The organism is Novosphingobium oxfordense, from assembly GCF_044029435.1.
Classification (GTDB): Bacteria; Pseudomonadota; Alphaproteobacteria; order Sphingomonadales; family Sphingomonadaceae; genus Novosphingobium.
In genome coordinates this window covers 2451577-2509247 of the sequence record NZ_CP147005.1, presented here as the reverse complement: position 1 = coordinate 2509247, position 57671 = coordinate 2451577, and the positions used below count along the sequence as shown (strand labels likewise).

Below are 57671 nucleotides of genomic sequence, written 5' to 3'. Positions count from 1 at the left end.
GGCGGCCACCTTGGCCGGCATCCTGACAACGGCAGAGCGCACCAAGGAGTTGGCCCCGAGCCGCATCGAACGCTCCAGGGCTCAGATTTTGGGCGAGCCTCTGACCCGAAACACGCCGTTGCCTGTTGATCGCGAAACGTCGGCCCCGTTGGCTGACGTCATCTTTCCAGCCGACATCCAGTCAACGCCCCCCTTGTTCAACGCGACCGTTAGTCAGGCCATCGATACGATCATCGACGAATGGGTAAATTTCGACGCCCTCGCCGAGATCGATATCCGGCCATCGAAGACGTGCCTCATCTACGGCGTCCCTGGGACGGGCAAGACCCGCTTGGCACTCTGGATCGCCCAGCAGCTTGACTTGCCCGTGGTGCTGGTAAAGCTAGATGGCCTCGTGTCATCGTTTCTGGGCACGACGGCGCGCAATATTGGCAACCTGTTCACCTTCGCGAACCGCCATCGCTGCGTTTTGCTGCTGGACGAGTTCGACGCCATCGCGAAGGTTCGGGATGACCCGCAGGAAGTCGGTGAGATCAAGCGGGTGGTGAACGCGCTCCTGCAAAACCTCGATATGCGCCGCGACGTGGGCTTTACGATCGGCATCACCAACCACCCCAAGCTGTTGGACACAGCCGTCTGGAGGCGCTTCGAGGTCCAGCTCGAAATCCCCAAGCCCGACTTCGAGATCCGCAAGGCGATTGCCGCGCATTTCATGCCGCCTGTAAAGGCGCCAGACAGCCATTTGCGGCTGATTTCCTGGTTCACGGAGGGCTCGACTGGGGCCGAGATCGAGTCGCTCGTCCGCACATACAAAAAGGCGACCACACTGCGGGATGAGGACAAGCGCGGACTTTTGGACACATTGCGCCAGTTCGCGACCCTGAACGCGGCGCGGGTGCAAAGCGAACGGCGGGCATTGCTATTCGACGACCCCGGCACTCTGTTCCGGGCGATGCGCGATGATCCGATCCTCGACTTCTCTATGGCCGATATCGGCGAGATCGCCGGTAAGGACAAATCAACAGTCAGCCGCCACCTTGGCCGTGTAGCCAAGGCGGGTGAAGGGGAGGTTCCCAATGGCTAGCCCGATCCAGATCGTCCTCAACCCCGAGAATTATGAGGAAGCACGCGACGCTGGCGGGGGTGGCGGACACAAGGACTTCTTTGCGCACCGCAATGCCGAATTCGCCAAACATAAGGCGGCGCTCATCAGCCAGATCGATACGATCTCGGGGGTTCTAAGCGCCCAGGCTCAGGGCGATGTCGGCTTTGTGAAAGTTATCCTGCGCCGGGAGGCCTGGGCCAAGAGTCACCGGCCGGTCGCGAGCCTGTTCCGCAGCGATCGCACGCCGGTCGTGGGCGGAGGTGATCTGGGTGTCATGATCGTGGCGGCTCGACCCGGCGCCCTGAGGCAGGTCTCGGCGCAGATTGAAAAAGCCGAAACGCATACGGAGATGCGCTTCAACGAGACCAAGCAGAAGGACGAGCCCCATCCCACCGCTCGGAAAAGCGAGACGGGCGCGATCGATCGTATCGAACTCTATGGAGCGTCAGACCGCCGCAGTTTCTCCGTGGAAGAAGCTGTCGCGTGGCTTTCCAGCCCGGCGACCGGCGGTAGCTACCAGGTCGAATTGTTCGAGGCTCTACCGCCCCGCTCAGAATGGGATCGCCTCGATGCAGGTCAGCGCCGCCTTGTTGAAAGCTTCCTTGCGGGTTTCAGCCAGCTCGAACGCGGCCTGACCGTCGAACGCTTGTCCAATCACCGCAACAAGCATCCGCTGCTATCCGTTCGCCTCGACCAGTCGGGCGATCAACCGGTCCTGCAACTGACCGGATCGACGGTCAGTGAGCGACGCCGCGAGTTGGCACCGTTCAGCCCGGACACGGCGCGCCACGCCCGCCTGCTGGCTTTTCTCGACAACCATCCACTGGTCCGGCGCATCGAATTGCCAGGCATCGTTGTCCGCGCTAGCCAGCCGGCCAACGCTGTCGCCCGTGCCCGGCCGACCGATATTGCGATGCCGGTTCGCGATAGCCGCCGAACGCACCCTCGCATCGGGATCATTGACGGTGGCATCAGCGATGCATTGTCCGATTGGGTTATCGATCGCTGGGACATTCTCGCCGACGAGGACGCCGATTTCGCGCATGGTACCTTTATCGGCGGCCTGGCAGCCGTGGGCGGCGCCCTGAATGGCGTGGAAATTTGCCCGGAGCCCGACGGCGCGGAACTGGTCGATGTTGCGGTGTTTCCGAATGAGCGAAAGGCAGGGGCCTTCGCGTCCTACTACCCCGAAGGCCTCCCGCAGTTCTTTGATGAAATGGAGACGGCCGTGTCCGATGCCCGCGCACGGCATGGGGTGCGGGTATTCAACATGAGCCTCAACATTTTGCAGCCTGCGGCTCCTGATCGCTACAGCCCTCACGCTGCGCGTCTCGATCATATCGCTGAGAGCAACAATGCGATCATGTTCATTTCGGCAGGGAACATTCAACCCCAGGACCTCCGGGCTGAATGGCCCGTGGATGCCACTGCGGCCCTGGCCAATCTTGCGACCGCCCGTAACGATAGCCTGTTGACCCCCGCAGAAAGCGCCCGCAACGTCGCTGTCGCGGCGCTCAACCCGCCGGGACATGGCGGGTGCTTGCCCTTTGCCCCGACTCGTTACAGTAGGCGCGGCCCGGGTCTGCGCGCCGGCGTGAAACCCGATCTCGCGCATATCGGTGGCGCGGGTTCCCTGCATCCCGAACTCGGGCACGGATTGTTTTCCATTCTGCCAGATGGAACAATAGTGGATGGCTGCGGCACCAGCTATGCTGCGCCGCTCGCCGCCAAGACCGCTGCGGTTCTTGACCATGCCATCGAAGGCGAGGTCTCACGCGAGACCCTGATCGGCCTGATGGTCCACCACGCTGAAATGCCGGTGCCCTTGCAATCCAAGGAACTCGCACCGATCGCACGCCATCTGGTGGGCTTTGGTCTGCCGCCCTCGGCAGACCGGATTCTCGAGACCGGGGACCACAGCATCACGCTTGTCTTCGCATCCCGGATTCAACGCGATCAGCAGATCAACTTCCGTTTCCCCTGGCCGGCTTCACTGGTCGGGCCGGGCGGGAAATGCCGGGGGCGGGCGAAGATCACCTTGGTTTCCACGCCGCCTCTCGATGCACGGTTCGGATCAGAATTTGTCCGTGTAAACATCAATGCCACGTTGCAGCAGGAAACGGCAAAAGGTGGCTGGAAAGGCCAACTGGAACCTCTGTATCTTCCGTCAAAACGCGAGGCCCCTGCTATCGAGGCGGAGCGCATCGAATATGATCTGAAGTGGAGCCCGGTCAAAGTCCTGGCCAAGACCTTCCCGCGCGGCGTTGGGGCATCCTCCAACTGGCGGCTGTTCGTGGACTATTTGACTCGCGCCGGGGAGGTCATGCCGGAGGAAGGCGTGCCGTTCACAGCAATCGTCACGATCAGCGATCCGGATGCTGAGCAGCCGGTATTCAACGATATGCGCCAGAGCTTGCAGGCCCTTGGCACGCAGATCGCGGATATCCGAACGGCAGCCCGCATTACACCGAGGGTTTGATAGGAGGCGTGTATGGCGAAATCAGTGTCTCTTGGAACCGGTCGCCGTTTTGCAACGATCACCGCAGCAAAACAGCATTTTGCGCCGATGCCCGAACGCAACGACCTCAAACAGCCCTTTTCCGGCGACGATCTGGCGGACATAGCCGCCCTCTATTGCGATTATTGCGCGAGGACGAATTGGCCGCTTCCCGCCGCACCAGCGTCTTTCTTCCCGTTTTACGAGCGTGATCAGGGGTATACCACACGCTGTTTCGGTGTAGACTTTACAGATGGCTCGGCAGGCAGGTTCTCGCTGAACATGGCGCTCAGGGCAGTTGCCGTCTGAGACGACAGAGGGTCACCCAAGACGTGAAACTCGATCGGTGCCCGAACGACAGCCTCCAACCGGAGGCTGACCAAATTTTTTCTTCCCCGCTTCCCGTTTTTCTCTCCATCTCAGCAATGGGAGAAGAGGGGACGATCTGCGACATGTCTGACGGGGTTGAAACGCTATCGATCGAGGAGGTGACCCGGCTATTAAGCCGGTTGCGCCAAGCCGATCATCTCCGTCTCGCCGCGCTTGCGCAAGCCTGGATCAGCGGTTGTCCGCGACGCGAGGCGACCGAGCTCCTCAACGAAGCGCTTACGCGCGTCCTGTCAGGCGCCCGCCCATGGCCCGCCGACGTCGCGCTGCCCGCGTTCCTGTCACAGGTGATGCGCAGCATTGCCAGTCAGTGGCGGCATGAAGACCAACGAGAGCCGCTTCTCGAGGATGCCGATGTCGTTCGCGACGAGAGCGTAATTATCTTCCACGATTTTACCGACGTGCGCGAACGCATGCGCAAGGCGCTTGCCGGCGATCCGGATGGCCTCGGCATCTTCGAGCACATCCTCGCGCAGACCAGTCGCAAGGATGTGCGCGCCGAACTCGGCATCGACGAAACCCAATATGATACGGCCAGACGCCGGATGATCCGTACCCTGCATGACCAATTCAACCCTGGATGGACCCTATGACGACGCCCCGCGACTCCGACCAGCTTCTCGTCCTAATCGCCGAAGGCATCCTTGAGGCGAGCGATGACGAGATCGTCGCCGCCGCCCAGGCACATGGCGTCGATGTGACGGCTCTTGAGCGCAAGGTCCGCGAGATCATCTCGACCCGCGTCGCCGCTGTTCAGGCTGCCCCGCAACTGAATTTCGCGATCGGCGCCACCGTCGCGCTCCGCTCCGATCCCGCCCGGATCGGTGTGATCACCGGCATCACGCCCAGCAATCGCGAAACCCGGCTCAGCGTATTCATCGATGGGCGTTTGGAGACCTGGTATCTCAGTCAAGTCGTCGCAGCGGATCTCGCGCCTGGGGCGGTGCATGCGACGCTCGACGAGTTCAGCGCGCGGCTCACCGCCCTGCAGCTCTCCGAGCCCAGCATCGCAAACCTTTATTCGCTACAGGCCGGGCGTATCGACTTCATCCCCTACCAGTTTCGGCCGGTGCTCAAATTCGTGCGCGCCGATCGCCCGCGCATGCTGGTCGCCGATGAGGTAGGTGTCGGCAAGACGATCGAAGCCGGCCTGCTGCTACGCGAATTGCAGGCGCGCCGCCCGCTGCGCTCGGTCCTCATCGTCTGCTCGAAGGCGCTCGTCGTGGAAGAGAAGTGGCACCGCGAAATGCGCCGCTTCGACGAGGAGTTTGTGACCCTGGCTAGCGACGACTTGCGCTACTGTCTCGACCAGACCGATATCGAAGGCGAATGGCCCGACCGCTTCTCGCGCGCCATCCTTCCTTTCTCGCTGATCAACGATAATCTGCTGCAGGGCTTCGGCCAGCGTGGCGGCGGGCGCGGTCCGGGTCTCAGCACGCTCGATATGCCCCCACGTTTCGATCTGCTGATCGTCGACGAAGCCCATAATGCTCGCAACAGCGACACCAGCCTGCATCAAGGGTTGCGGCTGCTAGCCGACAATGCCGAGGCGGTGGTGCTGATCACCGCCACGCCAGTGCAACTGGGCACGGGGGATCTCTTCTCCCTGCTCAATCTTCTCCGCCCCGATCTCGTCATCGACCGGCCGACATTCGAGCGCATGGCCGAACCGAACGAAGCGATCAACGCAGCGATCGCGGCCATCCGCGGTGCCTCAGATGGCTGGCAGGCCGCTGCACGCGGCCACTTCCAGGAAGCCGCCGCCACCGACTGGGGGCGCGCCATGCTCGCGCCTTCGCCGGAGTTTCGCAATCTGCTGGCCGCGACCGCAGCGGCGGAGACCGACGATGATCGCGTCCGGCTTATACGCCCGGCAGAAGGTCTGCACAGCTTTGCGTCAATGATCAGCCGCACGCGGCGCCGCGACATCGGCAACTTCACCAGCCGCAAGGCGCGAACGATCGAGGTGCCCTTCACGCCTGAGCAACGCGCCATACACGATGACCTCTTGTCCCTCCAGCGCGCGATCTACCTGCGGACCCATGGTGCCGGGCCACTGGGCTTCCTGATGACCACGATCCGTCGCCAGGCCGCGAGTTCGCTCCATGGTCTCCTACCATTTTTGGAATCGATCCTGTCGCGGCGGCTGACCGACCTCGACATGGTCGAGATCGGCGGCGATTCGCTTGAGACCGAGACAGCGGTCGACGCGATCCGGGATGAAATCGCCGCGATCGTCGAACGCGCGCGGACGCTGCCCGCGGACGATCCCAAGCTCACCCGCCTCATCGAGATCATCACCCAGAAGGCCGAGATGCCCAATCGCAGGCTCCTGCTGTTCAGTTCGTTCCGGCACACGCTGGCCTATGTCGAAGCGGCGCTGCGCGCGAATGGCGTTCGCGTTGGGCTCATCCATGGCGGCGTCCCAGATGAGGATCGTCGCTCCCTACGCAAGGCGTTCGCGCTGCCGCCCGAGCATCCTCACGCGATCGACGTGCTGCTGTCCTCGGAAGTCGGTTCGGAAGGTCTTGATTTCCAGTTCTGCGATGCGCTGGTCAACTATGACATCCCCTGGAACCCGATGCGCATCGAGCAGCGGATCGGTCGTATCGACCGTTATGGGCAGGCTAGCCAGACAGTCGCGATCTACAATTTTGTGACGCCGGGCACCGTCGACTTCGACATCTTCAACCGCTGCCTTCTGCGGATCGGTGTGTTCGAACGCGCGATCGGTGGCGGTGAGGCGATCCTGGGCGAGATCGCCGGCGCGCTCCAGGCGGTAGCAGATGATTTCACGCTGACCGACGAGGAACGCGGCGCCCGGCTCCAGCAGTTGGCCGATAACGAAATCCGCCAGGTCATCGAAGCTGATGCGCTCGAGGAGCGCGAGGCTGAACTGTTCGGCGTGCGCATCGAGCGCAATCGGATTAACGACGAGATCGCGCAGGCGTCGAGCCAATGGCTGGAGCCGAGTGCGCTCGAGCGGCTGGTCGGACTGCATCTCGAGCGCGAACTCGAAGTGGGCCGCAACCCTATCAGCGGCCAGGGGCCGGTTAAGAGCCTGCGGCTCTCCGCCGACGCACGGCGACGGCTGGTTCCGGCCCGTGGACGCGGCACGCGCCTCAATCTCGCCGAGCGGGAATGGGAAAGCTGGCTGCGCGGAGACCAGCAGACCCTGGCGCTGACGTTTGATCGGGACACCGCCAACGCCGATCGGGGCCTAGCCTTCATCACGCCGGTTCATCCGCTTACGCAAGCCGCCGCCCGGTCCTTTGCCCGCGACGAAGAGATCCAGGTTACCTTGAAGGTCACCGACCCGGCGCTTCCGCCCGGTGATCACCCGTTTGCCATCTACCAGTGGCAAATGCGGGGCCTGCGCGAGGATGCCATGCTGGTCTCGGTCGTTGAAGACCCGATCGTCAGCGCGGCGTTCACAGACATCTTCGCCACGGCCAAGGACGCCAGCGATGTCGGCTTGCCGGGTGCTGCTGTGATCGAAGGGCTTGAAGGCTGGCACCATGAACTTTGGACCAGCCGTCGCGCCGCCCATATCGCCGAGGCCGGCGAGCTCGCACGCTTCCGCCGCGACAGTCTCGAAGCCAGCCACAATGCCCGCATCGCCATTCTAGAAGAGCAATTGCGGCTGGTCTCGGAGGATCGCATCCGCCGCATGCGCCTCGGCCAGCTTGCGCGCGCCAGTGCCGATCACCGCGAAGCGCTCGACAATCTCGCAGCGGCTGAACGCCGCGCCGACATCCTCCCCCGCCGCGTCGCCGCGGGCATTCTTCGCGTGGAGCATTGATCATGGGCGAGGCTTTCGACATTTGGCTTGAAGCCTTGCAGGCCCGACGCGAACGCTGGGTTTTGGCCAATCTCGAAAACGATTTTGAGCGCGGCATTTGGAATGCGACGGTCGAGAAATACCCCGACCCCAGCCACTTCATTTTCGAGCTGCTACAGAACGCCGAGGATGCCGGCGCATCGCTTGTCCGCTTCCGCCTTGATGCCGATCGTATCCAGTTCGAACATGACGGACGGTCGTTCGATCGCGCGGATATCGAGGGCATCACCGGCATCGGCAATACGACCAAGATCGATGACGGCCACAAGATCGGCTGCTTCGGGATTGGCTTCAAAGCGGTTTACGTCGTCACCGACCGGCCTGAGGTGCATTCGCGCATCGAGGGCCAGCCTTTCGCGTTCGCGATCGAGAAGCTGGTCGTTCCGCGTATCATCGCAACCGAGCACCGGGATACGACCACGCGCATCGTGCTGCCGCTTCGCCCCGACACGGCCGACACGATCCTTGGCCGCGCTCGCGAGGGTCTCGCCGCGGCGGGCCCGCGCGCCTTGCTATTCCTGCGCAACATCAAACGCCTCGAATGGGTCGAGGGCGATCGCCAAGGCCACGCCGAGGTCACCGACAACGCCGATGGCGTGCGCTCGATCCGATCCGTTCTTCCCGACGGCTCTGGCCGGCGGGAACGGTTCTTGATCCTCGCCCGCTCGGTCGAGCAGCGCGAACAGCGCAAACAATATGAAGTCAAGGCCGCGCTGCGCATGAACGACGGCGGCGAGCTGGTCGCCGAAGATGCTCCGACGCGGCTGATGGTCTTCTTCGAAACGCAGGAGATCACCGGCCTGCATTTCCTGATTCACGGGCCTTTCCAGCTCACCGACAACCGCGCCAACATCAAGCTCGACGACGCCTGGAACGCCGAACTGATCGAGACGCTCGGCATGCTCGTCGCTGATACCTTGCCCGACCTGCGCGAGCGCGGTCTGCTGAAGCGCGGCGTTCTAGAGCTGCTGCCACACGCCGGCGACGAACTCCCGGCCATGTTCGTGCCGATCCGGTCGATCATCGCGAAGCGGTTCGCATTCGAACCGCTGATCCCATCCCATGCCGGCAAGTTCGTGATCGCCGGCGAAGCCGTTCGCGGGCCTGCCGAACTGCGCGAACTGCTCGGCGACGAGGGCCTCACGCAATTTGGTGACCTGGCTGGTAAGAGCTGGATCATCACCGGCCTGCGGAACAGCCGCACCGAATCCTTCCTCACGATGCTCAAGATCGAGGAATGGGGGCATACCGATTTCTTCACCGCCTTTCAGCGCGCCTTCGGCCAGAACCAGCTCTGGAACCCGACGGAGATCGAAGCTCGCAAGCGCGGGCTCGCCTGGTTCGACGGCCTGAGCGATGACAATGCTCAGCGTTTCTATCTTGCGCTCGACCCGGCGATGAAAGCGCAGAAAAGGACGGTCTCGCTGACCAACCTTCGCTTCGTGCGCATCGAGGGCGCTCGTCGTTGCGCGCCGGGAGTGGCGGTATTTCCGCCCGCCGACACCGCGCTCGATCCCGAGGCGGGCCAGTGCGATCTGTATCTGGTCAAAAACAGCCTCATTCGCGGTGGCCGCGGCCGCGGCAAGGATGTCGAGGCGCTCCTGCGGCGCCTCGGCGTCAAGGACGTAGACGAAAAGGCCTATCTGCAGGCGATTATCCGCACCCAATATCAGGGCGATGGACCACGGCCGAACCGGGAGCGGCATCTTCAGCACATGCGCCGCTTCCTCCGCTGGTGGAAGGAGCATAACGACGTAAGCCTATTCACCGACAAGGCAATCGTTCGCGCCGGGGCTGACGCCGATTATCACGATGCCGAGACGGCCTACTTTGGCGAGCCATATCTTCAGTCGGCCCTGGTCAAAGTCTATGACGGCAGCATCGAAGGGCGAAATCGGGTCGCGCTCTGGGATGGCTATGACAAGCTCAAGCGTAAGGATCTGGTCGAGTTTCTGACCGAATGCGGCGTCGAAGACAGGCTGTCCGTCGTCTACACGAAGATTCCCCACACCCATCCGCATTATAGTGATTTGAAGCATGGTTTCGGATCGACGCGCCACATGGGGACCGGCACCGACGTCGATTACAAGATCAGTGGAATCGACGCTCTTCTCGCGCGCGGCGATCCTGCAATTTCACGCCTGATATGGGAGGCCGTAAAAGCCCACGCGCCCTCGATCATGATCGCAAGCTATTCGCCCAATCAATCGCGTAGCGCGGTCCAGAAGCCCTCGACCCTTGCGATCGCTTTGCGCGATGCGGCCTGGATTCCGGCAAAGGACGGCACACTGCGACGCCCGCGCGACATCACGCCCGCCGAACTCGCCCATGGCTATAGTATCGGCGGCAATGAGCCTTGGCTTCAGGCGATCGGGTTCGGCGAGGAGCAGCGCAAACGCAGCGATCAGCATAAGGCGCGCCTCAAGGCGGGTGAACTAATCGGCCTCAATGCCGAGCTGGTAGAAAAACTTGAGGGCCTGCCCGCCGACGTACTCGCGGCGCTGAATGAGGACATCGCGCGCAAGCTCGACGCGCGCGCCTATGAACAGATCGAGTTCCCCGAGCGCGAGACGCGCGACCCTGATCGGCGTGCGGCGCGCGTCGCCGCGCGCGCGCAGACCGCGCCGGCGAAGACCTATGAGGTCCGGGAGCGCAGCGTCCGCACGAGCAGTAATGAGAGCCGAGCGACCGCGCGCAGCTATCTCGAAGACCATTACACAACTCGGCTTGGTGACATGATCTGCCAGGCATGCCAGAAGAAGATGCCCTTCGCGCTGCCGGACGGTTCGCCGTATTTCGAAGCCTCGGAACTGCTCGACGGTACGACGACCGAACACGCCGAGATCCATCTTGCCATGTGTCCGGTCTGCGCCGCGAAATGGCGCCATGCCAACCCGATGTCCGACCCGGAGCTGAGGGCGCTGATCGCCGGGGCGACGACTCCCGAAATCGATATCACCCTGGCCGGTGAACCGGTCAGGCTTCGCTTCACGCAGGTCCATCTCGACGACATTCGCACTGTCAGCGGAACAGGGCGTCCAAGCTGATCACCAATCCTATGCTGGAACGGCGGCCTTAGCAGAGCTCAAGATTCATAGCTGACAGTCGCGAATGTCCCAATTCCGGTTGCTCAGTGAGGGGTGTTGTTCGTCGATCATGGCGGATTAGCGAGCTTGACGGGGCTGGCCTACGAAAGCCGTGCTGCGACGCCGTGTGTCCCGCTCCAGCCGTTGGCTGGAAAAACCAACGGCAACCAGCTTATTGATCTGAATAGGTCTTTCGCGTAGATGCGCGAACAGCCAATCCCGGCATGTTCCTGAAATAGGAAAGGAGAAAGTCATGCGAGCAGTCTTCGATCGTCTCGAAATACGTCTCCTTATCCAAGATACTCAGGAACAGATTGCATGGGCAATTTCCTGTCGGGCGCATTATCGCGCCTGATCTCTGCGCGCGGCGTTTTTGCCGCTGGCAATTTTCTTAATACCGACGATCGGAACTTGAGCCGCAAGGCGCTCTCCTTTGCAGGGGAGGGCATTGATGCGCGCTAACATGTTCAAGGTCATCATCGAGCGGCCGCGCTGGGGCGCCGGCCATGCCTCGTCCCCTAAACTCAAAAGGACACTTGATCAGAACCTCAAGCATATCGGGCTGATGCGTCATGCCTTCGAAGGCGCGCGCTACACCAAATCTCTCAGCGAAAACCTTGCCCCGCTCGTGCGTTTCCTGCGCAGCCGGTGCGGGCAGCCGTGGGATCTCGTGTTCAGCGAAATCTGCGCTGGGCTAGACACCGGAAGTGCGGTGAAGATGCATGTGCGCCAGCATCTCGGGGATTTCGTCATCACCCGGATTTCGATCGGTCGGTACGGCGAATGGCTGTTCGAACGGGAAGTGCTGACTGTTGGCAGGCGCTGGTCTCGGCGGCGCGCGTTCTTCGTCGATCCGGCGGATGGCATTCTTTGGGATTCTGCCCTGCTGGCGGGGCGCTTGCCGCAGGCCAATCGGGTCGTGATGGCAGGCCGGGCATGATGGACAGTTCCATTACCCTTATCGGCCGCGATCCTGCGCGTTTCGATCCTGTTGCGCTTGATCAGCTCGAGGCCACCGCGCGCCTGGATGGTATGGGCCGTGTGGTTGGTCTGCCCGATCTGCATGCGGGCAGCGGCATCGCCGTTGGCGCCGCCTTCTGGTCGCCCGATCGCATCTGGCCGCATCTTGTCGGCAGCGACATCGGGTGCGGCATGGCGCTCTGGGAGACTGGTTTGCCCGTGCGCAAGTTCCGGGTCGGGACTGTGGAGCGCAAGCTCCATGGGCTTGATGGCCCCTGGGACGGGGATGTTTCGTCGGAGCTCGTTGGGGCAGGGCTGCCCGCCGATCTTGCGAGCCCTGCGCTTGGCACGATCGGCGGGGCAACCACTTCGTCGAATTCCAGCGCATCGAGGACGTCGTCGATGCCGATCGCTTTGCGGCCTTCGGCATGGCGGACGACCGCGTCTGGATGATGGTGCACAGCGGCTCGCGCGGCCTTGGCCATGCGATCCTGCAGGAGCAGATGGCGCGCGGGGCTGACAAGGGGCGGTTGACGTCGAGTGTTGATGCTCGGGCCTATCTGTTGCAGCACGATCAGGCGCTGGGCTGGGCTGTGCTCAACCGTCGCATCATCGCTCAGCGCTTCTTCGAGGCGCTGGGCATGTCGGGCCGGCGCCTGGTGGACATCTGCCACAACAGCGTGACGCCGCATGATGGCGGCTGGCTGCATCGCAAGGGCGCGGCTCCTGCGGATCGGGGATTGGTGACGATCCCCGGATCGCGCGGGGATTTCAGCTATCTGGTCGAGCCCGTATTGGAGCGGGCAGAGGAGGCACTGTGTTCTCTTGCCCATGGGGCAGGGCGCAAGTGGAGCCGCAAGGACGCGCATGCGCGTCTATCGCGGCGCTATCGGGTGTCTGACCTGCAGCGCACCAAGCTCGCCAGTCATGTGATCTGCGAGGATCGCCGGCTGATCTTCGAGGAAGCGCCGGAAGCCTACAAGGACATCGGATCCGTGATCGCCGATCTGGAACACGCCGGTCTCATTCGCGTGATTGCGCGGCTGCGTCCGCTGCTCAGCTACAAGACGAGGGCCGCATGAAGGAAATTATCGTCCATCTGACGGCCGGGAAGGGGCCGCGTGAGTGCCGATGGGTTCTGGCGCAGCTGGTGCGGGCATTCGCCAGGGAGGGGGCACAATGCGGGGTGACCTGCGAAGTGCTGGAGGGAAGCGAGGAGCTTCCCTCTTCCCTGCTGATGCGTGTCAGCGGCGAAGATGCCGAGGTCTTCGTTGGCGACCGGGTCGGATCGATCCTCTGGGTGGGGGACAGTCCGTTCCGTCCAGGGCATCGGCGTCGCAACTGGTTTGTCGGGGTTGGCATGGCTCCGGAGCCGGAAGCGGTCTGCGACTTTAAGGACGAGGATGTCGACTATCAGGCCATGCGGGCAAGCGGTCCGGGTGGTCAGCATGTCAACAAGACCGACAGCGCCGTGCGGGCCGTGCACCGTCCCAGTGGTTTGGTTGCGACGGCGCAGGAGCAGCGATCGCAGCATGCGAACCGCAAGCTGGCCCGGCTTAAGCTGGTCCTGATGCTGGAGGAGCGGCGTGGCAGCGCAATGGATGATGCTCGCCATTCGCAATGGTCGGCACACCAGCATCTCGAGCGAGGCAATCCGGTTCGCACTTATGTTGGGTCTCAGTTCAAGCTGAAGCTTGTGAGGTAACGGCGGTCCGGGCGCGGGGCGTGGGTTTCGCTGCGCGTCCGGATGGCGGTTGATGTTTGGGTTGAAGCGGAAGGGCGATCTCGGCGCTGGTGGGTTTGCTCGGATGGCTGGCCGTGGGCTGCTGGTCCGTCTTTGCGGGGTAGCGGAGGTCTTCCTTCGATCTGTCTGTTTTGCGGAGCTGGTTCGAAGACCGGCTATGGCCGGGATGCTGTCCCCGCGCGTTCCGCGCGGCCGGGCTCTATTTCGCTGCGCTCAACCGAGCCGCCTCACGGCGTCTCGTCCCTTCGGGTCACGATCCCTGACAGGGGCGGCCCGGTGGGCCGGATGTTGTCGCCGCGCCTTTGGCGCGTCGGCGTGGGCCTCGGCTCCAGGGTGACGGGGGGCGTCACGGACCCATAGCCCCGCCATGGCGCGGTGCAACCCGGGCTTTGCCCGGGTCCTCCTCTTCGTTCCGGCCCTTCGGGTGCACCCCGCCATCTCGGCGAGGCTCCTGGTCCGCTCCTGCCGCCCCCCGCCACCCCGGCGCCGGTCCATGGCGGTTTGAGGAAAGGAGTAGGGTAATGAGCCCGATTCGGAGTTTAGGCCTTTATGAAGAGGTCACTTCCCGCATCATCGCCGAGCTTGAAGAGGGGCGGCTGCCCTGGGTGCGCCCTTGGGACAGTACGCGGTGCCCCTGCATGATGCCGCGCAATGCTGTTACCGGGCGGGTCTATTCGGGAATCAACGTGCTGATCCTGTGGTGCGAGGCGGTCGATCGCGCATTCGCTTCGCAGCGCTGGTTGACCTATCGGCAGGCTCTGGCTGCGGGCGGGCATGTCCGGCGCGGCGAGAAGGGGACGGTCATCTGTTATGCCGATCGCTTCACGCCGAAAGACGAGGCCGAGAAGGCGGCGGGTGAGGACCGTGAGGCGCGCACGATTGCCTTTCTGAAGCGGTTTGTCGTCTTCAATCTCGATCAGATCGAGGGGCTGCCGGAGCGGTTCGATGAGGTCGAGGCGATACCCGATCCGGTCATGGCGATTGCCGAGGTCGACCGGCTGATTGCTGCCACCGGCGCCGACTTCCGGATCGGTGGGGACGAGGCCTATTACGCGCCCAAGCAGGACTATGTGCAGGTTCCGCCGCAGGCCGCTTTCCATGAGCCGGTGAACTGGTTTCGCACGGCGCTGCATGAACTGGGGCACTGGACCGGGCACGCCAGTCGGTTGAACCGTGACCACACCGGACGTTACGGTTCGCCCGCCTACGCTAAGGAGGAACTGGTCGCGGAGATGACGGCGGCCTTTGCCTGTGCTTCGCTGGGGATCCATCCGACCGTGCGGCACAGCGACTATATCGGCTCTTGGCTCGAGGTCCTGCGCGCCGATGAAAAGGCGATTTTTCGAGCAGCCAGCGCTGCCAGCAAAGCCGCTGATTTCCTCCTCGCATTCGGGGAGGACGCGGCATGAGGGGGCTTCGGTTTTCGCTCTGGTGGCGCAGGGGCATGGGTGGCGGCAGGGGTGGCGGCAGGGGTGAACATCGCGCTCTGCCTGCGCAACCTAGCGTACCGCCGGGCATCGATCTGGAAGCGCTGGGGGAGCCGCCGCCGGGATTGGTGGAGCGGCTGGAAGCGGCCATGGCGGCGCTGTCTGCCGTGGACCGCGAAGTCTTCCTTGCCGTGCGTATCGACAACATGAGCTATGTGGAAATAGCCCAGCACACCGGCCGCTCCGTGAAGGACATCGAGCGGCGGATGAGCAGGGCCATCGGAACCATCACACGAATGCTGGAAGAGAGCGGCGGGGTTTAGCCCCGCCGTCTTTTCCTTGCGCCTGTCGCCCCTTATGCCCCACAGTCGAGCCAAGACCATGAAGACCGATCTCGATCACCTCCCCGAACGCAAGCGCCACGATCTCGAACGCGTGGTGCAGATCATCTTTGCGGAGTTCGCGGACCTGACGGCCATCGCTACCCAGAACTGGAAGAAGCAGGCCCGGATATCGAAGGTCATCCTCTATGGATCCTACGCGCGCGGAAACTGGATCGAGGATCATCTCGGCGGGTATTATTCCGACTACGATATCCTTGTCGTGGTGAGCGATGAGCGGCTGGCCGACCCGGAACTCTGGAGCCGCGCGCAGGATCACTTGATGCGCGAATACGGGATCGCCAAGCGCATCTCCGCGCCTGTGGGCATGGTCGTCCACAGCACCGCGGACGTGAACTATCAGCTCTCGCGCAGCCGTCCGTTCTTCATCGATATCGTGCGGGAGGGCATCGAGCTCTATTCGCTCGACAACACGCATTTCGAGCAGCCCAAGCCTCTCGATACGGCCGTCGCGTTCCAGGAGTCAGAGCGCAACTTCAAGCAGTGGTATGGGAGCGCCGCCGAGTTCCTTGATTTGTCCTACGATGCGATCAAAAAGGGCTACAAGAACCGTGCAGCCTTCTTGCTGCATCAGGCCACCGAGCATGCCTATCACGCGGTCCTGTTGACGCTGACACTCTACAGCCCGAAGTCGCACAACCTCACCTTCATGCGAAACAAGGCCGAGGATATTGCGCGAGACCTGATCCCGGTCTGGCCGCGCGATGCCAAGTTCACGCGGCGCTGTTTCGAACTGCTCCATCAGGCTTATGTGAAGGCGCGCTACTCGCCCCACTATACGATCCGCGACATCGAACTGGAATGGATCGTCGAGCGGGTTGAACTGCTTCACAAGCTGACCAAGGAAGTCTGCGAGGCGCACCTGCTCTCGTTCCAGCGCAGCGTCTAGGCGACTTCCTTCACCTCGATATCGAGCGTCAACTGCAGCACGTCGTCGTTTCCGGCGACGTTTTCCGGCTGCAGGGTTTCCGTGCCGCAGGCGAGCGTGATCCAGTCGAAATCCCAATCGAGATCGAGCGCTTCGCCGATGCCCTGACGCACGAATTTGACCATCGCAGCGCCTTCGCTGGCGATGGCAAAACGGCATGCAGTTTCGCCCGGGATCCAGCAGCCGCGCACCAGCGTTCCATCCGAGAACGCCAGCGAAAACCCTTCCGCAATCCCGCGCGCCGGGACATCGAGAACCGTCTCGATGTCGCCGGTCAATTGCAGCCGATTGCCGTCCGTGGCTTCAATCCGCAGGCCCATTCGTTCGCTCCTCTTCGCGACTCAGCTAGGGGAGTGAATATAGAACAAATAGCGAACATAAGGAAGGCCGAAGCGGTTCGCTCGGTCGCTATCGGCATGCTGGTTTGTGGGGGAGATAGGGGAGTGGGAGGGCTGCTGGGTATGGGGAGGGGGTAGGCAAGTTAAAAGGCGTCGTCTCGCACTGCGATCCAACGCATTGTCTGCACATCGTTTTTTACGAGATTCGGGTGGTTTGGGGGCAGCGTCATGCCTCCATGGCCGAATTCTCCGCCTCAGAAATGCCGGAGTTCTGCGCCTTTGAGCCTTGCCGGCCATGGAGGCCCTTGAAGCCGCGCTCCCTCCATCCCTCATCGACGGCTTTGTCGGCGAGGTGGGCGATGGATGACGACTTCGAGCTATGGCTGGGTCATATCGGCAAGGAGGGTTCCTTCCGAAATGACATACTGCGCGCGGTCAACCAGGCCGGAGGTTTTCGGCGAACTTCAGGCACTGGGAAGCGCCGCTTCGTCGGTAGCCGGATCGGGCGCGCTGCCGCCGTGGGGCGGATGCTGGCAAGCGGTGATGGGTTCGGCGCATCCCGCTCGCGCCGGGTAATCGTCAAGGCCCGTTATGTGAAGCTAGCGGGGAAAGGCGCCAAGGCTGCGGCCGCGCATCTGCGCTATCTGCAGCGCGACGGTACGACGCGCGAGGGCGAGCGCGGCACGCTCTACGGCCCGGAGAACGACGTCGCGGACGGCAAGGCGTTCCTCGAGCGCGGGACCGGCGATCGCCATCAGTTCCGCTTCATCGTCTCCCCCGAGGACGGCCAGCACTACGAGGACCTGAAGCCGTTGACGCGCCGGCTGATGCAGCAGGTCGAAAAGGATCTCGATACCCGCCTCGAATGGGTGGCGGTCGATCACTACAATACCGACCATCCGCACACCCACATCGTCGTGCGCGGTATCGACGACCGCGGCAAGGATCTGATCATTGCCCGCGATTACATCAGCAGCGGAATTGCTGCCCGCGCGTCGCAAATCGTCAGCCTCGATCTCGGCCCGCGCACCGAGCTGGAAATCCAGCAGGCGCGGCGCTCCGAAATAACTGCCGAGCGCTTCACCCGGATCGACCGGACTTTGCTGACATCACTCGACGAGCAGGGATTGGCCCTGGCCTGGCATCGCGATCCGGTCGAGCAGGGCCTGCGTGCTGCAAGGCTTGGCACGCTCGCCCGCATGGGGCTGGCCGTGGAGGAAGAAAAGGGGCGCTACCGGCTCGATCCCGATCTTGAGCAGAGCTTGCGCGCGATGGGCAAGCGCGGCGACATCATTGCGACCATGCACGAGCGCCTGAAAGCGCGGCCGGAACTGGCGTCGCATGACTATGCGATCTTCGAACCGGGCAAGGACCGCGGCATCGTCGGGCGGGTCGAGGCCCGCGGCCTCTCGGATGAGCACCATGACCGCCATTACATGATCGTCGAGGCCACCGATGGACGTACACATTACGTCGATCTCGGACACGACCTGGCCGATGGCGCCATGCAGGGGCGGATGGTGAGGGTCGAACAGACGGCATATGGAATCCGCACCGCCGATCGCAACGTCGCCGAAATCGCTGCCGCCAATGGCGGGGTATACAGCGTTGCAAAGCATCTCGCCCACGATCGCACGGCGACCCACAAATTTGCCGAGGCCCATGTCCGGCGTCTCGAAGCCATCCGCCGCGCGCAGGGCGGCGTGGAGCGCCATCTCGACGGCACCTGGACAATCCCGAACGACCATCTCAAGCGCGCAGAAGACTACGAACTGCGCAAAGCGCAGAGCCGCCCGGTGACTGTGGAGATACTGGCCGAACGGCCTCTGGAGCAACTGGTCCGACACGACGGCCCGACCTGGCTCGACAGGCAATGCGTCGCCCAGGAACCCGAACAGCTTCAGGGGCGAATGGGGGGCGAGGTGCGCGGCGTTCTCCAGCAGCGCCGGCAATGGCTGATCGAGCAGGGTCTTGCCGAGCAGGAGGGCAACACGGTTCGCTTCAGGGCAAACCTCCTGGCCAGCCTTCAGCAACGCGAGCTTCGCCGGGTTGCCGGACAGCTCTCCCAGGAACTGGGCATTCCCTTCGTCGAGAACCGCAGCGCCCACATCGAGGGCACCTATCGCCGGGCGGTGCAAATTGGCGGCCAGAAGTACGCCGTGATCGAGAAGTCGCGGGAGTTCACGCTGGCGCCTTGGCGGCCCGAACTGGAGAAGCGTCTGAACCAGCAGGTCTCTGGCCTCATGCGCGACGCCGGGATCACGTGGCGACGCGGGATCGAGCGCGGCGGCCCGGAAATCTCGTGACCACCGCGCGAAATGCACCGGAGAGTACCCTCGGTGCACTGGCGAGTATCTTCCGCGAGAATTTGCCGGCTGGCATTCTTCCGCGCATGCAGACGCGCAAGACCCGCCATCAGCTTTACCTGCCCGACCACCTGTCGGCGCGGCTCGATGCACTGGCGGCGGAGCCGAACGCTTCCAAGACCGCGATCATGACCGATGCACTCGGCGCCTGGTTCGAGCGGCGCGAGGATGTGGAGGCCGAGCGGCAGTTCGGCAAGAAGCTGGAGCGGCAGGCGAGGGCGGTCGAGCGCATGGAGCGCAGGCTGGATTACCTAACCGAAATGATGGGGCTTTTCGTGCGGCATCAACTGACGCTGACGGCACATCATCCGGCCTTCGATGGGCCGACCCGCAAGCTTGGTCAGGCCCGCTATGACGCTTTCGTGCGGTTGGTGGCTGAACAGGCGGTGAGGGGCGGGAATTCAACGTCAGGCAAAGGAACAAAATGATGGACGAACAGCGGACGCCGGCGGTGAACAACAAGCACGTCCATCAATCACAGACAGAACCTTTGGCCGTACGTATCCCTGAAGCGTGCCGCTTGACCGGGATTGGCCGCTCGAAGCTCTACCAGATGATTGCCGACGGCTACATCGAAACCGTGAAGGTCGGAGCAATTACTCTCGTCCCGATGCGAACCCTGAGGCGGTTGATCGACCGTTCGTGACGAGTGCTCATGTATGTCGACAGAAGCAGCTGGGCGTATGCTTTCCGGCTGACTCGGTTCCTGATGTTGGGCGGCGTGGACAAATTTGGAGCCAGTATCTTGGGTGGCGAGACCATACCGAGGAAGCAGTTGGCCAGTTGATCGTAACGGGTGGTGATGGCGCGGCTGATCTTGAGGTGGCCGAACATACGCTCGATGCTTGTAGAGCATCCGGTCATGTTCGATCTTCACGCGACGGTTTGATCGGCCAGGAATGACGGCCTCGATTTTCCGTTTGGCAAGATCGGCTCGAATCGGGTCGGCATCTTAGGCCTTCGGCAAGCAGGGCGTAGGGTGCGCGTTCAGGCAGTCCGATCAGGGTGCCATACGCCTTGCAGGCTGCCGACCCGCCGACAGTCAGATTGAAGGCGAGCGGTGTTCCGAGGGCATCAGCCAAGCAGTGACGCTTACTGGTGAACCCGCCCCGCGAGCGGCCAAGAGCGCGTTGATGAGTCCCCCTTTTCCGCCCGTTTCCGGAACGTGGGCGCGATCAGTGGTGGTGTCGATGCTGTAGAGCTGGCAGTCTTTCATGAGCTCGGCCAGCGTCACCGCAACCGTTTCCCAAATCCCGACCTCGCTCCATCGCCGGAACCGCCGATGGATCGAATTCCAATTATCATATTTGGGTGGAACGTCCCGCATGGGGCGCAGCAGCGAAGGCGGCAGAGGATTTCGTTGATGACCGAGCGGTTTTGTTCGGGAGGCCTGCCTCGCCTCCGGTTCTCATGCTCGATCGGCAGCAAGCCTCTCAGGACATGCCATTCTGCTTCGGTGAGATCACCCCTGCTCAAACTGGCCTCCAAAAGGCAGCTTTGACTCAACGATGGGGCATGTCAGTCCCGCTAAAATCACGGGCTGACGCTCCAAAACGTCGAATAAGTCCGGAATGAAGTAAGTGAGTTATATAAAATGCGGCAGAGCGGAATGGTTGTGGCAGAAAATTTCACTTCTGTAAAATCAGAATGAAGTAGAAATTTTTCCGATAACGCCGATTTTGTCCGGTATGGGAAGCAGTTTTGCATTGTAAATGCGATAAATTTTCAATAAAATCGAATCTACGTGGCGATTCGTATCGATTTTGTCTCGTTGAAATCTGCTCAACTTATTGAGGAAGCAATGATTTAGCTTCCATTAAAGTAAAGATTAAGAAGGAGCAGACGTTCGCGACGGGGGAGGGGAAGGCCTTGACTTCTATTCCTGTTCCACTGAATCGAAGGTTGCGGATATTCGCTCTCGATCCCAGTCTTGGATCATCTCTTCGTACATATGATTCTCGTATAGCGACGGTTAGCGTCCGCTACGAGGCGTTGCGAAGGGGTCCCGTCGGCGAGTATCTTGAGATCGTAGATGTGGATCCTGCATCGACCCGCTTCTATCCGCCAGTCGATCTCGATCATTGCCATGTGTTGGCGCAAGATGGGTTGGACCCGTCAGAAGGCAGTCCCTGGTTCCACCAGCAGATGGTGTACGCTGTCGGCATGCGGACGATCGAAGTGTTCGAGGAAGCTCTCGGTCGTAAAGCGCTCTGGGCTCCTTCGGTGCCGACAATTCATGATGGCCGTAACAATGCATTCGTTCAGCAATTGCGGCTGTTCCCGCACGCAATGCGAATGAAAAATGCCTTTTACAGTCCAGATCGCCGGGCGATCCTGTTTGGTTATTTTCCGAGCGAGGCGAGCGAGGACACTTCGACTCCAGCCGGGACGATGGTTTTTTCATGCCTGTCGGGCGATATCATCGCTCACGAGATGACGCATGCGCTCCTGGATGGAGCGGCTCGCGGCTTTCGTGAGGCCTCTAATCCGGACGTGCTCGCATTCCACGAAGGTTTCGCAGATATCGTCGCTCTCTTCCAGCATTTTGGTTACCGCGATCTCGTCCGTCGTGAAGTCGCGGCTGCTCGCGGTTCTATGACGGCGGCGGGGCTGCTCGCGGGGCTCGCGCGGCAATTCGGAGAAGGCTCAAGTCGCGGCGGGCCGGTGCGCGACTATGTTAACTTCCCGTCAGATATAAATTATGCGCAGACGAGCGACGTACATGATCGAGGTTCGTTGCTGGTTAAAGCCGTATATGATGCCTTCCTGCTGATCGTCGAACGCAGGACAGGCGATCTGATCCGTTTGGCCACCGGCGGAAGTGGCATTCTCAAACCCGGTGCACTTCACCCGGAATTGGTCGAGCGGCTCACCGACGAAACATGCAGGGCCGCCCGACATGTGTTGCGAATGTGTATCCGTGCAATTGATTACTGTCCGCCGGTAGATGTGACCTTTGGAAGTTATCTCCGGGCAATAATCTCTGCAGATCTGGAGCAGGTTGATGAAGACCGATTCGCCTACCGAATGGCGTTCTTAGAAAGCTTTCGTCACACGGGATTGCTCCCACGAAATCTGCGAACCGTTTCTATCGAGACGCTGCGTTGGCGCCTGCCGACGGGGCGAAGGCTTCACAAGACTCCAAAGTGGTTGATGAACATCGTGGACGAACTGGCAATCGATTGGCGTGACGACCTAAGTCGCAGAGCGATCTTTGATCGTTCAGAGAAAAGAAGAAAGACTGTCCATCACTTGCTCAAGAAGCGTATATCGGAAGACCCAGGGATTGCCGCTGACCTCGGATTGAAAGCTAAGCTTGGCAAATTCAATGACGATTTTTCGGCTGACGTCGATTGGGCTGAGCGGAACAAGGATGTACCAAACGCCACTAATTTTGAGGTCGTAAATGTGCGTGCAGCGCGACGTGTTCGACCGAACGGCCAAGTACGTGAGGAAATTGTGATCGTCATCCAGCAGCGCCAACCCAAGTTCGTGGATGCGCTGCGGCAAAAAGGACGACAATTCTGGTTTCGAGGCGGCGTCACTCTGATCATTGATCCACGCGGCGGCGGTGGCGAACCCGAGATCAGATTCGCTATAACGCGGAGCATCAAGGATAAGAGCAGGCTCGCACGCGAGCAGGCCTTCCGAGCGAACCCGGGTGATGTCAGTCTCGCGTCAATGTATCTTGCTGATCCCGCTCTTGCCAAACTTGAGCCATTTGCAATGCTTCATCGTCATGAGGATTTTGCGGCATGAGCAAACCAGCGAGGCCTGATGAACTATCCTCGCCGCAAGATGCTACTGCCGTGGAAAAGCTGCCAATACTCGACGTGCCGACCAAAGTTGAGGAGAAACTGAAGGGGATCGAGCTGGTCTTGTTTTGCCACGGGCTAGGCGACTGTCACCTACTCGGTTTCCCTGCCGCCAATGGCAAGGGCAGAGTATGGATGATGATCGATTGCGGGCTGCATGGTTCGACGAAGGGCGGCCGTGAGAGAATGGACGCGTTGTTCGCGGCGATCCGCAAGCACTTGGCCAAAGAGAGCATGCTGTCGGGGACCGGGGATTTAGCGGTCGTGGCACTTACCCATGAGCATTGGGATCATAATTCGGGTTTCCACCCTCGCCAGACACTTTTCGATGCGAATGGCCCCAAAGTTGGGGAAGTGTGGATGGCCTGGACAGAGGATACAAAAGACCCGCTCGGCCGTGAGCTGGACAAGTATAAGGGGGCGGCTGTTAAGGTGATTGCGAACAGTCACGCCCGTATCGAAAACGTCGCAGCTCTGCTGCCCATCCGCAATGCATGGGAGGCAATGCTCGGATTCTATGGAGCGATCTCTTACGAAAGTGCTGCCGCAGCCGTGAAATCCAGTGATGATATGGGTGACGGAGGCGGTGCTATCGATGAACTTGCGGTGAAAGTTGAGAGCTTCGCGCTCAAAGGCGAAGTCAGCCGTATTGCACGCGATGCAGCAGCCCAGCTCGCACATCCCAAGCTGCCGCGATTTTTGGAACCTGGCGACGTTTTGGCGATCCCAGGCGTCGATGGCGTTCGATGCTACGTTCTTGCACCGCCGAGAGATAGGAAAATGCTCGGTCTTTTGGACAGTAAGGCCGATACCTTCGGCGCGGCCGGTACCGGCAATGCAACACTAGACGCGCTGGCAAATGCCCTCGCAGTGCAAGGCGGCATGTCGCTTGATGAAGACGAAACCGGTCCCTTTGACGCATCGGAAGGGTTGCCGCTTACCAAGGCAATTGGAGAAGTCTCCTTTCTTCGCGACCATTACCTTGACCAACCTCAACGCACGATTGATCACGATTGGTTGATGGGCGCGAGTGATCTCGCGCTTCAGCTTGACGCAAAGACTAACAATACCAGCCTGGTTCTGGCATTCGAAATAATCGAAACCGGGCATGTTCTCCTTTTCGCCGCGGATGCTCAGGTTGGAAATTGGAAGAGCTGGATGACGGTGAAGTTTCCAGCGACGTCAGATCGTTCAGCGACAACGGGTGCACGACTTCTCGAGCGCGCAGTATTTTACAAGGTCGGTCACCACGGGAGTCGGAACGCGACGCTCAGGGAAGGATTGGAGAAAATGACTGCGCTGGAGGTCGCCTTCAATCCGACGGACGAGAAGATGGCGCAGAAGGTCGGATGGAACGACATTCCCGCGACTGCGCTGAATGCTGAGCTATATCGCCGGACCAAGGGCCGACTAATCCAATCCGATCAAAGGTGGATAGCCGATAGAAGCAGGCCAATTCCAATTGCCGAGGGCGGGGCGTTGGTCAGCATCAGACGAGGTGAAGGACCGTCGCTGAAGCTCCACATCCTTTGAGACGACACTCGCATAGAGATTTTCGAGGCGGTGACGAGCAATAGGCGGGGGGCAATGGCCTGCAATCCGGGCGCTTAACGTTGCATATTAGCACAAGCGAGACCGACGATTGGCATACGTTGAAGCAACACCCTTTCGGTGCCGAATGGGAGTGATGCAGATCAAAGCCATCCGATGGAGGAGACGATGAGCGAATCGATCACGCCGGTTGCCGAAGGACCGGAAGAATTTCTGGAAGATGGAATCGCCGTGGCTTTCTCCGGCGGCGGCTATCGCGCGATGCTGTTCCACTTGGGGGCCGTGATTCGGCTCTTCGAGACGGGCGTGCTCCGACAGGCAGCGCGTATCTCCAGCGTATCCGGCGGATCGATCACCTCAGCAAAACTTGCGCTGGAATGGCCGCGTCTAACTGATCGCGCGGCACTTTTCGAACTCGTCGTGAAGCCTATCCGCAAGCTCGCTGCCACAAGCGTGGATGTACCGTCCGTTTTGGGTGGTCTTATCCTGCCAGGCGGAGCTTCCGAGCGCGTTTCGCACATTTACGCCAAAGTACTTTTCGGCAATGCAACCCTTCAGGACCTGCCGGATGCGCCTGCTTTTGTATTCAATGCCACGAATGTCGAGACAGGCAAGCTCTGGCGCTTCAGCCGCGTGCGCGCGCGCGATTGGAGTGTGGGTGAGATTGCGCGGCCTCGGTTTTTGCTTGCCGACGTGGTGACCGCCTCTTCCGCATTTCCCCCCGTGCTCTCACCATTTGTGCTGGAAACACGACCTTCCGATTTCACGCATGTGGAGGAGGGCGTTGAACCGGCGTTGTTGCACGACATTTCGCTGACAGATGGCGGTGTGTACGACAGTCTTGGATTGGAGACGGTGTTCAAGCGCTATCGCACTTTGTTCGTATCGGACGGAGGCGGATCATTAGCAGTCGATGCGTCGCCGCCCGCTGACTGGGTCCGACACTCACGCCGAGTTCTAGATATTATACACGATCAAGTTTCCAGCGTGCGTGTCCGACAATTGATCGCAACTTACGTCGCGGGACAGAGAGCAGGGGCCTATTGGGGCATCGGCTCCGACATCTCGAATTTCGCGCTGGCAGACGCTCTCTCGGCACCGGTTGCGCGAACCCTAGGTCGTAGACTCATAAGCACGGAGCCACAGCCGCATTGAGGCGAGCTGGACCATGGCCAGGAAGTTTTCGGCCAGCTTTTCGTAGCGGGTGGCAACACGGCGGAAGTGCTTCAGCTTGGAGAAGAACCGTTCGACGAGATTGCGCTGACGGTAGAGCCATGTGCTGAAGTACGGTTTTGATCGGCGGTTGGACTTTGGCGGGATGTTGGCGAACGCCCCTTTCTCGCGGAGAGACACCCGGATGCGATCGGCATCGTAGGCCTTGTCCGCCAGAATGATTGTTCCGGCACCAACATGATCGAGCAGATCGTCAGCGGCTTGGCCGTCATGGCTTTGCCCTGCGGTCAGGCTCAGCCGGATCGGGAGGCCTTGCCCGTCGACGACCGCATGGATTTTGGTCGTGAGCCCGCCTCGGGAGCGACCGAGACAATGATCTCGATCCCCCTTTTTGCCGTCGCTGCCTGCTGGTGGGCGCGAACGGAAGTGCTGTCGATCATCTGGATGTCGCCATCGTGCGCGGCGGTGATGGCGTCCATCATTCGATCCCAGACGCCAGCCTTCCGCCATCGCGCAAAGCGGTTGTAGCAGGTGGTGCGCGGGCCATAGCGTTCCGGCAGATCACGCCATGGAGCGCCTGATCGCAGCACCCAGAATATTCCGTTCAGAACGCGCCGGTCGTCGACACGCGGCACGCCCCTCGGCTTATTTGGCAACAGCGGCTCGATCACGCGCCACTCAAAGTCGGTCAGGTCATATCGGCTCATGCCGTCCCTGAATCAGAATCTAAGCGGGATTGAAAGGTTTATGGATGTGGAGGCGGGTCATATAGCGATCCCTCGCCCCAAGTAGGTGGAAGGTCGAGATCGGCCTGATCGCACCAAGTAAGGCGTCCGGCCTTATACGCATCACTCTCGATAAGTTCGGTATGGACGATGCGCATGGCCAGCATGAGGGCTTGGAGCCCATCCAGGCCGCACGCATACCGGCGAACCTCTCGTTCCGGCCATCCTATGACATAACGGCATTGGAACTCGCCTCCAGGTGCCTTCGATGGCGTGAAAAAGCAGACGACCAATTCACCGCCATCAAGCTCGAACCTGCGCTCCACAAATGGCGCTTCAATCATCTGCCCTCCTCCATCGCGGGAAGGTGTGGCATAGGGCTGAGAAGGCGGCAACTTTTATGGGTTCACGGCCTAGAACTGGCGCGCACTCCTACTCGACTGACTCGCCTAGACGATCAGCTACAGGAACAGCTCATAAACTGGGGCTACGCGGTCAGCGATGCGGGCTTGCGCAAGCATGGAGGTGTGCAAACACCCCCAGCGACTGCGCCCGCATTTCCTTATCCCGATAGCGGAGTGTGATGGAGCGCGAGCGATAACAGACATCTAAACAAGGAGATATCCCATGAACATCATCGACCTTCAAAGTGCAGTGGGGGTCAAGCCCGATGGTATCTGGGGCCAAAAATCGCGTGACGCGTTGTTGCTGACGTTCACAAACCCTACTGCTCCCGAACTCACTCAAACCGAAATCGCTGGCTTCGCCGACCGCCTCGGCGTTAGTGAAAAACAGTTGCAGGCAGTGGCGAAGGTTGAGGCTTCGGGGAAGGGTTTCGACAACCAAGGGCGCCCCAAGATACTGTATGAAAGGCATAAATTTCATAAATATACAGGTGGAAGGTGGTCGGTCTCCGCGTTCAGCAATCCAGTGGGAGGTGGATACCAGGAGAGCAGTTGGGACAAGCTCCTGGGCGCTATCATCACTGGTGCGGTCGACGCTGCATTCATGTCGTGTTCTTGGGGTAAATTTCAGGTGCTGGGAGAATGGTGGGACGAGTTCGGTTTCTCCAGCCCATTTGCATTTGCGCACAGCACTGTTGCGTCAGAGAGTAAGCATTACGAACTGCTCGTCGATTATGTGGAGTTCGCGCATTTGAAAGACGAAATGGCGATGATTTCGACCGATTCGCAAAGCTGTCGTGCGTTCGCAAAAGGCTACAATGGCGGCGGGTATGAGAAGCTTTCATATCATACAAAATTAGCAGATGCGATGAAGTGAGGTTTTTAAGGAAAAATATTTCCGTTTTTGCGGGATTTCATTATTATGAAATTCGTTTTTATTCAATGTTTAACAAGAGGAGGTGGTGTCGCGGGTGGTTCGATTGTGCGGGGGTGATAATCGAGATGAATGCGGGTAAATTATATAAGTAATAAGTTTAGTGAGAGGATGGGCGGATATATTACGGGGTTGCATGAATGATTTGCTTGCTTGAATTCCTGTAATATAATAAAATGTTGTGTGTGATTTATATATGAATTGAGATTATTGTTCAATATATTGTGAATTGAATGATAAATGTCTGAGATTGTTATTATTTTTGCGCGATAGAAATTTGTCAATTGTAATCTTATTTCATGCGTAATGAATTTTATCTGTGGGTGGCTGCCGAATTCTGTTCACGCCAGGCGCCGTCAGCCTTCTTTAGTGATTTGATTTTGCCTGCCTTCTGTGAGTGTGGCGCAGGCCAGTACTGACGTGGGCTGTCCCCCGCGGTCGGGCTCTTTTCGCCGCGCTCAACCGAGCCGCCTAAGGCGTCTCGTCCCTTCGCGTAACGATCCCTGACAGGGGTGGCCGGTGGGGCCGGGTGTTGTCGCTGTGCCTTTGGCGGGTCGGCGTGTGCGTCGGTTCCAGGTTGACGGGGCGTCACGGACCCATAGACCCGCCGTGGCGCTAAGCAAACCGGGCTTTGCTCGGGTAATCGATTTCATTTCGGCCCTTCGGGTGCGCCCCGCCATCTCGGCGAAGCTCCTGGTCCGCTCCTGCCGTCCCCCGGCACTCCGGCGCCGGTCCCTGGCGGTTTTAGGAAAGGAGCAGGGTAATGAGCCAACTTCAGCGTCTTGGCCTGTATGAAGAGGTCACTTCCCGCATCATCGCCGAGCTTGGAAAGGGGCGGCTCCCATGGGTGCGCCCGTGGGGCGGCGCGCGGTTTCCCTGCATGATGCCGCCCAACGCCTTTACCGGAGGGGTCTATTGCGGCATCAAAGTGTTGATTCTGTGGTGCGCGGCGGTGGATCGCGTGTTCGCTTCGCAGCGCTAGTTGACCTATCGGCAGGCCATGGCTGCGGGCAGGCATGTCCGGGGCGGCGAGAAAGAGAGGCGGCTGATCGAACGGCCGTGAAAGCACGACCGTGCTGCATTCAAGGTCCCGTGCTAGAGCGTTAGAGCCTCATTCCTCTGACGGGGTCAGTGGAGTGCTTCAACCATTCCGTCGCCATTCATTGTTTACGCGACTGAAATCGTCACTTCGTTGATACCGCTCTTGAGGGTGATGGCCTCCTCGTATGCTTCCGTTGCGCCACCTGTCGTCGACGGCGTGAATTCTATCCGAATATGATGCTCACCTTGTGAGAGCTTACTAATTGAGAATTTGCGTTGATTGGCGCACGTCGCAACTTGCACGCCATCGATCTTGATGGTTGCCGTTCCTGCAGTGGTCGCTGTACCCAGCGACAAATTGAGTGTCGCGGGTGCAAGGGACGCACCAACCAAGTTGGCTGCGTCGTCCGCTTTTTTTGCGGCTTCTTTTGCCGAATCCGCTGCGGCTTGCGCTGTCTTTTGAAGCTCTTCAATGCTTCCCTTTAAGCCGTCAGTCGCTGCATCTGAGCGCGCTTTCGCTGCGGTTTCATACGCCGCCTGCCAATCGGTCATTTCCTTCGCAACGATATCATCGACGGATTCGCAGAACTCCTTGATTGGTGTCAGCCAGCGGTTGGTCTCGGCTGCGCCTTCTTCCCGCGGAGCGATCGATCGACCAATCTCACCGAATTGATATGCAGTCCACAAGTCGCGGATTGCGGCAACCGTCGCCGCTGCCCGAAAGTAGCCTCCGGATCCCTCCGTTAGTCGCTCATAGAGCAGCGTTGCAGACATGAAGGCGTATGCGATGACTGCGACCGCCATCATGACCAAATCCCAGCCGACCGAGATGAATTGCGCTAGGCTGAGTGTGCGGGCGACGACCGCTCCAGCCGTAAATAGGACGCCGATGACGGCAAGTACCGCAGCGCCTATCGGCAGTCGATTTACGACATCTGACCGAGCGCGCATCTGACCCTGATAGTAGGCGAGCCGCTCGTTCTTATAGATACGAACTGCTTTCTGAAGAGCGGGAACAGCTAATTCAGGATCTGTGATGTCAACCTTCGAATCAAATTCGAAGTCGCTGAATGTGTTGCCTTGCCAACCTTTTCGCCGAAATATTCCCATCTCCGTACACCCCTATGCTGTTGACAAATTGATGGTAGGTGAGCTGAAAATTTTCAATGTATTGAGTGTATTTATCTATATCGTGCAATTATAGTAATTTTACTACGGCAATGATGGGTAAACTGTTTTGGATTGTATTGTGGTTTGTGATCGTAAATACTGTGCTTGTGCGGACATTTAATTAGCAAAATGAAATTATTATATTGTAAAATATCCTTTTTTGATGAATTTTACTTTCTAAATTATGTTAATTGCCTTGTGGCAACCCAAAAATGCTGCGGCGATCTGTCGGGTTGTGTGTAATTGATATGCAATCGGTTGCAAGTTAATGCCGGGTTGGGCTTGCGATTGCCGGTCTTCATAAGTTACGAAAAAATAAGGCATTAAGTTACGTTTGATGAATGATACGGTTATCATACAATGTAAGTAGTATTTGTGCCATGTTGGTGTAATTCAGTACTTGGCGATCGCTTGGATTGAAGATATTCATGATGCAATGCGCGAGGGCGGCGCGAACTCCGCCAGGGGATGAGTGCATCATGCAGGAACTTCCACGCCCCACTGCCCGTCCGCTTCAAATTTTTCCGACGGATCCGACGCGGGGCTATTCAGCTGCGCGTACAGCGACGATCCTCGTCGAAAACGAGATTCTAGAGACTGGACCTGTCGGAGCTCGTCTCGAAGTTATTGACTATGATGGTCACGCGAAAGTCTTCTACGATCGCGTCAACCTGGATGATCCTGCAATTCTCATGCACGGCGGTCTGACGCCGTCGGAGTCCGATCCGCGGTTTCACCAGCAGATGGTCTATGCTGTGGCCTCGCGGACGCTGGCTAACTTCGATCGGGCGCTTGGCCGTCGCATTTCGATGCGCCGCGGCAAGCGCTTTGATCGGCTACGTCTATTCCCGCATGCCTTTAGAGGTAAGAACGCCTTCTATGATCGCGACAGGCATGGCCTGTTGTTCGGTTATTTTGATGCCGACGACGACGACCCGGGTGCAAATATTCCGAAGCAAACTGTTTTCACCTGTCTCAGTCACGATATCATTGCGCATGAGATGACCCACGCGATCGTCGATCGGCTGCGCCGATATTTTCTGGAGCCAACGAATGTCGACGTGCTGGCCTTTCACGAAGGCTTTGCAGATATCGTTGCATTGCTCCAACATTTCTCATTCCGCGATCTCCTAGCTGAGGAAATTCAGCGTGGGCGTGGAGATCTGCGCAAGCCTACGTTGCTTGTCGAGCTTGCTCGGCAGTTTGGTTTCGCGACCGGATCGGGTAAGGCGCTGCGCTCGGCGCTGGATAAACCCGACCGAAAACTCCTCGACAGCGTCGTGGAACCGCATGCGCGCGGCTCGATCCTCGTAGCAGCAGTGTTCGACGGCTTCTTCGCGACTTATCAGTCGCGGATCTCCGATCTAATCCGCATCGCAACAGGCGGTACCGGCGAATTGCCCCCCGGCGATCTTGCACCCGATCTCGTCAATCGTATCGCAACCGAAGCGGCAAAGACCGCGCAGCGCCAGCTCGACATGTGTATCCGGGCGTTTGATTATTTGCCGCCGGTCGACATCACCTTTGGGGATTACCTGCGTGCTATTGTCACTGCCGATTTTGAGTTGAACCCTGACGACGAATGGGGGCAGCGCGCTGCACTGATCGAAGGGTTCCGGCAACGAGGCATATACCCTGCGGGAGTGGGCTCGTTAGCGGAAGACACGCTGCGCTGGCAAGCTGCTCTCGCCATCCCACCCATCCGCGACAGCTTCACACACTTACTGCCTCAGTTGCTTCAAATGGAGGCGCAACGCTTTACAAAGCTTAGCACGGATCCTCGCGTGACTAAGCTCGAAACGCGAGAGATAATCTCTGTCGAGGAAAGCGTAGACGAGGCCGACGAAGTCGGTGCTTACAATCCCTGGAAGGATATGCGCGAGGCTCTTGTTACCTGGGCAACGGGCAACCTTCATGCGCTGCAACTGACCGGTCCTCCGAATGTCGCCAGCCTCAACGCCGTTTTCCGGACTGCGCCGTCAGGGGCCCTTCTCATCGAATTGGTAGCGCAACTTGTCGAAACTGACTCCGCGACCGAGAATGACCCTCGTTACGGCGGTGTTCCGGTCCGTGGCGGCAGTACAATTATTGTAGGGGTCGACGGCATAGTTCGATATGTCATATCCAAGCCTCTGCCAGGTCCTCACCTTCCTCCCGAGGATGAGGTGCGCGCTGTCGATCGCGTCGAACGGCAGGAGCGCTTTATCGATGCGCTCGATGATCGCGATCCGATGACGCCCTATCTATGCCCCGGGCAATATTCCACCCGCATGAAAGCTCGCATGAGTCTTCGCGCGCTTCACGAAGGACACTGACATGTTCGACCGCGTAAGCGTACGTATGTACCACGTAGGCTTTGGCGACTGCTTCTTGGTGCGGTTCTGGAGCGGTGCCACGGCTTTTAAGGTACTGGTCGACTGCGGCAGCATTACGGAGGGGGCTGCGCAGGTCGCTAATGTGGCTCAGGACGTCATTGAGCTTTGTACGGAAGAAGATGGCGACTCAATAATCGATTTGGTCGTCGCCACACATCGCCACAAGGACCATGTCGGCGGGTTTTCCAATCCTGCATGGGGAGAGGTTTCTGTCGGGGAGGTATGGATGCCATGGACGGAAGACCCGAAGGATCAGGAGGCTATCCGGATACGCAATCGACAGTCGTCGCTTGCGCTGTCGCTGGTCGGCGGTCTTACGGATGATGAGCCGATGGCGGGGCAGCCTGACCATGCTTCTTCAGCAGTTAGTAAGATGCGGGCTGAGCGCGGCATGGCAATCAATGCGCTTACTAATGAAAGGGCGATGGCCACCCTCCATGAAGGTTTTCTTGGCGATCCGCCGCGTCGGTTTCTGCCCGAGCCTGATGGCTTCAACCAGATCAGAACCTTTCCCAGTGCGCCAGGCCTGAAAATACATGTGCTTGGCCCGCCGCGAACCGAAAGAGCGATCGCATCGATGGATCCGCCAACAGGCAAAGGTTACTTTGCGGTATTGGGGCCGGGCGGACAGGCGGCAACAGTACCGGCGTTCGGCTCGCGATGGCAGATCAGTGCTGAGCAATTCGCCGCTGAGGCCCGCTTCGACAGCTTCCGCAACGATGATCGTAAGAAAATCGACGAGAATGCCGAGCAGCCGTTCGGCGAACTCGCTGCCGCGCTAGATAGTGCCGTCAACAACACAAGCCTAATTCTCTTGTTCGAAGTCGCTGAATCGTTTCTGCTTTTTTCCGGAGACGCGCAGTGGGGAGCATGGAACGCGATGCTCACGGATCCGGTTGCAAGGGCCCTTTTGAAGCGGACGACATTCTACAAGGTAGGGCACCACGGCAGCCACAATGCAACTCCAAAGGAATTTATTGAGGAGTTGATGCCGGTGGGTGGCACAGCCCTGTTTTCGACCTGCTCGGTCCGGCAGTGGCCCAATATTCCCCGCGAGCCGTTGGTGAAGGCGATCGAAAGCAAGGCTGCTCGTCATGCGCGATCGGACCAGGAAGCTGCTGCCGCTGCCGCGGGGTTCGAAGTTACCGCGGGCTTATGCATCGATTGGGAAGCGGGGCTTGGCTGAGTTGCCGATATGCGACTTCGTATAGGGGCTTACCGGAGCTCCGTAGAGCTCACACGTGTTCTTAAAAAATGTCGAACGCCTGCTTTAGTTATCTCGCACATGAGACAAAATTTTGTACATAACAAATCATTATAATAATAATTAATTCAATTAAAAACAATCTGCGATCCACACTAGAGTGGTTTCCGATCCTATTGCTCGGGTCAACTGCTCTAAGATTTTGGTTTGCCGCGTTTTCCGAGTCATCAGATGATTCCACCTGATTAGAAAGCGCTCTAATTCGGTGTGTATGAAGTGAGGTGGATGGCAATTTCCACAGATCGTCTTCGCATTAAAGTTGGAAGGAGGTTGGTGTGAAAGGCAAATTCGGCTCGTTGTTCCGTTTTTTTTCAGTACTTTCCCTTGGTTTTGCATTGACGGGCTGTGCGACGGTCCGCGGCGCTCAAGATCGTGTGCCAGCATTAGTCGGTTCGCCGGATTTGATTCCAGTCAACACTGCCTTGCAGAATTTCTACATGCCCCTTGATAGTGCGAGATTGGGCATGAATTGACGAGACTATCGAGATTTTATTATAGGAATCTATCTATCCGCGGTTGATGGAAAGTATAAATCGTTCACTGATCAGTTGCAAAGTAGTGATAGAGGTTCCGCCTTAGGTCTCGATTTGCTACTCTTAGGATTGACCGGGGCAACTGCCTTGGTGGGGCCGTCTGCAACTGATGAGCTTGCGACAATCACCGCAGTTGCCAGCGGGGCTCGAGCGTCAATTGATAAAAGGCTTTTTTTTGATAGGACGCTGCCGGCGGTGATTGCTTCAATGGACGCCGAGAGAGCGGCGATAAAGGCCGACATTGCTCGAATGCGGACCCTGCCTGTCGAGCAGTACGATCTCGCGTCGGCGATGAACGATGTTAATCGTCTGCAACAAGCCGGGCGGCTTGACCAGGCGGTGGCGCGCATGACGCAGGTCGCTCAAACTGATCGTGTGGCAGAAGAGCAGCGTCTGCATAATATTGTGGCTGCTTGTGACGCCAGTACGGCTGGAGCGGCTGAATTGAATGAAAAATTCAGGCATCTAATGATGGACGATTTGAGTAAATCGGCCAGTCGATTGTCCTTGGCTGCCAAGGAGTTAAACATCACGATTCCGGTGGGGGCTGTGCCTAGTTGGAGGATGGTTGCTCCAGCTTTTGACGCTCAATTTTGCGACGACGACAAGAAAGAGCAGTTCATAAATCGAATGGAGACGCTTATTGCTGCGCTTTAGGAGAATTATAATGGCCGAAACTGAGCGCAAACATAAGGGTTCACAGTCTTTAGGGAAGTTAGAGCTGGCGCTTGAGGCTCACGAACAACTATTTGGTTGTGTTGTTAAGCTTGAGGCGATCGGCAACTTTACGGTTGCGACATATAATGATGACTCATTTCCAGCGGCACATTCGTTGGCGCTTTTCCCAATGATAGGCGAAAGCGCGCCATCGCCACCAGGGGGAGTGACGCATCTCTTCAACGGAGAGGCGGTTTTGTTATCTGAAAAGATGAAGGTCGCCGTCTACCGGACGAGTTAGAACAGTTTCCGATCCGATTCCATCGGATTAACTGTTCTTAGACTTTAGTTTGGGGCGCTTTATGAGCCATCGGGTGATTCCATCTGGTTAGAAAACGCTCTAGATTTTTATTCGGTGGTAAAGCTAAAAGAAAAGGGTGTATGGTGATGAGTAATTCTCTCTTTTCTGTCGATGTCTTGTTTCTGCAGAGATTGCTCAGCTGCTGCGGTCTTTATAATGATAAACTTGATGGAGACTACGGCCCCCACACCAGCGATGCTGAAGAGGCTTTTGGAGCCAAGTGCGACGCGATTGCAGCCGCGGAAGGCGCATTTGATATTCGGAGCGAGCGGAACATTCGGAGCTTGCGAACAGATGCGCAAGAGTTGGCGCGAAGGTCGATCGCCGGATTGCGTGCTGCGGGCTTCGATGCCCGGGTGATTTCTGGGACGCGCGATTATGCTGAACAGAATGCGCTTTATAAGAAGGGCCGCTTCGGCGATCCCGGTCCCATCGTTACCAAAGCCCGTGGGGGACAGAGTTGGCATAATTTTGGCTTGGCTTGGGACATAGGTCTATTCCGTGGCGGCCAATATTTGACGGACGACTCCGAATATAAAGTTGCCGGACATGTTGGTAGGATTGATGGAATTGAATGGGGCGGGGACTGGCACTCCTTCAAGGATTTTCCGCACTATCAACTGGACTCCGCCGGGAGATCAGTAAGCGCTGCATGCATGTTCTTTGAGTCTGGGGGGCGCGAGGGTTAATCTAAGAATTCGGAAGGTCATCAAATGGAGGGATTTAATGTTATTTAATTTGCCATTGATATTTGTCACGTCATTTTTGTCTATGTAAATATTAATTTAATAAACTAAACGCCGTCATCTCGATTATATTTAATTAACTCATTGATATTGACCGGTGTTGTTGCATTAGGAACGAGGACCGATGCCTTGAGCAGAAGTTACCGGACCATGTCGAACGTTAGCCGAATAGCCTTCGGCATATTGCCTCTATTCGCGGGCTTGCTCGCGATGACCGCTGGAGCGGAGCAGTTAGTTCCACCACGGCTTTACATTCACGTTCAAAGCAGAGATCAAACGGCGGGCGCGGAGCAGTTGCGCGCAGCCCTGGCAGGACAGTTGCTTGCCGGCGAGCGACTCATCGCAATGATGCCCCGGACGGATTCCACGTCGGCAGTTCGCGAGACAGAATTGCGGTGCGTAACTAGGTCTGATTGTCTTACCGCGCCCAAACTGGCTGCAATTATTGGGCCGCTGCTCGGTGCACCTCCAAAGATTGTAGATCTCAGCGGTCGCTATCCGAGCGGTACAGGCACGCGCCCCGGACATTTTGAGCTTTGGTTTGGTCGCAATCCAATAGAGGTCCAAAGCCCTGGAACTTCGGCAAAACCTGCACTTCCGCAGACTCAGCCTGCAAATATCGCTGATGGGTTGTCATCTGCAAAGTCAGGTGAAAGAATCAGATTGCCGTTCCCGATTACGTTTTCAGGGCCAGCAGCCGTTATTGAAGGAGATATAATTACACTCAGCTTCACGCGGCCAACGTTTTCGGAACCAACATATGAAGTTTCGATCGACGGCGCGCAAGCGGCAGTGAATCAGACCTCACAGGGGATCGAGGTTACTGTGCCAGCCGTGAAGCGGTTAACTTTCAAGGACCGTCGCGTGCCGATAGATATTCGGATTGGCGGGAAATGGCGCGTTACTCCTACGCCGGAGCTGACAGTTAAATCAGGGGTGGGAGGCGCCATGGTATGGATTGCGTTGGCGATCGTTCCGCTGGTCATAGCCGTCGGATTGTGGTGGCGTCGCAAAGGTCGCGTTCGAGCGGCATCCCAATCGGTGGCGCAAAGGTTTGACATCTCCCTATCATTAGCGCCTGAGGCTGATGAGAAAAGTGAGGCTCGGGCTGAGGTTGCGGTTGTCCCGTCGCTTGTTGAGCCGCCCGCTGAACTTGTTGACGCATGCAAACACGGCGACGGCCTTCTTTTCCTTGGCGGTGAAATGCCGAGTCTGAAAGGCCTGCCGACCCACGTTGAAATACTTGGCGAACTGCTCGAAGATGCCCGCTCGGTCCCGGAAAAGTTGAAAGCCGAAGGGCGGATGCTGCTCGCGCTCAATGACGTCGACCCGGTCACAGACATGTTGGCCAACCGCCTTGGCGAGGAGGCATTGGTGGCCGAACTTGCACGACGCTATGCCGAAGTAAGGCCTGACGAGCAGTTCGTCCGGGTTCTTCCTCACATCGGCTTTTCGGGTGTGATCACGTCAAGCTTCGCTCGCGTGGTGGAGGCAGCATGGCCAAAAGCCCTGGAGCTTACCCCCCGCTCCGAATACGATTTTGCCGCACTAGTTCGCGGGAATGAACCGTTCGTGCTTCGATTGCGTGGCAATCTCGACCAAACGCGATCCGTAAATCTGACCGGGTTGGAGCTTGGGCGCGCAATCGACGAGGTGCCGGGCTTGCGCTCAACCTTGAGCGCACTTTTCGCTACTCGCTCAGTTCTTTTCCTCGGAATGGACGCTTCCACACTTACCACCGCGCTGGAATTGGCTGGGATCCGATCGGCGGCTGGGCATCGGCACTTTGCGTTGGTGCAGGAAGGGCCCGGCTTCGATATCTCAGCGGATCGATTCTCCCGGCAATATGGGATAGAATTTCTGCGGATGAGCCAAGGTGATGACGCAACGGCGTTTCTTGGTCGTCTCGCCGCTCGGCTAGCCAAGGTCTCCACTAATCTATCACCTAATGACGTTGCTGAGTCTGAGCCTGGCCTTCCGGCCATCACGCATCTACGCCTTGAAAATATCGGCCCGTTTGCCGCGCTGGATGTCGAATTCCGTAACCAGTGGGCGGTTTTGCTCGGCAATAATGGTGCCGGTAAATCGACCATCCTTCGTGCGATTGCGCTGGCTCTTTCCGGTGATGACAGTTCGGTTCTCGAGCCCGGCTTACCGCTCCTTCGTCGCGGTGCAATGCGGGGCACCATTGAACTCACCGTGTCTACCGGCCGATCCCAGGTTAGGTATATTTCCGCTTTAACGCGCGTCCAAGGTCGTCTCGGCATCACAGCCAATACGGCGCCATTACAATCGGGGACGATTGCCGTGTTCGGCTTTCCCGCGCTGCGCGGAGCGATCGACCCAGTGCAGGCAGGTCTCTACGGCACGAACGGCTTCCCCCATCCTCGCGTCTCGGATGTCCTTCCCATCATCGCTGGTGGCGTTGATGATCGTGGAAAAAGCATGAAGGAGTGGATCTTCAGAGCTTATGCCCGCAGTCTCGACCATCACTTGTCAGATGTCGTGCGCGCAGAGAGCCGATCCATGATCGACAATATGTTCGGTATGTTGAACACGATGACACCTGGGTTCGATCTCAGTTTCGCGCGCTGTGATACGAATACCAGCGAGATACTCCTCAATTCGTCGGATGGAGAGATCCCGTTAGAGTATGTCAGTCAGGGGATGAGCGCGACGATCGCGTGGATCGGGCCGATGATTCAGAGGCTCTATGAGATCAATGGCGACGATGCTCCGCCCGAAAAGCAGCACGCTGTTTTGTTGATCGACGAAATCGACAGTCATCTGCATCCGGCTTGGCAGCAGCGGCTGGTCCCAACCCTTAAGAAGCATTTTCCGAAAGTGCAGGTAATCGCCACTACGCACTCGCCGCTGATGGTTGGCAATCTCGGTGAAAACGAAGTTCTCAGAGTGGTCCGTCGCTCGGATAGCTTCTCGATCGATTACCTAGCCCAGTCGTTCATTGGATATCGCTTCGATCAAATCCTGACCGATGAAGCGTTTGGGCTGGATCTCGCGCGCTCCGAGCAATGGACCGTACGCGACGATTATACTGCCTTGCTGGGAAAAGCGGACCGCACCCCCGACGATGATGAGCTGCTTGAACGACTAGCGAATGAAATGCGCAAGCTGCCGGGTGCATCGGAGACGCCGGCCGAGCGGAGGGCGGCCGCAGATGCAGAGAAAATGTTGCAGGAGGCGATCGCAAAGGCGGCGATGGTGAACGCCGAACCCCAGAAACGCGTAATCTGGAAGAAGAATGGTGAGGAGTTATGAGGCACGTACCATTTGATCCGCCGAACGGACTTAGTGGAGAGCAACTGGAGTGGTGGAGTAATTGGCTGCGCCGTGCCGAAAATTGTCAGAAAATATTGTTAGATAATTATAATAATGGAAAAGAAGTAGAATTCGATTCATCAGTTTGGAGGGATTTAAAAGATTGGCTTCTGGTCAATGTCTTCGATAAAAAATGCGCCTATTGTGAATCTGCGATACGTGCTATTTATCCGGGTGATGGAGAACACTATCGCCCTAAAGGTAATGTAACTGTAAAGGTTGACGGTGCTAAGAAGCGCGTGCTAGATTCTGCTGGCCTCAGTCACCCAGGTTATTTTTGGCTCGCCTATAATTGGCGCAATCTGTTACCAGCTTGTTTCGCGTGCAACAATGCAAAATCAGATCAGTTTCCCGTAAGTAAGACCCATGTTTGCAAGTTGGCTCCTGGGCCGGTCGACCTGAACTTAGAAGAAGAGCCGCTTCTCATCTGTCCCTATCTGGAGGAACCTGACGAATTCTTAGTGTTCGGTGAGGGCGGAGTGGTAGCGGCGCGCAACGGCGATCCCCGGGGCCTTGCGACGATTGAAGTATTCGATTTAAATCGGGAAGATCTCCGAGATGAGCGACAGAAGCGGCAAGAGGCGGTAAAGGCGACTCTGGCAATGGCGATCGTCCGCGCTCTCAGCGAAGATAAGCCGATAGACGACATTGGTGAATATCTCGACGGTTGGATTGATGCCGCAGCGCCTTATTCCAAGGCTGTGCGCTCATATGCCGAGTTGCGTCTTGCGGCACTGCCCCGCACTTTATGACCGAGAAGGTATGGGCTGGCGAAGTTCGCACGATCTAGATTGAGCGCTCGCCAACATTGCTGGAGCGTTGTTGATCGTCGGTGTGACAACATTCTTGTATGCGTAGCTCGCTCGGTGGATGAAGATCCGCGCCCCCCCCCTCCGGGTCACCTCTCGGCGGCAATCAACAGCTGGACTCTCCATCGTGCTCCGTGTCGATCCACTGCTGTACACGAAGGGCCATATCCGAGCGCGAGTCTCTGCTTCTTAGGCTTGCTGTTTGAGTAATTATGGGATAGTCGAAAATTATGCTCTGGAGGTCAGAAATCCATCTCGAGAACTCGAACTTATTTGTGGAAAACATTTCGGGTATCAATATTGGTACCGAATTTTTCATAATCCATTAAGTTCGATAAGTATCTTCAAGATAGAGATTTTTTTCGAGTTTTCTTCTGGCACCATCGCTTTTCAAGCGATTGAGAATGTTGGGGGATCATCGTAAGATGGTCCCCCAAACTCATTCTGCAAGCGACTACTTGCCACGGATTAGTGCCGATAGTCAGGTCGAAATCCCAGAAATCTGCGAAATGTGTCCCTAGCGGTTGTTACGGTTTCAGTCCCGGTTTGCTGCCGAAGGGCATGCGGCTTCGCGGTGGACGATATTACGTCCGCCGACACGTTCCTTGCGACGTTCAGCTAATGCTCGATCGCGTGGAGGTTTGGTGCTTGTTGGAGATAGATAGCCTTCAAGTGGCCTTGCGCAGCATGCCCGGCACTATGGCGAAGATTGAGGCTGTATTCGAACGCGTTCGATCAATCGTCGGGGCCTCTGCCGATACTGAGCTTCGGGGCGGTTCTTATAGCGGGTGTTTGGAGAGGACATCGCTACGCCATCGCAACCACGCGCGCTGAACCGCAAGCGACCTGATGGGCGCGCTGACGGTTCCCAGGACGAAGCATCTGGCTGCCATCACCACGCCCGATCCTGCGGGCGACCTCATGCGCGCGATCGAGGCCTTCGCCGGCATGGGCTCACACATTATACGCTCGGGCGCTGCCAGCCGACCTCTTTGTGCGCCCATGCCTCGCGCAGTGCGGCTCTTCCGGAACGGGGCTGCGGCGGGCCCGGTCGGTCAGTCTGGTTCCATCTCCAGTAGCGATAGTGCGCCATCGACGAGGCGGATGATCTGCCGTTCGGTCAGCGTCGCGCGCAGAACTGCCACGTGGGAAATGATGGTGCCGATCAGCGTGTTGAATGCAAAATCGCGCACTTGTTCCGGTGTGCCTGGGCGGGCGCGGTCGAATTCTCGCAAAAAATAGGTCTGCTCGTTCCGGCCATGGCGGGCCAGGGCGGCGGCGAGGTCGGGGTGGTGTTCGGAGCTGACCGACATCATCAGGGTCGCCGGGCCGCGCGGGCCGGCCATGTACCTGCACAGCGCGTGGGCGTGCGCGATCAGGACGTCGCGCGGGCTCATCGTATCGTCGGTTCGCGGTTCCACCCGGCGTGAGGTCTGGCCCAGGATCGCCTCGACCAGTTCGGCCTTGTTGGCGAAGCGGCGGTACAGCGTCGACCGGCTGCACGCGGCAAGTTCGGCCACACCTTCGAACGTCAGCGCTTCGTAGCCCTTTTCCGCGAGGATTCGCCACGTCGCCTCTGCAATCGCAACGTCCTTTTCCTCGTTGCGCGGGCGGCCTCGGCCGCGTGGCGGTGCCTCTACTTCATCATTCATGCCGATCGTCCCCTCGTTCTCACAAATCTGTCATAGAATAACGATACACGCCCGTCTCGTAAATCGAAACCATGAATGGGGATTCGGGTCGTGATTAAGAAACTTGCCTTGTTTTCCAGTGTCCTGGCGCTCAGCGTCGGGCAGGCTTATGCGGAGGAGGCCCCATCGCAAGCCCTTCCTTCGGATGATGGCGCGGGGGACGGAATCGTCGTCACCGCCCGCAAGGTAAAGGAAAAGATCGGCGACGTGCCGCTCGCCATCACCGCGATCGGTGGTGACGATCTGCGCCGCAACGACCATATCCGGCTGGAGGATATCAACCAGCTGGTGCCCAGCACCAACGTCGTCGTCACCAACGGCCACCAGACCAGCATCTCGATCCGCGGCATCGGCAACAATCCGGGCAGCGACGGGCTTGAGAACAGCGCGGGCGTCTTCGTGGATGGTGTCTATCTCGGCCGTCCGGGCATGGCGGCGAGCGATCTGATCGACATTGCGCAGATGGAAGTGCTGCGCGGCCCGCAAGGCACGCTGTTCGGCAAGAACACCACTGCCGGCGCCATCAACATCACCACCGAGCTGCCGCAGTTCGACTGGGGCGGCCGCGCCGCCGTCACTTACGGGCGCTTCAACTACCAGCAGTATCAGGGCACCGTTACCGGGCCGATCAGCGACGATCTGGCCTTCCGCCTGACCGGGTACGACACCACGCGCGACGGCATCGTCACCGACATCACCAACGGCAAGAAGGTCAGCGACCTTGGCCGCCGTGGTGCGCGCCTGCAGCTGCTCTACAAGCCGTCCAGCGATCTCAGCATCCGCCTGATCGGCGAATATGCGCGCGAACAGCAAAGCTCCGGCGCGGTTACCGTGATCCCCAGCTGGGGGCTTACCCCCGCCGCGATCCAGACCAAGCTGACCGCCACCGGTGCCACGCTGGCCGTCGATCCCGATGGCCTGACCACCGCCGCAGGCGGCCCCTACAGCACCGGCACGCGCCAGGGCGCCGGCTCCGCCGAAGTGAACTGGAGCTTCGGCAGCGGCTTCACGCTGACCTCGCTGACGGCCTACCGCTATTGGCAGTACGATTCCGCGTCGGACACCGAAGGCAGCAGCGCCGATGTCATGTACGGCGGCTATCACATCAAGGACAACCAGTTCACGCAGGAAGTGCGCCTTGCCTTCCCGCGCATGGGTAACTTCGATGCGGTCGCCGGTGTCTACTACTTCCACCAGAAGGTCGATACGACACAGTACGTTTCCTACGGCGATCAGGCGGCAGCCTGGCTGGCCGGCATGCCGACGGCGACTATCAAGGCCTATGCGCCCTATTCGGCGGCACTGGCGACTTTGCTGGCCTACAACGGCACTCGCTGGGACACCAAGGCCGCGCCGGAAACCAACAGCATCGCCGGCTTCGGGCAGGTCAACTGGCACGTCACCCCGCAGTGGAACATCACCGGCGGCTTGCGCGTGACGTATGAAACCAAGCAGGAAGACGTGACGCGCCCGGTGCCGGTCAGCAACGATACCGGCCTGCCGGTTGCCGCGCTGGCATCGCAGGCGGCAGGGCCGATCCATGCCCGCATCTCCAACACCGCGCCTTCGTTCCTGATCAGCACCGACTATCGCTTCAGCCCAGAAGTCATGGTCTACGGCCTGGTATCGCGCGGGCAGAAGGCTGGCGGCCTTAACACCACGCTGCCGCCCACGGGCCTTGGCGCGGATGCGCTGAAGGTCGATCCGGAAACGGCCACCAACTACGAAGTGGGCGTGAAGGGCGATTTCCTGAACCATGCGCTGACCGTGAACCTGGACGTGTTCCGCACCGACATCCGCAACTATCAGGCGAACGTGCTGATGGAAGTGGGCGGGCAGGTCGTCCAGTTGCTGACCAATGCCGGCAGCGCGCGCACGCAGGGCGCCGAGGCGGAAGCGACGGTGCAGCCGTTCAAGGGCCTGACGCTACACGGCTACGTCGCCTACAACGATGCCAAGTACCGCGAATATACCGAAGGCCCCTGCGCCGTGGAGAAGACCGGTCAGGCGACTTGCGATCTTTCGGGCCGCCCGATCGCCGGCGCCCCGCGCTGGACCACCGGGATCAACGGATCTTACGAACATGAGTTGAGCGACACCGTTACCGGTTATGCCAGCGCCGAATACTCCTACCGTTCCACCTACTACGGTTCGCTGGACGATTCGGAACTGACCAAGACTGGCGGCTACGGTCTGCTGAACTTGCGTGCCGGCCTGCGCTTCGGCGATCGCTGGGACTTCTCCGTCTGGGGCCGCAACGTCACCGACAAGAAGTACGCCACCAACTACTTCAACTACGGCTCGGTCCTGCCGGGCACTTACGTCGCCTTCTTCGGCGATCCGGCGACTTACGGCGCGACGCTGCGCCTGCAGTTCTGATCCTTCTTTCCAGACATAACGGAGCCAGCATCATGAAAACGCTTTCCCGCCTGCTCGTCGCCTGCACCTGCCTGACCGGCGTGGCGCTTGCTGCGCCCTCGGCCTTCGCCGCCGATAAGGCTCCAAGCAAGGCTGCCGATCAGAGCTTCACCATCGCGGTGATCCCGGACACGCAGAACTACGTCGATTACACCCACCAGACGGCGGAAGGCTTTGCCTTCGACGCGCGTCAGATGTTCCTGGACCAGATGGCCTTCGTGGCCGCCAACGTCCAGAGCGCGGGCGGCGACATCGCCTTCGTCGACGGGCTGGGCGACAACTGGCAGCACCAGTCGATGCTGATCGATCCGGCGCATGAAGCACGCGGCTTCAAGCGCGTGGCCAACCCGATCATGGACGGCCACTTCGCCCCCACCGAAAAGGTGCACACGGTGGAAATGCCCGTCGTCAGCCAGGGTTGGGACCAACTGAACGGCAAGGTGCCGTTCTCGGTGGTGCCGGGCAATCACGACTATGACGCGATGTGGACCGATTCCAATCATCCGGCCGCTGCTCAGTTCAAGGACATGTCCAGCATCGGCATGCTCCATTCGGGCGGCCTGTCCAACTGGAAGAAGGTGTTTTCCGACCAGTCGAAGTACTTCAAGGGCCAGTCCTGGTACGTCGCCAGTCATGACGACGGTGCCGACAGCGCGCAGATCTTCACGGCGGGCGGCTACCGTTTCCTGCACATCGGCCTGCAGTTCGATGCGCCCAATTCCTCGCTGAAGTGGGCGGCCGAAGTCATCAAGCGCTATCCGGGCATGCCGACGATCGTGTCGATGCACGACTTCCTCGACACTGCCGGCAACCGCCTGCCGAACCCGATCATCGATAACGCGGCGGTCGACCCCGAAGACAACAGCCCGCAGATGATCTGGGACAAGTTCATCAGCCAGAACGACCAGATCTTCATGGTCCTTTGCGGCCACGAACATGCGCAGGCGTTCCGCACCGATGCCAACAAGGCCGGCCATCCGGTCTATCAGGTGCTGGCTGACTATCAGGACCGCGCGCAGACTGCCAAGGACGCCGGCGCCAAGATGGAGCCCGGCATGGGCATCGGCGACGGCTGGCTGCGACTGATGACTTTCGACATGGGCGCCAAGGTGCCGCAGGTGAAGGTCCGCACCTACTCGACCCACTACAAGCTCAACAGCGTGGACGCGCCGGACTACGCCAAGTGGTACAAGGCCGAGGAAAAGCCCAAGCTGACCGACGCCGAATACATGCAGGCGGACGATTTCACGATCGACCTGACCGACTTCCGCGCGCGCTTCGGCAAGCCGAAGGTCGCGGCCAAGTAAGCATTCCTCCACGGGGGGCAGGGCACAAAGCGGGCGCGCTCGAAAGGGCGCGCCCGTGGCGTTAGATCCGGTCGCCGGTTGGCTGCCAGATCACCCAGCTTCGTCCCTGGGAGCCCTAAAGGTCGCGTGGCAATCAAGGGACGACCTATACCGCCCTGGATTGCTTCTCCCGCTGCGCGGGTTCGCAATGACGACGGGAAGAAACGGGTTTCAATCGGGCGATGAGGGATCGGACTCTCAGAACGAGCGGCGCAGCGAAATGCCCGCCGAAGTCGTATTGCCCGCCAGCGCATTGAAGCTGCGGGTGGCGTAGAGGTCCAGCCCCAGCTTGTCGGTGATCCGCATGTTTGCGGTGGCGCCGATTTCCCACCAGCCATCCTCGATATGCCGGGCCGGCATGATGCCGGTCATCGCCGCTTCTATCGCTTCTTCCCGGCTGCGTACGAGCGGTTCCGAAACCGCATTGCTGGTCCAGGCGCGGGCGACGGAGAGGCCGACGTATTGCTTGCCCTCGCGGCCGAAGGCGTGATCGATCCGCAGCGTGGCGGCCGAACTCCAGGTGGGCTCCTCGGTTTCCAGGTCGATGACGTTGGACTCCTCGGGTGCGGGGTGGAGCAGGCGGCCGTGCGCGTAGGATACGGTCATCGTCGGCGTTGCGAACAGGCGGCTCCCCAGCGGGAAGACGCGCCCGAAATCGCCGCCGACCGAGTAGTAAGGGCTGCCCTTGGCGCCGGTGCTGTTGCGCTTGCCGGCATCGGTGCTGATGCGGCCATAGTCCTGCCAGCCATAGCTGGCCCAGCCATCCACCACCCAGTTGTCGAAATTGCCGCCCGCGCCGATGGTGCCCACCAGATAGTCGGACGGCAGCGCCGTGTCGGCCTGCAACAGCGTGCCGTGATAGCGCATCAGCGAACCGCGTACATAGCCGCGCCCGATCTGGCGCGTCAGGGCCAGCGATTGCCATGAACCGTTGGGGCCATCGTCGCGGTTGCTGATGCCGGCCGCTACCGCCAGGCTCCACGGCGTTGGCGTATCGGCGGCGGCCTTCGTCGTCGACGGAGTAGCGGCGTCTTGGGAACTGGCGGCATCCTGCGCCGCGTCACCGGCCGTCGCCGTGATCACGGGAGCCGTGCCGTTGACCTGCTGAGAGGTTTCCTGCGCACAGACGATGCCCGGCGCCGAAACCGCGAATGCCGCAGCCATGCCCGCCAGCAGCGGGCGCGTACCGATGGTCAGGCGCATCAGGCTACGGCCTTGAGGCTCTGGTCGAAGGCGGCGGGAACGGCCAAGCGCACGATGAAGCCGTCACGCGTGCGGGCGAAGCTGACGTCCCCGCCATGCGCGCGCGCGATAGAGCGGCAGACGGCCAGGCCGAGGCCCGATCCCTTCTGCCCGGATTTGCGCGCCGAATCGGTGCGATAGAACGGTTCGAACGCGCGATCGTATTCTTCCTCGGGAATGCCGGGGCCGGTATCGACGATCTCGGCCACGGCCTCGCCTTCATTCAGGCTGACGCGCACCTTGGCGCATTCGCCGTACTTGATGGCATTTTCCAGCAGGTTGTCGAGCAGGCGGCGGATGCCCACCGGGTCGACGTCCACCGGGATATGCGTGTTGCGCTCTATCGTGACGTCGCCGCCCACCAATCGCGCATCGGCCACGCTGCTGGCGATCAGTTCGGCAAAGTCGGTGCGCTGGCGCGGGCCGGGGGTGGAGGCATCGCGGATGAAGCCGATGACCTGGCTGATCATCGCCTCCATTTCGGTCACTTCCTTCAGCAGACCGTCGCGCTGCTCGTCCGGAACGTCCTCGATGCGGAAGCGCAGGCGGGTCAGCGGCGTGCGCAAGTCATGGCTGATCGCGCCGACCATGGCGGTGCGATCGTCCACGAAGGCGCGCAAGCGGTTGCGCATCTGGTTGAAGGCATTGGCGGCGCGGCCGATCTCCGCCGGGCCGGACAGCGGCAGGATCGTTGCCGAGGGATCGCGGCCAAGCTGTTCCGCCGCCTGCGCGAATTCGCGCAGCGGCAGGACGATGCGGCGCGCGAACAACCATGCGAAGGGGCTGATGATCGCAAGGCTCAGCGCGAACCACAGCATCACCCGCTTCTGCCACGCATTGGGGAAGGGCTCCGCACGCGGGGCGACGGCGATCCACTGCCCATCCGGCTGGCGCAGCGCGGCCACGAAGTCGCCTTCGATGAACGGCGGGGAGGTGAGCGCGAAGATGTTGCCGGTGGCGTGGCGGAACGGAATCGGTTGCGGCGTGCCGGGCACGGCCGGCAGCGGCTGCGCGCTCGCCACGTCGGCGGGACGGACCGGGGCGGCGGTTTCATGCGGCGTCGCGGTAACAAGCGGAACCGGCGAGGAGGCGACCGGCATCTGAACCGGCGTCGTGCGCGCAGCCGGCACGGAGACGGCGGGCGTGGGGGCCGGCGTCGATGTGGCCTGCGGCGGCAAGGAAACGCGCGGCAGATCGCTCATCGCCGGAAACTGCGGAACCTGTCCGTTGGGGCGGCCGAAACCGCCGCCTTCAAAACCGCCGTTGCCGGCCCCACCGTTGCCGAAGCCGCCATTGCCGAAACCACCGGGCCTGAAACCTTCGCCGACATTGCCGGGCTGCCCGGTTGCCTGTCCGGCGCCCGCGCTGCCGGGAGTGCTGCCGGGAGTGCTGCCGGGAGTGTTGCCGCCGACCGCGCCCGTTCCCGGATTTCCGGGCTGGCCGCCCGGATTTCCGCCGTTTGGACTGCCGGGCGTCTGGCCGCCGGGATGACCGCCGGGCATGTGGCCGCCCGGCATGCGGCTGCCGGGCATCTTGCCTCCGGGAACCTGGCCGCCGGGCATTTGCCCACCGGGACGGCCGCCGGGGAATTGTCCGCCGGGGAAGTGGCCACCGGGCATGCCGCTGGGCCCAGGCATGCCGCCGGCGGGTGGACCGCCGGGGATCGACTGGGCATCGGCCTTGCCGACCAGCATCGTCGATAGCGCGGAAGGCGCCGCCGGGTTGTCGCGCACCGCCAGTGGCGAGCGCGAAGTGCTGGGCACCGCGACGCCGCCAACCGGCAGCTGGGTGTAGAACGCCAGCACCACATCCTCACGCGCGCGGCCCAAACGATGGGCCAGCGCCTCGCGCGAGGATTCGGAGACGAGCCAGCCCTGCCCGGTAACGTCCGGCGGGCCGATCATGGTCTTGCGCTCCAGTCGTTCCAGCCGCTCCGCCGTGTCGGCACCGTTTTCGCCGCCGCTGAGGGCGTGGACGACATCCTCGATATTCCAGCGCGCGGTGGGGCTTGGCGGCAGCACGACGGTAAGCGCCAGCGTCACCAGCTGCGCGCCGATAAGCGCGCAGACAAGGATGGCGATCATCTGGATCGCCAGCGGCAGGCCGATTCGGTTGGTGAGGCGGGGCGGCATCATGGCAGCGCCCTTGCCACGATTCCGCGGCGAATTCGAGGCGCGAGCGCGCATGGCATGGAACATGGAATTTGCGGAGCGGGCTCGAAAGAGAGGGACACTGCTCTTCCGAACCCGCTCCGCGCCTCCACCGCACGGCGCAAGGCCGATCGGTGGAGACGGTCACCCCGGGTCCTGTCCAGCAGCCGTGTCCCCTGATCCGGGGCTGGAAGGGAATCTTTGATTCGCGTCCGATGAGTATAGCTTATCGGGCGTGATCCGTCTTGCTGAGCCGCGTAGCAGTCGGATGTGACACTTCGCGGAACGTTGGCCATGCATTTCCAATGCGATGGCCAAGCTGAACCGTCTCTGATGCGGTCGCTCAGGAAAGATCCGGGACCATCGGCGGGCAGGGCGGGTGCGACTACGTGACCTGCGGCGCCGATGGTCCCGGCACCGTCCGGCGCCTTGGCGGTGGCGTAACGGACGGCGTTGCCGGCCACCATGGACACAGGGAATCGGCGTGCGGACCTGGCGGGGGATGCCATCGGGCCGCAGCCGCCTGTCGCCCGTGGCAGAACCTGGCGAACTGGACTGTTCATGGGAGGCTAGGTCGGGGTTGGAGTTTGCTTCGCGATTTCACGGAGGTTGCGGCCGTATTTCAGTTTGTCGCAACCGGCGTGCCGATGTGAAATGCGGATGGCACACAGGGTTCCTATCCGGCTGCAATGATCCTAGAACATCCTGCGATGGATTTGCAGACCCGCATACTTATCGTCGACGACGACGAGGGCATTCGTTCTCTTATCGGCGAGTTCCTTGGCAAGCACGGCTACGCGACCGAGACTGCCGCCGATCCCGACGCCATGCGCGCGTTACTGGCCCAGCAGCGCTTCGACCTTATCGTGCTGGACGTGATGATGCCGCGCGAGGACGGGCTTACGGCCTTGCGCCAGCTTGGCCCCGATGCGCCGCCGGTCATCATGCTTTCGGCGGTGGGCAGCGATGTCGACCGGATCGTCGGCCTTGAAATGGGCGCGGACGACTATCTGGCGAAGCCTTGCAATCCGCGCGAACTGTTGGCCCGCATCCGCACCGTCCTGCGCCGCCGCGCTGCCGCGGCGCCGGCCGCGCCCGGCGCGCCGGCACAGGCGGCGGCAATCGTCGAACATGTGCCTTACGAGGGCGAAGTGCAGTCGGGCGAAGTGCTCCGCTTCGCCGGCTGGCGCATGGATCTGGGCCTGCGCCTGCTGTTCGATCCGAGCAATCGGCTGATTTCGCTGTCGGACGGCGAGTTTCGCCTGCTGCGCGCATTCGCGCAGCACCCGCGCCGCGTGCTGACGCGTGACCAGCTTCTCGATTGGTCTCGCGGCGAGGACAGCGAGCTTTACGATCGCGCCATCGACGTGCAGCTCTCGCGCCTGCGTCGCAAGCTTTCGGACGGCGACGGCGGCGGCGATATCATTCGCACGGTGCGCAACGAAGGCTATCTCTTCGTGCCGTCGGTGTCGGGCTGATACACGCCGCGATTTCCTGAAACATTCCGCTACATCCCTGAAATCAAGCTGAAATCCCGCCGCAAACGCGGGCTTCCAGTGCTGCTCCCTGCATTCCCGCGTGCAGCCTCCATGTCGGCTGGCGCGGTGCGAGGACGAGGGAGTGAGCGGTGGGGAATCAGCACGAGACCGAAGATCATGATCGTGGCCTGAGCCACGACATCGGCGTGATTACCGAACGATTGATGGGCCGCCGCCGGGCGCTGGCCTTCCTGGCGAGCGCCGGAACCGCAGTGACCGTGGCAGCGTGCGGGGGCGACGATTCGTCGTCCGGCTCATCCGGCACGACCAGTTCGTCGTCCGGCAGCACCACCGGCTCGACATCGAGCACGTCCAGTTCGACCACGACCTCCTCGACATCGAGCACCAGCTCCACCTCGGGCGGATCCTCGGGTTCGAGCTGCATCGCCGATCCGACCGAGACCAACGGCCCCTATCCGGCAGACGGCACCAATACCGCCAGCGGATCGACCTCCAACGTGCTGACCGTCAGCGGTATCGTCCGTTCCGACATCCGGTCCAGCTTCATCAATTCCACCACCACGGCTACCGGCGTTCCGCTGGAAATCACGCTGCAACTGGTGGACGTGAACAACGGCTGCGCGGCGATCGCCGGCGCGGCGATCTATGTCTGGCACTGCGATGCCTACGGCCGCTACTCGCTCTATTCGAGCGGGGTGACGACCGAGAGCTATCTGCGCGGCGTGCAGGTCACCGACAGCGAGGGCAAGGTCACTTTCACGACCATCTATCCCGCCTGCTATTCCGGACGCTGGCCGCACATCCATTTCGAGGTGTTCCTGGACGGGCTGACTTCCGCCAGCACCGGGCGCACTGCCAGCCTGATCTCGCAGCTGGCGATGCCCGCCGCGACCAATACCGCCGTGTTCACCGGAGACAGCCGCTACACGGCCAGCATCGCGAACTACAACGCGATCACGCTCTCGTCCGACAATGTGTTCGGCGACAACACTTCCGCGCAGATCGCGCAGATGACCCCCAGCCTGACCGGCACGGTCACCGCTGGTTACACCGGTTCCGCCCTGATCGGCATCGCCGGCTGACCACGGGGGCCCATGGCCCCCGTTTTTCCACTGCCCGTCCTTCTACTCGCCCCGTTTTCCTCCTGAAAGAGTGCGATAACTCATGAAATCTTTGCATTCGTCGACCAGCGTCGGTGCGCTGGCCCTGGTGCTGGCCGCCAGCCCCGTTCTTGCCGCCACCACCGTGTCGACGTCCACCACGACGCCGCTGGTCACCTCCACCGCGGGCGATACCACCGTAACGACCAACGGCACCATTACGCTGGCCAGTGGGAAGGCGGTGACGGTCGACAGCAACAACACGGTCGACGTCGAGGGTGCGGTTGCCGTGGGCGGGGCCAATGATGCGGCCGGGATCGCCGTCAACGCGGGCACCAACTCGACCGTGACGGTGGGCGAGGATGCAACGATCGCGGTTACCGAAAGCTACGTCCCTGCGGACACGGACAGCAACGGTATCGCCGATGGCGCCATCGCGTCCGCCAGCAATCGCTACGGCATCCATGTGCTGTCGGGCGCGGCCACCAGCGGATCGATCTCCAACGCCGGCGCGATCACGGTCGAAGGCCTCAATTCGGGCGGCATCGTCGTCGATTCGAACTACACCGGCAACATCACCAATACCGGCACCATCAAGGTGATCGGCGACAACTCCGTCGGCGTGAAGACGCAGGCCGTGGATGGCGATGTGACCGTGAACGGCACCGTAACCGTGGTGGGCGCGGGCGCGCAGGGGCTGGTGGTCAACGGCGACGTTTCGGGCACGGTTACCATCCAGGGCACCGTTGCCCAGGCGGCGTCTTACACCGATGACGACAGCGCCACGATCGTGCTGTCGCGCACCGCGCTGCGCACCGGCAAGGCGGCGGTGGAAATCACCGGCAACGTTGCCGGCGGCATCTACATCGCCGCCCCGCCGGTGGATGAGGATAGCTCCAATACCGACGAGGATGGCGACGGCGTCCTGGATTCGGAAGAAGGCACCGGCGTCGTCACCGCCTATGGCACTTCGCCGGCGATCCAGATCGGCGGCACCACGGATATCACCGTGGGCGGCGTGTCCAGCAATTCGGGCACCTACTCGCTGGCGATCGACGGCACCGTCACCTCCAACGCCTATTACTCGAACACCAATGCCTATGGCGTGGTGATCGGCGGGCAGGGCGGCAACGTGACGCTGACCGACGGCATCGGCGTGACCGGCACCCTGCGCGCGACGACGTATGACGCAGCTGCCTACGGCCTTGTCATCAATGCGGGCAGCACCGTCACCAGCCTCTACAACTCGGGCGCGATCGGGGCCGCGATCTCGTCTCCGGGCGAAGGCACTGCCGTGGCGATCCAGGATCTTTCCGGCACGCTGACGACGATCAACAACACGGGCTATATCAGCGCATCGGGCTCGAGCACGGACACGCTGACCGCCATCGATCTTTCGGCGAACACCACCGGCGTCACCATCAACCAGTACCTCAATTCGGACGATGCCGCGACCAGTGCCGACTATCTGGACGACAACGATACCGACACCGATCCCACCGTCTATGCCAGCATCACCGGCAACATCCTGCTGGGTTCGGGCAACGATACGGTGAGCGCATCGACCGGCAAGATCACCGGCAACATCTTGTTTGGCGCAGGTGACGATACGCTGGCGCTGTCCGGCAACACGATCTACACCGGCGATGTCTACTTCGGCACCGGCACGGCCACTGCATCGCTGGCCGATACCGCCACCTTTACCGGCACCATGGACTTCGCGGGCGAGAACGGCACGCTCACGCTGTCGGGATCGTCGGTCTACACCGGCAACTTCGCCAATGCGGACAACCTTTCGGTCACCGTCAACAGCGGCTCGAAGTTGACGGCGGAGAAGGCCGAGACGATCGACTTCGGTTCGCTCACCGTAAAGTCGGGCGGTTCGCTGGGCGTCTATGTCGACACTTCGGCCGGCACCAGCTCGCTGTTCAACGTGGCTAATGCCACGCTGGAATCGGGCGCGAAGATCACTGCCACCGTCACTGCACTGGGCGATGCGGAAGGCACCTACACGGTGCTGACCGCCAGCAACCTGAATATCGAAGGCACGCTGGATTCGAGCGATACCGACCTGCCGTTCATCTACAACGGCGATGTCACCACCGACGCCAACAACGTCTACCTGACCATCGCACGCAAGACGACCGACGAACTGGGCCTCACCCGCAGCCAGGCATCCGCCTGGGATGCCATCTACGCCACCGCGCAGAACGATGATTCGCTGACCGAGAGCCTGCTGCAAGTCACCGATTCGGCCACGCTGAAGTCGCAGGTTTCGGGCCTGCTGCCCGATCACGCCGGCGGCGTGTTCGATGCCGTCACCACGGCGGACCGCATGGCCACGCGCCACCTTTCCGACGAGACGACGATGTTCGACATCTCCGACGTCGGCGGCTGGTTCGAGCCGATCTACTGGCGCACCAGCAAGGACGCGGGCAGCACCGCCGCCTACAAGACCAGCGGCTGGGGCCTTTCGGCCGGGTTCGAGCGGCACACCGATCTGGGCTACTTCGGCGTTTCCTACGCCTGGCTCCAGGGCAAGGTGACCGACAACGGCGGCACCGGCAATCTGGACGTCGGCCAGCATGACTTCGGCGTGTTCTGGCGCACCGCGAAGGGGCCGCTGATGGCCTGGGCGCGCCTTGGTGCATCGCGCATTTCGGTCGATTCGAAGCGTACGTTCACCGGCACGATCGACGATTCGGACTTCACCTACACCGCCAGCGGCAAGTGGGACGGCTGGCTGCTTTCGGGCCTTGCCGGGGCATCGTACAAGTACCAGGCATCGCGCCGCTTCAGCCTGAAGCCGAAGATCGAGCTGGAGCAGTACTGGCTGAAGGAAAACGGCTACAGCGAAACCGGCACCAGCGAAGCGATCGCACTGACCGTTGCCGACCGCACCAGCAAGGAAACGACCGTCACGCCAACGCTGACGGCCGCCTATTCGCTGGGTCCGATCTCGCCCGACTGGCGCCCGCTGACCTTCCAGCTGGAAGCCGGCCGCCGCGAAGTGATCTCGGGCCAGCTGGGCAGCACCACCGCCTACTTCAACGGCGGCGATACCTACGATGCCGGTTCCAGCTTCACGATCACGCCGGAAAGCCTGAAGGGTGCGTGGATCGGCGAAGTCTCGATGCTGGCGGGCGGGTACGACTTCACCTGGAAGATCTCTGCCCGCGCCGAACAGACCACCTGGTCCACCGACCTGTCGGCCCGCGCCTCGCTCAGCGTCGCGTTCTGACGGTTCGGGAAGAAGCCTGATTTGATGAAGGCGTGGTCGGACTTCGGTCCGGCCACGCCTTTTTCGTTACGCGCCGCGAATGTCGCCCAGCTTGCGTTCCCAGGCCAGGGCGTGTTCGACGATGGTGGGCAGGTCCGCATATTTCGGCTCCCACGGCAGCGTCGCCTTGATCCGGCTGTTGTCGGAGATCAGCGCATCGGGATCGCCCGCGCGGCGCCCTTCCAGGCGGCGCTCGATCGTCCGGTTGGTGGCGCGGTCCACTGCGTCGAGCACGTCCAGCACCGAGAAGCCCTGACCATAGCCGCAGTTCATCGTCAGCGAACGAGCCGGCTCGGCAATCAATGCCTCCAGCGCCAGCACATGCGCGGCGGCAAGATCCGAAACATGGATGTAATCGCGCACACCGGTGCCGTCCGGCGTGTCGAAATCGGTGCCGAACACGCCGACGTGGCCGCGCTTGCCCAGCGCCGCCTCCACCGCGACCTTGATCAGGTGCGTCGCCCCCGCCGTCGACTGGCCGGTGCGTGCCTGCGGATCGGCGCCCGCCACGTTGAAATAGCGCAGCGCGCAGAAGTTCAGCGGATGGGCCTTGGCCACGTCGCCCAGCATGATCTCGGTCATCAGCTTGGACATGCCGTAGGGATTGATCGGCAGCTTCGGACTGTCCTCCGTCACCGGTGACACCTCGGGAATGCCGTAGGTCGCCGCGGTGGAGCTGAAGATGAAGTGGGGAACCCCTGCCGTGACCGCCGCTTCGATCAGGGCGCGGCTCTTCACGGTGTTGTTGTGATAATACTTGAGCGGGTTCTCCACCGATTCCGGCACCACTACCGACCCGGCGAAATGCATCACCGCGCGAATGCCCTGTTCGGCGAAGATGCGCGCGAGCAGGGCGCCATCCTCGATATCGCCTTCGTAGAGCGGTACGCCTTCGGGAATCGCGAAGCGGAAGCCGGTGGTCAGGTTGTCGATCACCGCGACGGGCCAGCCGGCATCCTTCAGCGCGAGGACGGCGTGGCTGCCGATATAGCCGGCGCCGCCGGTAACGAGGACGGGAAGCTTGGTGGTCATGGGTCTCCGCTCGTTCGTGCCGGACTTTGCAGCCGGTCGTCAGGTGGATGGGGATATGGGCCTTGCTGCACCGCGTCAAACGCTTCTGACGCCATAAAAAGGCAACCGATCGCAAGCATTTGCCGCTAGTACCTATTGTTACAAGGCTAAGTCTTGCTGCAGCATGGTGCCTGCCGCAAAGGCTGTCACGCCCATGATGGCACCAGAGCGGAGATATCGAGCTTGCCCCAGGATCCGATGATGCACCAGGTGACGCCCATTGCCCCTGCAACGGGCCCGGTCCTCGTCACCGGCGCGGCGGGGTTCATCGGTGCCGCGGTGGCAGAGGCGCTGATGGCGTGCGGAACGCCGGTGATCGGCATCGACAACATGAACGATTACTACCCCGTCTCGCTCAAGCAGGCGCGACTGGACCGGCTCATGGCGGGTCACGGCAATCTCTTCGCGTTCCATCCTCTCGATTTCTCGGACATGGCAGCGCTGACGACGACGTTGGAGCCGCATCGGTTCGAAACGATCGTCCACCTCGGCGCGCAGGCCGGGGTGCGCTATTCGCTTGAGAATCCGCAGGCCTATGTCGCCTCGAACCTGGCGGGCCATGTGAACATGCTGGAAATCGCCCGCGCACGGCGGGTGGCGCACATGGTCTATGCCAGCTCCAGCTCGGTCTACGGCGGCAATGAAAAGATGCCGTTCGCGGTGGAGGACCGGGTGGATCACCCCGTCTCGCTCTATGCCGCCACCAAGAAGGCGGACGAACTGATGAGCGAGACCTACGCCCATCTGTTCCGCATTCCGCTGACCGGGCTGCGCTTCTTCACCGTCTACGGCCCGTGGGGCCGCCCGGACATGGCGCTTTGGAAATTTACGGAGCGGATGCTCTCCGGCCGGCCGATCGAGGTTTACAACAACGGCGATATGTACCGGGACTTCACGTACATCGACGATATCGTCGGCGGCGTGCTGGCCTGTCTGGACCGGCCCCCGGCGGACGACGGGCAGGCGAAGGCGGGCGGCAGCGTGAAGCCGCATGCGCTCTACAACATCGGCAACAACCGCAGCGAGCGCCTGCTGCGCATGATCGAGGTGCTGGAAGCGGCCTGCGGCGTGAAGGCGGAACTGAACCTGATGCCGATGCAGCCGGGGGACGTGCCCGCGACTTACGCGGACATCACGGCGCTCACCCGCGATACCGGCTACGCGCCGAGCACGCCCATCGAAGTGGGCGTGCCGCGTTTCGTCGAATGGTATCGCGGGTACCACGGATAAGTGGCGCACGCGATCAGCTATTGGTGCTGATCACCGCGAAGACGTTGAAGATCGGCGCCATCTTCAAGAAGTCCTGCCACAGGCCCCTGATCCGCGAATAGCCGACCATGACGATATCCCCGTCCATGATGATCGGATCGGGGCTGACGCCGGTGCGGATGTCCTTCAGGTTGAACCGTGCGGCCATGCGTTTGCCGTCGATCGTGCGGAAAATCACGATCTCATCCAGTTTGGCGGTGACCGACGGGCTCTGTGCACGGGCCAGCGCGCCCAGCAGCGTGGTGTTGGAGGTCAGCTCATAGACCCCCGGCATCTTCACCTCACCTTCGACAGAGACGTAACGCGGTGCCGCGACGTCCACCGAAACCGCCACTTGCGGGTCGCGCAGGTACTTGCGGCCCAGAATGTCGGAGACCTGCCGCGTGGCATCGGCCGCACTCAGCCCGCCGACCTTGATCTGTCCGGCCATAGGCAGCTGGATGAAGCCCGCCTCGTCCACCAGTGCCTTCTCCACGGACAGATCGGGTTCGCCAAAGACGCGGACCTGAAGAATGTCGTGGGGCACGATCGTATAGACGCTGGGCGCCGGCACGGTGGCGGGCACCATCTGATAGGCCGCATCGCCCCGGGGCAGGTTCGGATTGTGCGTTGTCGAAGTGCAACCGGC

45 protein-coding genes and 1 pseudogene (2 of these 46 only partly in view) are annotated in these 57671 nt (G+C 60.5%); 36 read left to right on the top strand and 10 right to left on the bottom strand.

Annotated elements, in window-relative coordinates; all coding sequences use genetic code 11:
* From WBP07_RS11590 to WBP07_RS11525, 14 genes are all read left to right on the top strand, one after another.
* A protein-coding gene (locus WBP07_RS11590) for an AAA family ATPase (RefSeq protein ID WP_395391203.1) crosses the window boundary here: on the top strand, positions 1-1084 show its 3' portion. It extends 122 nt beyond the left edge of the window; the window shows 1084 of its 1206 coding nt (coding positions 123-1206); the start codon falls outside the window, past its left edge; it ends in the stop codon at positions 1082-1084.
* Complete coding sequence (locus WBP07_RS11585) at positions 1077-3584, top strand: S8 family peptidase (protein ID WP_395391202.1); 2508 nt, start codon at positions 1077-1079, stop codon at positions 3582-3584. Before WBP07_RS11590 ends, WBP07_RS11585 begins: the two co-directional genes overlap by 8 nt.
* A gap of 12 nt (positions 3585-3596) precedes the next feature.
* Positions 3597-3911, top strand: a complete 315-nt coding sequence (locus tag WBP07_RS11580) for a hypothetical protein (protein WP_395391201.1) — start codon at positions 3597-3599, stop codon at positions 3909-3911.
* Positions 3912-4054: 143 nt separating this feature from the next.
* A complete protein-coding gene (locus WBP07_RS11575) occupies positions 4055-4582 on the top strand; it encodes a hypothetical protein (RefSeq protein WP_395391200.1) in 528 nt (175 codons plus the stop codon).
* On the top strand, positions 4579-7791 hold the full coding sequence (locus tag WBP07_RS11570; RefSeq protein WP_395391199.1) for a DEAD/DEAH box helicase: 3213 nt from the start codon (positions 4579-4581) through the stop codon (positions 7789-7791). Before WBP07_RS11575 ends, WBP07_RS11570 begins: the two co-directional genes overlap by 4 nt.
* A gap of 2 nt (positions 7792-7793) precedes the next feature.
* Positions 7794-10877, top strand: coding sequence for a sacsin N-terminal ATP-binding-like domain-containing protein (locus WBP07_RS11565; protein WP_395391198.1), 3084 nt, complete (start codon positions 7794-7796; stop codon positions 10875-10877).
* 357 nt (positions 10878-11234) lie between these two features.
* A complete protein-coding gene (locus WBP07_RS11560; protein ID WP_395391197.1) occupies positions 11235-11378 on the top strand; it encodes a hypothetical protein in 144 nt (47 codons plus the stop codon).
* A 1-nt stretch (position 11379) separates the two neighbouring features.
* Positions 11380-11856: a hypothetical protein gene (locus tag WBP07_RS11555; protein ID WP_395391196.1), complete on the top strand. Its 477-nt coding sequence runs from the start codon at positions 11380-11382 to the stop codon at positions 11854-11856.
* Positions 11853-12329, top strand: a complete 477-nt coding sequence (locus WBP07_RS11550) for an RtcB family protein (protein ID WP_395391195.1) — start codon at positions 11853-11855, stop codon at positions 12327-12329. The genes WBP07_RS11555 and WBP07_RS11550 overlap by 4 nt, the downstream gene beginning before the upstream one ends.
* On the top strand, positions 12263-12958 hold the full coding sequence (locus WBP07_RS11545; protein ID WP_395395780.1) for an RtcB family protein: 696 nt from the start codon (positions 12263-12265) through the stop codon (positions 12956-12958). The genes WBP07_RS11550 and WBP07_RS11545 overlap by 67 nt, the downstream gene beginning before the upstream one ends.
* On the top strand, positions 12955-13581 hold the full coding sequence (gene prfH, locus WBP07_RS11540; protein WP_395391194.1) for a peptide chain release factor H: 627 nt from the start codon (positions 12955-12957) through the stop codon (positions 13579-13581). Before WBP07_RS11545 ends, prfH begins: the two co-directional genes overlap by 4 nt.
* A gap of 560 nt (positions 13582-14141) precedes the next feature.
* Positions 14142-15029, top strand: coding sequence for an ArdC family protein (locus WBP07_RS11535; RefSeq protein ID WP_395391193.1), 888 nt, complete (start codon positions 14142-14144; stop codon positions 15027-15029).
* Positions 15026-15370 (top strand): RNA polymerase sigma factor, encoded by a 345-nt coding sequence (locus WBP07_RS11530; protein WP_395391192.1) that lies wholly within the window; start codon positions 15026-15028, stop codon positions 15368-15370. The genes WBP07_RS11535 and WBP07_RS11530 overlap by 4 nt, the downstream gene beginning before the upstream one ends.
* A gap of 58 nt (positions 15371-15428) precedes the next feature.
* Positions 15429-16337, top strand: coding sequence for a nucleotidyltransferase and HEPN domain-containing protein (locus WBP07_RS11525; RefSeq protein WP_395391191.1), 909 nt, complete (start codon positions 15429-15431; stop codon positions 16335-16337).
* Here the strand turns inward: WBP07_RS11525 and WBP07_RS11520 are convergent.
* Positions 16334-16696, bottom strand: a complete 363-nt coding sequence (locus WBP07_RS11520) for a hypothetical protein (protein WP_395391190.1) — start codon at positions 16694-16696, stop codon at positions 16334-16336. The genes WBP07_RS11525 and WBP07_RS11520 overlap by 4 nt on opposite strands.
* A 377-nt stretch (positions 16697-17073) precedes the next feature.
* On the opposite strand from WBP07_RS11520, the gene rlxS reads away from it, so the two are divergent.
* The 3 genes from rlxS to WBP07_RS11505 all read left to right on the top strand — a co-directional run bounded on the left by rlxS (position 17074) and on the right by WBP07_RS11505 (position 19726).
* A complete protein-coding gene (gene rlxS, locus WBP07_RS11515; protein WP_395391189.1) occupies positions 17074-19020 on the top strand; it encodes a relaxase/mobilization nuclease RlxS in 1947 nt (648 codons plus the stop codon).
* Positions 19021-19106: 86 nt separating this feature from the next.
* On the top strand, positions 19107-19508 hold the full coding sequence (locus WBP07_RS11510) for a CopG family transcriptional regulator (protein ID WP_395391188.1): 402 nt from the start codon (positions 19107-19109) through the stop codon (positions 19506-19508).
* Entirely contained in the window at positions 19505-19726 is a 222-nt protein-coding gene (locus WBP07_RS11505) for a helix-turn-helix domain-containing protein (protein WP_395391187.1), read from the top strand. The genes WBP07_RS11510 and WBP07_RS11505 overlap by 4 nt, the downstream gene beginning before the upstream one ends.
* A gap of 396 nt (positions 19727-20122) precedes the next feature.
* Here the strand turns inward: WBP07_RS11505 and WBP07_RS11500 are convergent, their stop codons facing one another.
* A complete protein-coding gene (locus tag WBP07_RS11500) occupies positions 20123-20314 on the bottom strand; it encodes a hypothetical protein (RefSeq protein ID WP_395391186.1) in 192 nt (63 codons plus the stop codon).
* An 800-nt stretch (positions 20315-21114) separates the two neighbouring features.
* Here WBP07_RS11500 and WBP07_RS11495 point away from each other — a divergent pair.
* The 3 genes from WBP07_RS11495 (at position 21115) to WBP07_RS11485 (ending at position 25601) form a co-directional block, all read left to right on the top strand.
* A complete protein-coding gene (locus WBP07_RS11495) occupies positions 21115-22839 on the top strand; it encodes a hypothetical protein (RefSeq protein WP_395391185.1) in 1725 nt (574 codons plus the stop codon).
* Positions 22836-24428, top strand: a complete 1593-nt coding sequence (locus WBP07_RS11490; protein ID WP_395391184.1) for a hypothetical protein — start codon at positions 22836-22838, stop codon at positions 24426-24428. Before WBP07_RS11495 ends, WBP07_RS11490 begins: the two co-directional genes overlap by 4 nt.
* 186 nt (positions 24429-24614) lie before the next feature.
* Positions 24615-25601: a patatin-like phospholipase family protein gene (locus WBP07_RS11485; protein ID WP_395391183.1), complete on the top strand. Its 987-nt coding sequence runs from the start codon at positions 24615-24617 to the stop codon at positions 25599-25601.
* On the opposite strand, the pseudogene WBP07_RS11480 reads toward WBP07_RS11485, so the two are convergent.
* Together WBP07_RS11480 and WBP07_RS11475 are read right to left on the bottom strand one after the other, a co-directional pair.
* Positions 25560-26326, bottom strand: a pseudogene (locus WBP07_RS11480) (IS5 family transposase). The gene WBP07_RS11485 and the pseudogene WBP07_RS11480 sit on opposite strands and share 42 nt — an antisense overlap.
* A gap of 38 nt (positions 26327-26364) precedes the next feature.
* Positions 26365-26688, bottom strand: coding sequence for a DUF6968 family protein (locus WBP07_RS11475; RefSeq protein ID WP_395391182.1), 324 nt, complete (start codon positions 26686-26688; stop codon positions 26365-26367).
* Between the two features lie 283 nt (positions 26689-26971).
* On the opposite strand from WBP07_RS11475, the gene WBP07_RS11470 reads away from it, so the two are divergent.
* Entirely contained in the window at positions 26972-27625 is a 654-nt protein-coding gene (locus WBP07_RS11470) for an N-acetylmuramidase domain-containing protein (protein WP_395391181.1), read from the top strand.
* A gap of 820 nt (positions 27626-28445) precedes the next feature.
* Positions 28446-28664 (top strand): ArdC-like ssDNA-binding domain-containing protein, encoded by a 219-nt coding sequence (locus WBP07_RS11465; RefSeq protein ID WP_395391180.1) that lies wholly within the window; start codon positions 28446-28448, stop codon positions 28662-28664.
* 185 nt (positions 28665-28849) lie between these two features.
* Here the strand turns inward: WBP07_RS11465 and WBP07_RS11460 are convergent, their stop codons facing one another.
* Positions 28850-29833 (bottom strand): hypothetical protein, encoded by a 984-nt coding sequence (locus tag WBP07_RS11460; protein ID WP_395391179.1) that lies wholly within the window; start codon positions 29831-29833, stop codon positions 28850-28852.
* Positions 29834-30372: 539 nt separating this feature from the next.
* Here WBP07_RS11460 and WBP07_RS11455 point away from each other — a divergent pair.
* From WBP07_RS11455 to WBP07_RS11420, 8 genes are all read left to right on the top strand, one after another.
* Positions 30373-32208, top strand: a complete 1836-nt coding sequence (locus WBP07_RS11455) for a hypothetical protein (protein WP_395391178.1) — start codon at positions 30373-30375, stop codon at positions 32206-32208.
* A 1-nt stretch (position 32209) separates the two neighbouring features.
* Positions 32210-33454 carry a hypothetical protein gene (locus tag WBP07_RS11450; protein WP_395391177.1) on the top strand — a complete coding sequence of 415 codons (1245 nt, stop codon included), beginning with the start codon at positions 32210-32212 and terminating at the stop codon, positions 33452-33454.
* A gap of 353 nt (positions 33455-33807) precedes the next feature.
* A complete protein-coding gene (locus WBP07_RS11445) occupies positions 33808-34005 on the top strand; it encodes a hypothetical protein (RefSeq protein ID WP_395391176.1) in 198 nt (65 codons plus the stop codon).
* A gap of 129 nt (positions 34006-34134) precedes the next feature.
* On the top strand, positions 34135-34722 hold the full coding sequence (locus WBP07_RS11440; RefSeq protein ID WP_395391175.1) for a hypothetical protein: 588 nt from the start codon (positions 34135-34137) through the stop codon (positions 34720-34722).
* A 10-nt stretch (positions 34723-34732) separates the two neighbouring features.
* Positions 34733-35023: a hypothetical protein gene (locus WBP07_RS11435; RefSeq protein ID WP_395391174.1), complete on the top strand. Its 291-nt coding sequence runs from the start codon at positions 34733-34735 to the stop codon at positions 35021-35023.
* 146 nt (positions 35024-35169) lie between these two features.
* Positions 35170-35772 carry a M15 family metallopeptidase gene (locus WBP07_RS11430; RefSeq protein WP_395391173.1) on the top strand — a complete coding sequence of 201 codons (603 nt, stop codon included), beginning with the start codon at positions 35170-35172 and terminating at the stop codon, positions 35770-35772.
* 207 nt (positions 35773-35979) lie between these two features.
* Positions 35980-39108: an AAA family ATPase gene (locus tag WBP07_RS11425; RefSeq protein WP_395391172.1), complete on the top strand. Its 3129-nt coding sequence runs from the start codon at positions 35980-35982 to the stop codon at positions 39106-39108.
* A complete protein-coding gene (locus WBP07_RS11420; protein ID WP_395391171.1) occupies positions 39105-39920 on the top strand; it encodes a hypothetical protein in 816 nt (271 codons plus the stop codon). Before WBP07_RS11425 ends, WBP07_RS11420 begins: the two co-directional genes overlap by 4 nt.
* Before the next feature lie 1112 nt (positions 39921-41032).
* Here the strand turns inward: WBP07_RS11420 and WBP07_RS11415 are convergent.
* A complete protein-coding gene (locus WBP07_RS11415; protein WP_395391170.1) occupies positions 41033-41629 on the bottom strand; it encodes a TetR/AcrR family transcriptional regulator in 597 nt (198 codons plus the stop codon).
* 90 nt (positions 41630-41719) lie between these two features.
* Between WBP07_RS11415 and WBP07_RS11410 the strand changes: the two genes are divergently transcribed.
* Positions 41720-44047, top strand: a complete 2328-nt coding sequence (locus tag WBP07_RS11410) for a TonB-dependent receptor (RefSeq protein WP_395391169.1) — start codon at positions 41720-41722, stop codon at positions 44045-44047.
* 32 nt (positions 44048-44079) lie between these two features.
* Positions 44080-45393, top strand: coding sequence for a serine/threonine protein phosphatase (locus tag WBP07_RS11405; RefSeq protein WP_395391168.1), 1314 nt, complete (start codon positions 44080-44082; stop codon positions 45391-45393).
* Positions 45394-45630: 237 nt separating this feature from the next.
* Here the strand turns inward: WBP07_RS11405 and WBP07_RS11400 are convergent, their stop codons facing one another.
* Positions 45631-46635 (bottom strand): autotransporter domain-containing protein, encoded by a 1005-nt coding sequence (locus WBP07_RS11400; RefSeq protein ID WP_395391167.1) that lies wholly within the window; start codon positions 46633-46635, stop codon positions 45631-45633.
* Complete coding sequence (locus WBP07_RS11395; RefSeq protein ID WP_395391166.1) at positions 46635-48809, bottom strand: ATP-binding protein; 2175 nt, start codon at positions 48807-48809, stop codon at positions 46635-46637. The genes WBP07_RS11400 and WBP07_RS11395 overlap by 1 nt, the downstream gene beginning before the upstream one ends.
* Before the next feature lie 725 nt (positions 48810-49534).
* Here WBP07_RS11395 and WBP07_RS11390 point away from each other — a divergent pair.
* The 3 genes from WBP07_RS11390 to WBP07_RS11380 all read left to right on the top strand — a co-directional run bounded on the left by WBP07_RS11390 (position 49535) and on the right by WBP07_RS11380 (position 54664).
* The gene (locus WBP07_RS11390; protein WP_395391165.1) at positions 49535-50302 is read left to right on the top strand and encodes a response regulator; all 768 of its coding nucleotides are present in this window, start codon (positions 49535-49537) and stop codon (positions 50300-50302) included.
* Between the two features lie 149 nt (positions 50303-50451).
* A complete protein-coding gene (locus WBP07_RS11385; RefSeq protein ID WP_395391164.1) occupies positions 50452-51405 on the top strand; it encodes an intradiol ring-cleavage dioxygenase in 954 nt (317 codons plus the stop codon).
* An 82-nt stretch (positions 51406-51487) separates the two neighbouring features.
* Complete coding sequence (locus WBP07_RS11380; protein ID WP_395391163.1) at positions 51488-54664, top strand: autotransporter domain-containing protein; 3177 nt, start codon at positions 51488-51490, stop codon at positions 54662-54664.
* A gap of 66 nt (positions 54665-54730) precedes the next feature.
* Here WBP07_RS11380 and galE read toward each other — a convergent pair whose 3' ends face one another.
* Positions 54731-55735, bottom strand: coding sequence for a UDP-glucose 4-epimerase GalE (gene galE, locus WBP07_RS11375; RefSeq protein WP_395391162.1), 1005 nt, complete (start codon positions 55733-55735; stop codon positions 54731-54733).
* Positions 55736-55975: 240 nt separating this feature from the next.
* Between galE and WBP07_RS11370 the strand changes: the two genes are divergently transcribed.
* Entirely contained in the window at positions 55976-57004 is a 1029-nt protein-coding gene (locus WBP07_RS11370) for an NAD-dependent epimerase/dehydratase family protein (protein ID WP_395395779.1), read from the top strand.
* Between the two features lie 13 nt (positions 57005-57017).
* On the opposite strand, the gene WBP07_RS11365 is transcribed toward WBP07_RS11370, so the two are convergent.
* On the bottom strand, positions 57018-57671 hold the 3' portion of the coding sequence (locus WBP07_RS11365) for a polysaccharide biosynthesis/export family protein (RefSeq protein WP_395391161.1). Its footprint extends 75 nt past the window's final position; 654 of the gene's 729 nt are visible here — the last part of the coding sequence; its start codon lies beyond the right edge, outside the window; its stop codon occupies positions 57018-57020.

What these genes read in the sequence shown, in the direction of transcription:
- WBP07_RS11585 (WP_395391202.1), top strand. Translation starts at nt 1,077, where the DNA reads ATGGCTAGCCCGATCCAGATCGTCCTCAACCCCGAGAATTATGAGGAA.
- WBP07_RS11580 (WP_395391201.1), top strand. Translation starts at nt 3,597, where the DNA reads ATGGCGAAATCAGTGTCTCTTGGAACCGGTCGCCGTTTTGCAACGATC.
- WBP07_RS11575 (WP_395391200.1), top strand. Translation starts at nt 4,055, where the DNA reads ATGTCTGACGGGGTTGAAACGCTATCGATCGAGGAGGTGACCCGGCTA.
- WBP07_RS11570 (WP_395391199.1), top strand. Translation starts at nt 4,579, where the DNA reads ATGACGACGCCCCGCGACTCCGACCAGCTTCTCGTCCTAATCGCCGAA.
- WBP07_RS11565 (WP_395391198.1), top strand. Translation starts at nt 7,794, where the DNA reads ATGGGCGAGGCTTTCGACATTTGGCTTGAAGCCTTGCAGGCCCGACGC.
- WBP07_RS11560 (WP_395391197.1), top strand. Translation starts at nt 11,235, where the DNA reads ATGGGCAATTTCCTGTCGGGCGCATTATCGCGCCTGATCTCTGCGCGC.
- WBP07_RS11555 (WP_395391196.1), top strand. Translation starts at nt 11,380, where the DNA reads ATGTTCAAGGTCATCATCGAGCGGCCGCGCTGGGGCGCCGGCCATGCC.
- WBP07_RS11550 (WP_395391195.1), top strand. Translation starts at nt 11,853, where the DNA reads ATGATGGACAGTTCCATTACCCTTATCGGCCGCGATCCTGCGCGTTTC.
- prfH (WP_395391194.1), top strand. Translation starts at nt 12,955, where the DNA reads ATGAAGGAAATTATCGTCCATCTGACGGCCGGGAAGGGGCCGCGTGAG.
- WBP07_RS11535 (WP_395391193.1), top strand. Translation starts at nt 14,142, where the DNA reads ATGAGCCCGATTCGGAGTTTAGGCCTTTATGAAGAGGTCACTTCCCGC.
- WBP07_RS11530 (WP_395391192.1), top strand. Translation starts at nt 15,026, where the DNA reads ATGAGGGGGCTTCGGTTTTCGCTCTGGTGGCGCAGGGGCATGGGTGGC.
- WBP07_RS11525 (WP_395391191.1), top strand. Translation starts at nt 15,429, where the DNA reads ATGAAGACCGATCTCGATCACCTCCCCGAACGCAAGCGCCACGATCTC.
- WBP07_RS11520 (WP_395391190.1), bottom strand. Translation starts at nt 16,696, where the DNA reads ATGGGCCTGCGGATTGAAGCCACGGACGGCAATCGGCTGCAATTGACC.
- rlxS (WP_395391189.1), top strand. Translation starts at nt 17,074, where the DNA reads ATGGATGACGACTTCGAGCTATGGCTGGGTCATATCGGCAAGGAGGGT.
- WBP07_RS11510 (WP_395391188.1), top strand. Translation starts at nt 19,107, where the DNA reads ATGCAGACGCGCAAGACCCGCCATCAGCTTTACCTGCCCGACCACCTG.
- WBP07_RS11505 (WP_395391187.1), top strand. Translation starts at nt 19,505, where the DNA reads ATGATGGACGAACAGCGGACGCCGGCGGTGAACAACAAGCACGTCCAT.
- WBP07_RS11490 (WP_395391184.1), top strand. Translation starts at nt 22,836, where the DNA reads ATGAGCAAACCAGCGAGGCCTGATGAACTATCCTCGCCGCAAGATGCT.
- WBP07_RS11485 (WP_395391183.1), top strand. Translation starts at nt 24,615, where the DNA reads ATGAGCGAATCGATCACGCCGGTTGCCGAAGGACCGGAAGAATTTCTG.
- WBP07_RS11475 (WP_395391182.1), bottom strand. Translation starts at nt 26,688, where the DNA reads ATGATTGAAGCGCCATTTGTGGAGCGCAGGTTCGAGCTTGATGGCGGT.
- WBP07_RS11470 (WP_395391181.1), top strand. Translation starts at nt 26,972, where the DNA reads ATGAACATCATCGACCTTCAAAGTGCAGTGGGGGTCAAGCCCGATGGT.
- WBP07_RS11465 (WP_395391180.1), top strand. Translation starts at nt 28,446, where the DNA reads ATGAGCCAACTTCAGCGTCTTGGCCTGTATGAAGAGGTCACTTCCCGC.
- WBP07_RS11460 (WP_395391179.1), bottom strand. Translation starts at nt 29,833, where the DNA reads ATGGGAATATTTCGGCGAAAAGGTTGGCAAGGCAACACATTCAGCGAC.
- WBP07_RS11455 (WP_395391178.1), top strand. Translation starts at nt 30,373, where the DNA reads ATGCAGGAACTTCCACGCCCCACTGCCCGTCCGCTTCAAATTTTTCCG.
- WBP07_RS11450 (WP_395391177.1), top strand. Translation starts at nt 32,210, where the DNA reads ATGTTCGACCGCGTAAGCGTACGTATGTACCACGTAGGCTTTGGCGAC.
- WBP07_RS11435 (WP_395391174.1), top strand. Translation starts at nt 34,733, where the DNA reads ATGGCCGAAACTGAGCGCAAACATAAGGGTTCACAGTCTTTAGGGAAG.
- WBP07_RS11430 (WP_395391173.1), top strand. Translation starts at nt 35,170, where the DNA reads ATGAGTAATTCTCTCTTTTCTGTCGATGTCTTGTTTCTGCAGAGATTG.
- WBP07_RS11425 (WP_395391172.1), top strand. Translation starts at nt 35,980, where the DNA reads ATGTCGAACGTTAGCCGAATAGCCTTCGGCATATTGCCTCTATTCGCG.
- WBP07_RS11420 (WP_395391171.1), top strand. Translation starts at nt 39,105, where the DNA reads ATGAGGCACGTACCATTTGATCCGCCGAACGGACTTAGTGGAGAGCAA.
- WBP07_RS11415 (WP_395391170.1), bottom strand. Translation starts at nt 41,629, where the DNA reads ATGAATGATGAAGTAGAGGCACCGCCACGCGGCCGAGGCCGCCCGCGC.
- WBP07_RS11405 (WP_395391168.1), top strand. Translation starts at nt 44,080, where the DNA reads ATGAAAACGCTTTCCCGCCTGCTCGTCGCCTGCACCTGCCTGACCGGC.
- WBP07_RS11400 (WP_395391167.1), bottom strand. Translation starts at nt 46,635, where the DNA reads ATGCGCCTGACCATCGGTACGCGCCCGCTGCTGGCGGGCATGGCTGCG.
- WBP07_RS11395 (WP_395391166.1), bottom strand. Translation starts at nt 48,809, where the DNA reads ATGATGCCGCCCCGCCTCACCAACCGAATCGGCCTGCCGCTGGCGATC.
- WBP07_RS11390 (WP_395391165.1), top strand. Translation starts at nt 49,535, where the DNA reads ATGGATTTGCAGACCCGCATACTTATCGTCGACGACGACGAGGGCATT.
- WBP07_RS11380 (WP_395391163.1), top strand. Translation starts at nt 51,488, where the DNA reads ATGAAATCTTTGCATTCGTCGACCAGCGTCGGTGCGCTGGCCCTGGTG.
- galE (WP_395391162.1), bottom strand. Translation starts at nt 55,735, where the DNA reads ATGACCACCAAGCTTCCCGTCCTCGTTACCGGCGGCGCCGGCTATATC.
- WBP07_RS11370 (WP_395395779.1), top strand. Translation starts at nt 55,976, where the DNA reads ATGCACCAGGTGACGCCCATTGCCCCTGCAACGGGCCCGGTCCTCGTC.